The sequence below is a fragment of the Anoxybacillus ayderensis genome (assembly GCF_013761015.1).
Lineage (GTDB): Bacteria > Bacillota > Bacilli > Bacillales > Anoxybacillaceae > Anoxybacillus > Anoxybacillus ayderensis.
Genome location: NZ_JACDUV010000002.1, coordinates 314,510 through 372,180, shown reverse-complemented (window position 1 = coordinate 372,180; position 57,671 = coordinate 314,510). Strand labels below are relative to the sequence as shown.

At 43.3% G+C, this 57,671-nt stretch carries 60 protein-coding genes and 1 riboswitch (1 of these 61 cut by a window edge); of the genes, 13 read left to right on the top strand and 47 right to left on the bottom strand.

The window, feature by feature from the left end; translation table 11 throughout:
• The 4 genes in view from crcB to HNR63_RS04215 are tightly spaced (at most 12 nt apart) and all read right to left on the bottom strand, a layout consistent with a single transcriptional unit that may run on beyond the window.
• On the bottom strand, positions 1 to 90 hold the beginning of the coding sequence (gene crcB / locus HNR63_RS04230; RefSeq protein ID WP_181519878.1) for a fluoride efflux transporter CrcB. 243 nt of this gene lie to the left of the window's left edge; 90 of the gene's 333 nt are visible here — the first part of the coding sequence; the start codon lies at positions 88 to 90; its stop codon lies off the left edge, out of view.
• Complete coding sequence (locus HNR63_RS04225; RefSeq protein WP_181519877.1) at positions 87 to 473, bottom strand: CrcB family protein; 387 nt, start codon at positions 471 to 473, stop codon at positions 87 to 89. Before HNR63_RS04225 ends, crcB begins: the two co-directional genes overlap by 4 nt.
• Before the next feature lie 12 nt (positions 474 to 485).
• Complete coding sequence (locus HNR63_RS04220) at positions 486 to 2,570, bottom strand: RNA degradosome polyphosphate kinase (RefSeq protein WP_220127388.1); 2,085 nt, start codon at positions 2,568 to 2,570, stop codon at positions 486 to 488.
• A gap of 2 nt (positions 2,571 to 2,572) precedes the next feature.
• Positions 2,573 to 4,084, bottom strand: coding sequence for a Ppx/GppA family phosphatase (locus tag HNR63_RS04215; RefSeq protein WP_085789392.1), 1,512 nt, complete (start codon positions 4,082 to 4,084; stop codon positions 2,573 to 2,575).
• 102 nt (positions 4,085 to 4,186) lie between these two features.
• On the opposite strand from HNR63_RS04215, the gene HNR63_RS04210 reads away from it, so the two are divergent.
• Positions 4,187 to 4,627 carry a YkyB family protein gene (locus HNR63_RS04210; protein ID WP_021094478.1) on the top strand — a complete coding sequence of 147 codons (441 nt, stop codon included), beginning with the start codon at positions 4,187 to 4,189 and terminating at the stop codon, positions 4,625 to 4,627.
• A 236-nt stretch (positions 4,628 to 4,863) separates the two neighbouring features.
• Here HNR63_RS04210 and HNR63_RS04205 read toward each other — a convergent pair whose 3' ends face one another.
• The 12 genes from HNR63_RS04205 to HNR63_RS04150 form a co-directional block, all read right to left on the bottom strand.
• Positions 4,864 to 6,441: a putative bifunctional diguanylate cyclase/phosphodiesterase gene (locus HNR63_RS04205; RefSeq protein ID WP_181519876.1), complete on the bottom strand. Its 1,578-nt coding sequence runs from the start codon at positions 6,439 to 6,441 to the stop codon at positions 4,864 to 4,866.
• Between the two features lie 92 nt (positions 6,442 to 6,533).
• Entirely contained in the window at positions 6,534 to 7,646 is a 1,113-nt protein-coding gene (locus HNR63_RS04200; RefSeq protein ID WP_181519875.1) for a Ger(x)C family spore germination protein, read from the bottom strand.
• The gene (locus HNR63_RS04195; RefSeq protein WP_181519874.1) at positions 7,643 to 8,743 is read right to left on the bottom strand and encodes a GerAB/ArcD/ProY family transporter; all 1,101 of its coding nucleotides are present in this window, start codon (positions 8,741 to 8,743) and stop codon (positions 7,643 to 7,645) included. The genes HNR63_RS04200 and HNR63_RS04195 overlap by 4 nt, the downstream gene beginning before the upstream one ends.
• On the bottom strand, positions 8,740 to 10,206 hold the full coding sequence (locus tag HNR63_RS04190; protein WP_181519873.1) for a spore germination protein: 1,467 nt from the start codon (positions 10,204 to 10,206) through the stop codon (positions 8,740 to 8,742). The genes HNR63_RS04195 and HNR63_RS04190 overlap by 4 nt, the downstream gene beginning before the upstream one ends.
• 78 nt (positions 10,207 to 10,284) lie before the next feature.
• On the bottom strand, positions 10,285 to 13,173 hold the full coding sequence (locus HNR63_RS04185) for an ATP-binding protein (RefSeq protein ID WP_181519872.1): 2,889 nt from the start codon (positions 13,171 to 13,173) through the stop codon (positions 10,285 to 10,287).
• Positions 13,157 to 13,531 (bottom strand): response regulator transcription factor, encoded by a 375-nt coding sequence (locus HNR63_RS04180; protein ID WP_085789571.1) that lies wholly within the window; start codon positions 13,529 to 13,531, stop codon positions 13,157 to 13,159. The genes HNR63_RS04185 and HNR63_RS04180 overlap by 17 nt, the downstream gene beginning before the upstream one ends.
• Positions 13,531 to 16,725: a hypothetical protein gene (locus HNR63_RS04175; protein ID WP_181519871.1), complete on the bottom strand. Its 3,195-nt coding sequence runs from the start codon at positions 16,723 to 16,725 to the stop codon at positions 13,531 to 13,533. Before HNR63_RS04175 ends, HNR63_RS04180 begins: the two co-directional genes overlap by 1 nt.
• On the bottom strand, positions 16,722 to 18,107 hold the full coding sequence (locus HNR63_RS04170; protein ID WP_085789570.1) for a glycosyltransferase family 2 protein: 1,386 nt from the start codon (positions 18,105 to 18,107) through the stop codon (positions 16,722 to 16,724). The genes HNR63_RS04175 and HNR63_RS04170 overlap by 4 nt, the downstream gene beginning before the upstream one ends.
• The gene (locus tag HNR63_RS04165) at positions 18,100 to 19,140 is read right to left on the bottom strand and encodes a HEAT repeat domain-containing protein (protein WP_181519870.1); all 1,041 of its coding nucleotides are present in this window, start codon (positions 19,138 to 19,140) and stop codon (positions 18,100 to 18,102) included. The genes HNR63_RS04170 and HNR63_RS04165 overlap by 8 nt, the downstream gene beginning before the upstream one ends.
• A 2-nt stretch (positions 19,141 to 19,142) precedes the next feature.
• On the bottom strand, positions 19,143 to 20,753 hold the full coding sequence (locus HNR63_RS04160) for a diguanylate cyclase (RefSeq protein ID WP_181519869.1): 1,611 nt from the start codon (positions 20,751 to 20,753) through the stop codon (positions 19,143 to 19,145).
• 12 nt (positions 20,754 to 20,765) lie between these two features.
• Positions 20,766 to 21,671 (bottom strand): chemotaxis protein, encoded by a 906-nt coding sequence (locus tag HNR63_RS04155; protein WP_181519868.1) that lies wholly within the window; start codon positions 21,669 to 21,671, stop codon positions 20,766 to 20,768.
• 71 nt (positions 21,672 to 21,742) lie between these two features.
• Positions 21,743 to 22,381, bottom strand: coding sequence for a glycoside hydrolase domain-containing protein (locus HNR63_RS04150; protein WP_085789566.1), 639 nt, complete (start codon positions 22,379 to 22,381; stop codon positions 21,743 to 21,745).
• Positions 22,382 to 22,522: 141 nt separating this feature from the next.
• Here HNR63_RS04150 and HNR63_RS04145 point away from each other — a divergent pair, with 141 nt between their 5' ends.
• Positions 22,523 to 23,107: a TetR/AcrR family transcriptional regulator gene (locus tag HNR63_RS04145; protein WP_246316727.1), complete on the top strand. Its 585-nt coding sequence runs from the start codon at positions 22,523 to 22,525 to the stop codon at positions 23,105 to 23,107.
• On the opposite strand, the gene HNR63_RS04140 is transcribed toward HNR63_RS04145, so the two are convergent.
• The gene (locus tag HNR63_RS04140; protein ID WP_181519867.1) at positions 23,104 to 24,360 is read right to left on the bottom strand and encodes an ATP-binding protein; all 1,257 of its coding nucleotides are present in this window, start codon (positions 24,358 to 24,360) and stop codon (positions 23,104 to 23,106) included. The two genes, HNR63_RS04145 and HNR63_RS04140, sit on opposite strands and share 4 nt — an antisense overlap.
• Before the next feature lie 178 nt (positions 24,361 to 24,538).
• Here HNR63_RS04140 and HNR63_RS04135 point away from each other — a divergent pair, with 178 nt between their 5' ends.
• The 3 genes from HNR63_RS04135 (at position 24,539) to HNR63_RS04125 (ending at position 26,323) form a co-directional block, all read left to right on the top strand.
• Positions 24,539 to 24,688 carry a hypothetical protein gene (locus tag HNR63_RS04135; protein ID WP_246316726.1) on the top strand — a complete coding sequence of 50 codons (150 nt, stop codon included), beginning with the start codon at positions 24,539 to 24,541 and terminating at the stop codon, positions 24,686 to 24,688.
• Positions 24,689 to 24,820: 132 nt separating this feature from the next.
• On the top strand, positions 24,821 to 25,057 hold the full coding sequence (locus tag HNR63_RS04130; RefSeq protein WP_021094494.1) for an IDEAL domain-containing protein: 237 nt from the start codon (positions 24,821 to 24,823) through the stop codon (positions 25,055 to 25,057).
• Positions 25,058 to 25,171: 114 nt separating this feature from the next.
• Positions 25,172 to 26,323, top strand: a complete 1,152-nt coding sequence (locus tag HNR63_RS04125) for an aminotransferase A (protein WP_181519865.1) — start codon at positions 25,172 to 25,174, stop codon at positions 26,321 to 26,323.
• A 10-nt stretch (positions 26,324 to 26,333) separates the two neighbouring features.
• Here HNR63_RS04125 and HNR63_RS04120 read toward each other — a convergent pair whose 3' ends face one another.
• The 9 genes from HNR63_RS04120 to glcT all read right to left on the bottom strand — a co-directional run bounded on the left by HNR63_RS04120 (position 26,334) and on the right by glcT (position 37,940).
• Entirely contained in the window at positions 26,334 to 27,200 is an 867-nt protein-coding gene (locus HNR63_RS04120; RefSeq protein WP_181519864.1) for an NAD(P)-dependent oxidoreductase, read from the bottom strand.
• A gap of 15 nt (positions 27,201 to 27,215) precedes the next feature.
• Positions 27,216 to 27,983 (bottom strand): SDR family oxidoreductase, encoded by a 768-nt coding sequence (locus HNR63_RS04115; RefSeq protein ID WP_085789074.1) that lies wholly within the window; start codon positions 27,981 to 27,983, stop codon positions 27,216 to 27,218.
• Between the two features lie 25 nt (positions 27,984 to 28,008).
• Positions 28,009 to 29,277 carry a GGDEF domain-containing response regulator gene (locus tag HNR63_RS04110; protein WP_085789073.1) on the bottom strand — a complete coding sequence of 423 codons (1,269 nt, stop codon included), beginning with the start codon at positions 29,275 to 29,277 and terminating at the stop codon, positions 28,009 to 28,011.
• Complete coding sequence (locus HNR63_RS04105; RefSeq protein ID WP_181519863.1) at positions 29,274 to 30,518, bottom strand: GAF domain-containing sensor histidine kinase; 1,245 nt, start codon at positions 30,516 to 30,518, stop codon at positions 29,274 to 29,276. Before HNR63_RS04105 ends, HNR63_RS04110 begins: the two co-directional genes overlap by 4 nt.
• Before the next feature lie 128 nt (positions 30,519 to 30,646).
• Positions 30,647 to 32,626, bottom strand: coding sequence for a methyl-accepting chemotaxis protein (locus HNR63_RS04100; RefSeq protein ID WP_181519862.1), 1,980 nt, complete (start codon positions 32,624 to 32,626; stop codon positions 30,647 to 30,649).
• A 140-nt stretch (positions 32,627 to 32,766) separates the two neighbouring features.
• Positions 32,767 to 34,482: a phosphoenolpyruvate--protein phosphotransferase gene (gene ptsP, locus HNR63_RS04095; protein ID WP_181519861.1), complete on the bottom strand. Its 1,716-nt coding sequence runs from the start codon at positions 34,480 to 34,482 to the stop codon at positions 32,767 to 32,769.
• Entirely contained in the window at positions 34,482 to 34,754 is a 273-nt protein-coding gene (locus HNR63_RS04090) for a phosphocarrier protein HPr (RefSeq protein ID WP_275451378.1), read from the bottom strand. The genes ptsP and HNR63_RS04090 overlap by 1 nt, the downstream gene beginning before the upstream one ends.
• 83 nt (positions 34,755 to 34,837) lie before the next feature.
• Positions 34,838 to 36,850, bottom strand: a complete 2,013-nt coding sequence (gene ptsG, locus HNR63_RS04085) for a glucose-specific PTS transporter subunit IIBC (RefSeq protein WP_085789069.1) — start codon at positions 36,848 to 36,850, stop codon at positions 34,838 to 34,840.
• A 244-nt stretch (positions 36,851 to 37,094) separates the two neighbouring features.
• Complete coding sequence (gene glcT / locus HNR63_RS04080) at positions 37,095 to 37,940, bottom strand: glucose PTS transporter transcription antiterminator GlcT (RefSeq protein ID WP_085789068.1); 846 nt, start codon at positions 37,938 to 37,940, stop codon at positions 37,095 to 37,097.
• A gap of 193 nt (positions 37,941 to 38,133) precedes the next feature.
• Between glcT and HNR63_RS04075 the strand changes: the two genes are divergently transcribed.
• On the top strand, positions 38,134 to 38,937 hold the full coding sequence (locus HNR63_RS04075; RefSeq protein WP_181519919.1) for an HAD family hydrolase: 804 nt from the start codon (positions 38,134 to 38,136) through the stop codon (positions 38,935 to 38,937).
• A gap of 18 nt (positions 38,938 to 38,955) precedes the next feature.
• On the opposite strand, the gene HNR63_RS04070 is transcribed toward HNR63_RS04075, so the two are convergent.
• On the bottom strand, positions 38,956 to 40,005 hold the full coding sequence (locus HNR63_RS04070) for a C40 family peptidase (RefSeq protein ID WP_181519860.1): 1,050 nt from the start codon (positions 40,003 to 40,005) through the stop codon (positions 38,956 to 38,958).
• A gap of 175 nt (positions 40,006 to 40,180) precedes the next feature.
• Between HNR63_RS04070 and HNR63_RS04065 the strand changes: the two genes are divergently transcribed.
• Entirely contained in the window at positions 40,181 to 40,945 is a 765-nt protein-coding gene (locus HNR63_RS04065) for an alpha/beta fold hydrolase (RefSeq protein WP_181519859.1), read from the top strand.
• Between the two features lie 224 nt (positions 40,946 to 41,169).
• Here HNR63_RS04065 and mnhG read toward each other — a convergent pair whose 3' ends face one another.
• The 7 genes from mnhG to HNR63_RS04030 are packed head-to-tail and all read right to left on the bottom strand — an operon-like array spanning position 41,170 to position 46,856.
• Positions 41,170 to 41,487 (bottom strand): monovalent cation/H(+) antiporter subunit G, encoded by a 318-nt coding sequence (gene mnhG, locus HNR63_RS04060; RefSeq protein ID WP_246316738.1) that lies wholly within the window; start codon positions 41,485 to 41,487, stop codon positions 41,170 to 41,172.
• Positions 41,488 to 41,500: 13 nt separating this feature from the next.
• Positions 41,501 to 41,776, bottom strand: coding sequence for a Na(+)/H(+) antiporter subunit F1 (locus HNR63_RS04055; RefSeq protein ID WP_085789063.1), 276 nt, complete (start codon positions 41,774 to 41,776; stop codon positions 41,501 to 41,503).
• Positions 41,773 to 42,249: a Na+/H+ antiporter subunit E gene (locus tag HNR63_RS04050; RefSeq protein WP_042533673.1), complete on the bottom strand. Its 477-nt coding sequence runs from the start codon at positions 42,247 to 42,249 to the stop codon at positions 41,773 to 41,775. The genes HNR63_RS04055 and HNR63_RS04050 overlap by 4 nt, the downstream gene beginning before the upstream one ends.
• A gap of 6 nt (positions 42,250 to 42,255) precedes the next feature.
• On the bottom strand, positions 42,256 to 43,728 hold the full coding sequence (locus tag HNR63_RS04045; RefSeq protein ID WP_181519857.1) for a Na+/H+ antiporter subunit D: 1,473 nt from the start codon (positions 43,726 to 43,728) through the stop codon (positions 42,256 to 42,258).
• Positions 43,721 to 44,053 (bottom strand): Na(+)/H(+) antiporter subunit C, encoded by a 333-nt coding sequence (locus HNR63_RS04040; protein ID WP_021095640.1) that lies wholly within the window; start codon positions 44,051 to 44,053, stop codon positions 43,721 to 43,723. Before HNR63_RS04040 ends, HNR63_RS04045 begins: the two co-directional genes overlap by 8 nt.
• Positions 44,053 to 44,475: a Na(+)/H(+) antiporter subunit B gene (locus HNR63_RS04035; protein ID WP_085789060.1), complete on the bottom strand. Its 423-nt coding sequence runs from the start codon at positions 44,473 to 44,475 to the stop codon at positions 44,053 to 44,055. The genes HNR63_RS04040 and HNR63_RS04035 overlap by 1 nt, the downstream gene beginning before the upstream one ends.
• On the bottom strand, positions 44,472 to 46,856 hold the full coding sequence (locus HNR63_RS04030) for a Na+/H+ antiporter subunit A (RefSeq protein ID WP_181519856.1): 2,385 nt from the start codon (positions 46,854 to 46,856) through the stop codon (positions 44,472 to 44,474). Before HNR63_RS04030 ends, HNR63_RS04035 begins: the two co-directional genes overlap by 4 nt.
• Positions 46,857 to 46,968: 112 nt before the next feature.
• Between HNR63_RS04030 and HNR63_RS04025 the strand changes: the two genes are divergently transcribed.
• Positions 46,969 to 47,142, top strand: coding sequence for a hypothetical protein (locus HNR63_RS04025; protein ID WP_181519855.1), 174 nt, complete (start codon positions 46,969 to 46,971; stop codon positions 47,140 to 47,142).
• Here the strand turns inward: HNR63_RS04025 and HNR63_RS04020 are convergent.
• From HNR63_RS04020 to HNR63_RS04000, 5 genes are all read right to left on the bottom strand, one after another.
• Positions 47,125 to 48,417 (bottom strand): globin-coupled sensor protein, encoded by a 1,293-nt coding sequence (locus HNR63_RS04020; RefSeq protein WP_181519854.1) that lies wholly within the window; start codon positions 48,415 to 48,417, stop codon positions 47,125 to 47,127. The genes HNR63_RS04025 and HNR63_RS04020 overlap by 18 nt on opposite strands.
• An 80-nt stretch (positions 48,418 to 48,497) precedes the next feature.
• Positions 48,498 to 48,641, bottom strand: a complete 144-nt coding sequence (locus tag HNR63_RS04015) for a YvrJ family protein (protein ID WP_021095644.1) — start codon at positions 48,639 to 48,641, stop codon at positions 48,498 to 48,500.
• Between the two features lie 69 nt (positions 48,642 to 48,710).
• Entirely contained in the window at positions 48,711 to 48,926 is a 216-nt protein-coding gene (locus tag HNR63_RS04010) for a DUF2922 domain-containing protein (protein ID WP_021095645.1), read from the bottom strand.
• Positions 48,927 to 48,938: 12 nt separating this feature from the next.
• Positions 48,939 to 49,142, bottom strand: coding sequence for a DUF1659 domain-containing protein (locus HNR63_RS04005; RefSeq protein WP_004891408.1), 204 nt, complete (start codon positions 49,140 to 49,142; stop codon positions 48,939 to 48,941).
• A gap of 50 nt (positions 49,143 to 49,192) precedes the next feature.
• Complete coding sequence (locus tag HNR63_RS04000) at positions 49,193 to 49,507, bottom strand: winged helix-turn-helix transcriptional regulator (protein WP_181519853.1); 315 nt, start codon at positions 49,505 to 49,507, stop codon at positions 49,193 to 49,195.
• Positions 49,508 to 49,623: 116 nt separating this feature from the next.
• Between HNR63_RS04000 and HNR63_RS03995 the strand changes: the two genes are divergently transcribed.
• Positions 49,624 to 50,226, top strand: a complete 603-nt coding sequence (locus tag HNR63_RS03995; RefSeq protein ID WP_021095647.1) for a nitroreductase family protein — start codon at positions 49,624 to 49,626, stop codon at positions 50,224 to 50,226.
• Positions 50,227 to 50,241: 15 nt separating this feature from the next.
• On the opposite strand, the gene HNR63_RS03990 is transcribed toward HNR63_RS03995, so the two are convergent.
• Together HNR63_RS03990 and HNR63_RS03985 are read right to left on the bottom strand one after the other, a co-directional pair.
• Positions 50,242 to 51,498, bottom strand: a complete 1,257-nt coding sequence (locus HNR63_RS03990; protein WP_181519852.1) for an ATP-binding protein — start codon at positions 51,496 to 51,498, stop codon at positions 50,242 to 50,244.
• A gap of 18 nt (positions 51,499 to 51,516) precedes the next feature.
• The gene (locus tag HNR63_RS03985; protein WP_021095649.1) at positions 51,517 to 51,768 is read right to left on the bottom strand and encodes a YueH family protein; all 252 of its coding nucleotides are present in this window, start codon (positions 51,766 to 51,768) and stop codon (positions 51,517 to 51,519) included.
• A 245-nt stretch (positions 51,769 to 52,013) separates the two neighbouring features.
• On the opposite strand from HNR63_RS03985, the gene HNR63_RS03980 reads away from it, so the two are divergent.
• Entirely contained in the window at positions 52,014 to 52,538 is a 525-nt protein-coding gene (locus HNR63_RS03980; protein ID WP_181519851.1) for a sigma-70 family RNA polymerase sigma factor, read from the top strand.
• On the opposite strand, the gene HNR63_RS03975 is transcribed toward HNR63_RS03980, so the two are convergent.
• The gene (locus tag HNR63_RS03975) at positions 52,465 to 52,659 is read right to left on the bottom strand and encodes a hypothetical protein (protein WP_042536166.1); all 195 of its coding nucleotides are present in this window, start codon (positions 52,657 to 52,659) and stop codon (positions 52,465 to 52,467) included. The two genes, HNR63_RS03980 and HNR63_RS03975, sit on opposite strands and share 74 nt — an antisense overlap.
• 147 nt (positions 52,660 to 52,806) lie before the next feature.
• Here HNR63_RS03975 and HNR63_RS03970 point away from each other — a divergent pair, with 147 nt between their 5' ends.
• Both HNR63_RS03970 and HNR63_RS03965 read left to right on the top strand, forming a co-directional pair.
• Positions 52,807 to 53,094: a hypothetical protein gene (locus HNR63_RS03970; protein WP_181519850.1), complete on the top strand. Its 288-nt coding sequence runs from the start codon at positions 52,807 to 52,809 to the stop codon at positions 53,092 to 53,094.
• Between the two features lie 88 nt (positions 53,095 to 53,182).
• Complete coding sequence (locus HNR63_RS03965; RefSeq protein ID WP_021095653.1) at positions 53,183 to 53,359, top strand: YkvS family protein; 177 nt, start codon at positions 53,183 to 53,185, stop codon at positions 53,357 to 53,359.
• 15 nt (positions 53,360 to 53,374) lie between these two features.
• On the opposite strand, the gene HNR63_RS03960 is transcribed toward HNR63_RS03965, so the two are convergent.
• The 5 genes from HNR63_RS03960 to queC all read right to left on the bottom strand — a co-directional run bounded on the left by HNR63_RS03960 (position 53,375) and on the right by queC (position 56,513).
• Positions 53,375 to 54,064 carry an oxidoreductase gene (locus HNR63_RS03960; RefSeq protein ID WP_246316725.1) on the bottom strand — a complete coding sequence of 230 codons (690 nt, stop codon included), beginning with the start codon at positions 54,062 to 54,064 and terminating at the stop codon, positions 53,375 to 53,377.
• Between the two features lie 117 nt (positions 54,065 to 54,181).
• A complete protein-coding gene (gene queF / locus HNR63_RS03955) occupies positions 54,182 to 54,673 on the bottom strand; it encodes a preQ(1) synthase (protein ID WP_075039389.1) in 492 nt (163 codons plus the stop codon).
• Positions 54,674 to 54,691: 18 nt separating this feature from the next.
• Positions 54,692 to 55,414, bottom strand: coding sequence for a 7-carboxy-7-deazaguanine synthase QueE (gene queE / locus HNR63_RS03950; protein WP_181519848.1), 723 nt, complete (start codon positions 55,412 to 55,414; stop codon positions 54,692 to 54,694).
• Positions 55,414 to 55,851: a 6-carboxytetrahydropterin synthase QueD gene (queD, locus tag HNR63_RS03945; RefSeq protein ID WP_009362722.1), complete on the bottom strand. Its 438-nt coding sequence runs from the start codon at positions 55,849 to 55,851 to the stop codon at positions 55,414 to 55,416. Before queD ends, queE begins: the two co-directional genes overlap by 1 nt.
• On the bottom strand, positions 55,848 to 56,513 hold the full coding sequence (gene queC / locus HNR63_RS03940; protein ID WP_021095658.1) for a 7-cyano-7-deazaguanine synthase QueC: 666 nt from the start codon (positions 56,511 to 56,513) through the stop codon (positions 55,848 to 55,850). Before queC ends, queD begins: the two co-directional genes overlap by 4 nt.
• 76 nt (positions 56,514 to 56,589) lie before the next feature.
• Positions 56,590 to 56,634: riboswitch (PreQ1 riboswitch) on the bottom strand.
• A 140-nt stretch (positions 56,635 to 56,774) separates the two neighbouring features.
• Here queC and phoU point away from each other — a divergent pair.
• Positions 56,775 to 57,434 (top strand): phosphate signaling complex protein PhoU, encoded by a 660-nt coding sequence (gene phoU, locus HNR63_RS03935; protein ID WP_043965109.1) that lies wholly within the window; start codon positions 56,775 to 56,777, stop codon positions 57,432 to 57,434.
• Positions 57,435 to 57,671 lie beyond the last annotated feature (237 nt).

Below are 57,671 nucleotides of genomic sequence, written 5' to 3'. Positions count from 1 at the left end.
ACGTGATTTTCTCGTCCAGTGCAACAGCCATATGCCAAGCTGATAGCGGCACCACGCTCCAAACGCTCCGCCAAGAGCGACCGCAATCATGACGCCTCACCTACTTTTTTCATACCCATTCGCTCTCCCACATACACGCCCGCATAACAAAAAAGCAAGCCCCCAACGAAAGATGTGAGCACATATACATTCGCAAGTCCAACATGTTCGTGCCATAGCATGATCGTCTCTTTACTAAACGTCGACATCGTCGTCAATCCGCCGCAAAATCCTGTTCCGATGCCGAGACGCAACCATTCGGCCATTTTTTTCTTTCCGACGTAAGACGTAAGCGCCCCAAGTAAAAACGAACCGATATAATTGACGAGCAACGTTCCCCACGGAAATGCAAGAAACGGGAATGCGATCGCTACCCCGTATCGACATAACGCCCCTAGCGCTCCACCAAGGGCCACCGCTCCGCTTTCTTTCACATCATCATCTCCTTATTCTTCATCGTCTGCGACATCGTATGCCATGTGAAATAAAACCATTTGGCTATCTATTTCTTCTTCTCCTTCTTTTCTCTTCACGTAATCGTATTCTCCCTCTTCGTTTTGCTCGCGCGCTTTTACATTATCAGAAAGCAAAATGTGCAACACGTCAATAAGCCGCTGTTTTAACTCGTTTTTAAAAATTGGAAATAAAATTTCAATGCGGCGGTCCATATTGCGCGTCATCCAATCGGCAGACGATAAAAAGACGCGCGCTTGCCCATGGTGATGAAAATAATATACGCGGCTATGCTCTAAAAAGCGACCGACGATGCTGCGGACGCGAATGTTTTCGCTTACCCCTTTCATTTGCGGGCGCAAACAACAAATGCCGCGCACAATTAAATCAATTTGCACCCCTGCTTGAGACGCTTCGTATAGCTTCATGATGAGCTGTTTATCCGTTAATGAGTTCATTTTCGCGATGATGCGCCCATCGCCATATTGTTTATGATAGCGAATTTCTTCGTCGATGAGCTGTAAAAATTGTTGCCGTAAATCAAACGGGGCGACGACTAAATGGCGAAATTCCGGTTTTTCCATATAGCCGCTTAAATAATTAAAAAAGTTTGTCGCATCTTCGCCAAATTGTTCGTTCGACGTAATCAAACCAAAATCGGTGTACACTTTGGCGGTCGCGTCGTTATAATTGCCTGTTCCTAAATGAACGAACCGCTCAATTTTTCCATGTTTTTGCCGAACGATTAACGTAATTTTACTATGTGTTTTTAAATGTGTCATGCCATAAATGACGTGGCATCCTGCTTTTTCAAGCTCTTTCGCCCATTGCACGTTATTTTCTTCATCAAACCGCGCTTTCAATTCAACGAGAACGGTCACTTGTTTGCCGTTTTCCGCCGCTCGTTTTAACGCTTCAATGATCGGAGAGTCTCCGCTGACGCGATACAGCGTTTGTTTGATCGCTAACACGTCCGGATCGTCTGCCGCATCGGAAATAAAATCAATGACTGGCTCAAACGACTCGTATGGGTGATGAAACAATAAATCGCGCTCTTTCGCTTTTTCAAATATATCTTCATCGTCATCTAAATCTTTTGGGGGCTGCGGAATGAGCGTTTGAAAAACGAGATGTTCTTTATATTTCGCCACTTCATGATAAAACGAAAAGAAAAACGTTAAATCGATCGGTCCGTCAATTTGATACACATCTTTTTCATGAATTTCTAACTCATCTAATAAATAATCGAGCACCCATTCGTCAAACCCTTTTTTACTCATTTCAAGCCGAACAGCTGCGCCCCATTTTCTCTTTTTTAACTCTTTTTCAATTTCTTTTAATAAATCGCGCGCCCCTTCTTCGTGAATCGTTAAATCGGCGTTGCGCGTAATGCGAAATTGCGTCACAGACGAAACGGTGTATCCTTTAAATAACGTATGAATAAACGTCGTAATGACATCTTCTAACAGCGCATAAGCGTGCATATCGTTGTTTGCTGGCAATGGAATGAAGCGATTTAATACCGCCGGCACTTGCACGATCGCTAATTTTTTCCGTTCATCTTCATCTTCCTCATCGTCAAGGACGATCGCTAAATTTAAACTTTTGTTCAACAACATCGGAAACGGACGATACGCATCGACAGCCATCGGCGTTAACACCGGAAAAATATTTTTCATAAAATACGACTGTAAATATGTCGTCTGTTCGTCGCTCCACTCGTTTGGAGCAAGCAAATATACTCCTTCTCTATTTAACATCGGCAACAGCGTTTCGTTGTACATGTCGTACTGCCATTTTACAAGCGTATGCGTTTTTTTCGCAATTTGTTTCAACTGTTCTTTCGGCGTCAATCCCGCCTTATTTTCCGGCTTATTAAATCCAGCTTTCACTTGATCTTTTAACCCCGCGACGCGCACCATAAAAAACTCATCTAAGTTCGAGCTAAAAATCGCTAAAAATTTCAGCCGTTCTAATAACGGATTGCGTTCGTCCATCGCTTCTTGCAAGACGCGCTCGTTAAAGGCTAGCCAACTTAATTCGCGGTTATTGTAATAACGCGGATGGCTTAAATCCATATTCATCCCTCCAAATGAAACTGTAATTGAATCGGGCGTTTTAACATTTTTTCCACATGTTTTTTATGTTTTTCCGCTTGATATTCTTCCGCTTTAAACGATTGACTGCAAAAAAGATGCATGACGACTATGTCCCCTTGAAGCTCAAGCTGCACCCGCTCAACGATATTTCGCTTCGTATCGTTTAAGCTGTAAGCAAATTTTAATAGCGCACCGAGAAAACGAAACTTTTTTTGTTCTGCGCGGGTAAACCACGAATGAAACGGCTGAATGTATTGTTTAAACAACGTCTTATTTTTAAACGAAGCGACAAGCGCAAGCTGCACACGATCGCGATGGCTTAATCCGTCAATCGTTCGATTCGCTAAAAGATAAAACGTATGTTGGCTGCTTGCTTCTTCATCGACATATTGCCCTAAATAAAACACGTGAGCGGCGCGCTTTAATAAGACGAGATCTTCTCCCGTTAGCGGAAAAAGCGAAAGCGTGCGCATTTGTTCAAACAGTTGAATGACAAGTTTTAATACGTGTTGTACATGGTTTGTATTTACTTCGTAATCTTGGGCTAGTTCAAAAAAACTTTCATCTAATACGCTGGGAAAGACGATCGGCCCAAACTGTTCGTAAAAAATGCCGTCTCGCAATCCTTTTCGGCTTAAAATAAACATCGTCGCATCAACGGTTTCGTATAACGTTTGAAACACTTCGACCGCTGGAATAATTAAGTCCGCTCGATCTTTCGATAATGATTCGACTTTTTGCAGCTGTTCAAACGTCAACGAACGTAAATATTTTTTTACTTGTACAATGTCGTCTCGCTTCATTTCGTATTGATGAATGCCCGCAATCGGATAGTTTTGTAACATTTGATGCACTTGCACAACGTTTCGGGCGCTTCCTCCGATCGCAATGATTGGCAGGCGGCGTTGTTTTAGCCACGGAAGCGATTGAAATTGTTTGTCGACGTATGCACGCAACGTTTGTAGTTCTTCATCTGTCGGCACGTTTCCTGCGACAAACTGACGCTTTAACGATAACGCACCAAAAGGGAAGCTATGATAGTCGACGAGTTCGCGGTTATGAAAATACGTCACTTCCGTACTTCCTCCACCAATATCGACCGTAATCCCTTCATGAAACGACGTCGATTGAATGACAGCTAAAAAACCGTAGTATGCTTCTTCATATTCGGATAAAATACGAATACGAAAGTCGGTTTTTTCCGCAATAAAGCGAACGATGTCATCGCGATTGCGCGCTTGACGAATCGTTGCCGTCGCGACACATTTGACATCGTGCAGGCGATGAAAACGCGTCACATCTTGAAATGTCAGCAGTCCATCTAAAAGGACATGCAATCCTTCCTCTGTAAAAAAGCCGTCTTCCGTTAAATAGTTGCGCAGGCGAGCTGCAATTTTTACATTTTCCCGCTCGCGCAACCGACCGCCCTTGCTTCGTTCGTAAATGACGAGGCGCATCGTATTCGAGCCGATATCAATAATGCCGTATTTCAACGTTTACCCTCCTCTATGTAAAAAACGAATTAAAAATTTTCCAAAAACATAGACGATCGTGTATAATAAAAGTGTATAAAAATGAAAAGGAGTGGAATGCCAATGGAAACAGTCGAATGCACCGTGGAAAACTTATCGGTCGCTCTGTTTACGGTCAACCGTCATGCGAAAACAGCGTTAAATCCTTCTTACTTGTATTTGCTGAAGAAAAAAACGATTGAAAAAATGCTCGAAGAAGGAACAGCAAAAAAAGTTGGGCTTCATTTTTCCCGAAATCCGAAGTACAGCCAACAAAAGTCGGACGTGCTTGTGGCGATCGGTCAATATTACTTCCACATACCTCCAACAAAAGAAGACTTCAAGCATTTGCCTCATCTCGGTACGTTGGACGATTCTTATCGCAACCCTGTTGCTAAAATGCCGTTGTCTCAAGCGAAACGTTTACTTCAAGCATATACAGGCATCACACCAGAAGATGTGCAACCGAAGCCGAAACGTTACGACTGGTCACGTCCGCATCGGTTCGGGAAAACATTTCGGTAAGGACAAGCTTCGAGCTTCAACAATCATACTTTATTATATTACACAAAAGGGCGGCCTCTTAATGAGATCGCCCTTTTGTGAAAGATAAGAAAGTATAGAGTTCCGGGGCTCGGTGAGGAGCTGTCTAGCTCCAAGCGCCATCGGCTCGAATCGCTCCGCCCCACACTGCGGCGGCGACAGCCTCCTCGGTGGGGCTCGTGCGATCTTCGCCGATAAGCGGGCGCTTTTCGCTTTTCTTATTGGACTAATTGTTCAAACTGTTCAGCTGAGAGCGGTTTGCTGAAATAATAGCCTTGGGCGCGGTCGCAACGTTCTCGTTTTAAAATCGCAAGTTGCTCTTCCGTTTCCACCCCTTCGGCAACGACTTTCATTTGTAAGCTGTGCGCCACTTCAATGACGGCGCGAACGATCGATAAGTCGTATGAATGTTTCACCATATCTTGCACAAACGAACGGTCAATTTTTATAATGTCGACCGGCAGTTTTTTTAAATAGTTTAGCGACGAATAGCCTGTCCCAAAATCGTCAACGGCAAGTTGAAGCCCTAAACTTTTTAACGATTGAAGTTGAGCGAGCACATAATCGATATGATGCATCGCCATACTTTCTGTAATTTCTAGTTTTAAGCAAAACGGATCTAAATCGTACGTGCGCAACACGTGTTCAATATGTTTCACTAAATCCGCTTGCAAAAATTGTTTAATCGAGACGTTAATACCGATTTGCACGTGCGGGAGCCCTTTTTTCCTCCACACTTTACTTTGTTCACATACTTGTCGCAACACCCAATCGCCAATCGCTTGAATTAAATTCGTTTCCTCCGCGATCGGGATGAACGTCGCCGGCGAAATCCAGCCGCGTTTCGGGTGATGCCAACGCAACAGTGCTTCGACCGCCACAATATCGCCTGTTTGAATATCAACAATCGGTTGATAATGAAGCATAAATTCATTTTGCTTTAACGCTTTTCGAATGCTATGTTGAATGTACAATTTTTCTTCGTTCGTCTTTTTTAATTCGTTCGTATAAAAACAGTACGTATTTCCCCCGTTTTCTTTCGCAATTTCAAGCGCCAAGTCGGCAAACGACATGAGCGTCGTCCAATTGGTTGCATCATGAGGAAAGACGCTTACTCCAATGCTTGGCGTCACCGTCAACTCTTGGTCTTTGAGCTGAAACGGGGCGGAAAATAATTGCATCATTTCGCCAAGTAAACGATGCAATTCATTTCGATCAATCGTATAAAAAGCGAGAAAAAATTGATCGCGATGTTGTCGTGCAACGATGCCGTTTTCATAGCGACGCAATCGCTCCGCTACTTGTTTTAGCAATTCGTTTCCACGTTCATAGCCAATTAAATCGTTAATAAACTTAAATCGGTCTAAATTAAGCGACAATAACGTAAACGGTTCGTTTTGATTTATTCGCTCGCAAAGCATATGTTGAAACGAATCGTACGACAAGACGCCCGTTAACGTATCGGAATCGTCATCGTCTATCAAAAAGCACCCGGTCCAAATGAGATGCGATTGAAACGAATACACGTGTACATATGCATGACGATGATCGACGACCGCTTGTCCGCACCACATATTGTTTGTATGTAATGTAGAAATAGCTTCATGAGCACGGTCAACGAGTTGTTGCACGACGCCATAGCGACGTGACAACTGTCTCATAAACGATTCGCCCATATACACAATTGTGCCATCTTCGTTCGTAACAAAAAAAATCGCACATTGATCAAATTTTTGCCCAACGGCCTCCCATTTCATCAATGGAGGGTGTTGGAATAAAAACTGCTGTTCATTCATGTTGTAATCCTCGCTTTTTGTATTGTCCCTCCTTCTTTTATTAAACCATATGGCACAACGATTGAAAATAATTTTTCATAAAGAAACAAAAATTAGTCAATTGTTCCTGTGCGTAAAATCGATACGTTCACATCAACATCAATCCGTGCATCTTTGTATAATTGTAACCATTGTTTATCCGTCAACTGTAACTTGCGCACCGAATGGTCATATATTTGTCCAAATCCGATCGGATCCGTTTCATATGCTTTTAATTTTGCTAGTAACTGATCGATTTCTTTTTTCATTTGCTTTTCAATGGCTCGTTCAAGCACGTGTATATTCGCTTGCATAATCGGCTTCATTTTTTCAGACATCTCTAAAATTTCCGTTTGTAGCTTGACGGTGACGCGAAAATGAGGCGTTGGCTTTTGGCTAATGAGCTTGATTTTTCGTTTTGTTTTAATTTCATTAATGACGAGATTTACTTTTTTCCCCTTTTTCTTTATTAATAACGGGGCGACATCTTCGCGCGACACGGTAATATTTTTTAGTCCTGTGTTATACTCGGACGCAAGCATTTTAATATAAAAACTTTCATCAAGCCGCACCGTTCCAACGAATTTGTCTCCGCGAAAGAGCGCCACTTTTTCAATAATCGGTTTGTCGTCACGCAATGATAAACAAGGTAACACAGCGTCTTTTCCAACGTCGTAATAACTATGAATGAATTCGTGCAGCGTCGCGGCTAATAGCGATTCACTGCGCAAATTTTTTTCAATTAATCGATATAAATACGTGCCAATATCGGGCGTATCTTCATGTTTTTTACTTTTTATGACTTGTTTTGCGCTCGGCTCCCCAACAGCTAAATAAACGAGCGAGCCGATGTTCGCATCGCGTTGTAGCGTATCGGTTAACCCAAAAATTCCATCTTTCTCTGCTAGTTCTTTTCCATACACAACGACGCGAATTTGTCCTGAACCTAAATCGTGGCTCGTTTGCGCCTCTAAATCTTGACGAAATCCTTTGCTCGTTTTATTTGTCGCTTCAATGACTTCGGACATCGATGAACCCATCTTCTCAAACGACAACATGACGGAGCCCCCTTCGTACATCTTCCCTTTTTTATCAAACCCTGCCGCTGTAATAATGCCTTGTCGTTCTAATACGCGCGGAGATACACAGCCGCTAAGCAACAACATGACGATGATTAACCATTTCATTTTGCGCTCCCCTTTGCCCATGTTTTCATGCGCACAAAAACATATAAGAAAAACGGATAGACGAAGCTTAACCAAAATCCGTACCATCCGACTTGATCAATAAACTCGTTAATTGTCGCTCGCTTTTCAAAAATAATGGCAACGAAGAAAGATAAACATGCGAAAATAAATAATCCGTATTTTTGTTTGATATGAAAAAGCGCTTTTCCCCCGCGCGTCATCGCCCACATAAACAGAAGTAAATTCGGCAAAATGACGAGCAACCAAAGCGGAATGACGATATATTCAAACCGTTCAATGAACGGAAACTTCACAATTGTAAACATCGATAACGACGCCCAAATGGTGACATCAAGTTGTTTTGGGCTAAAAAAGGCAATCGCAATGACGGTCACTATGGTAACGAGAAACGTCGTCAATAACACGCCAAGTTGCGCATAGCGATGGACGCGCTCTTTTTCTTTTACAAACGGATAAATGATATATAACACTTCAAAGCCGAGCATCGTGTAAGACGTTTTTAATACGCCGTTCATCATCTGTTTCGGCGTCGCTTCCAGTATCGGAAGTAAATGAATCCACTCCGCATATTTCAGCGGTTGAAAAACGACAGCGACGATCCAAATGGTCATAAAAAACGTTAAAAAACTAATGCCAGCCACGAGCCGAAACCCGCCGCCATATAGGGCATATACCGTTAAAAGCACTAAAATAAGCGCGCCGCCCCAAAGCGGAAAATCAGGGTACACCCACGTTAACGCCATTTCCACGTATCCGAGCAAAATGGACGTATATGCCATTAAAAAATAAAAGACAACTACAGCATTCATAATCCAACCGAGCACGCGTCCATACACGAACGTATGAAGCGAAAAAATGTTGTCATGTTCCGACAATTTTAACGTTTGGCAAATGACAAAAACGATAAGATGAATCCATAAACCGCTGATGAGGACAGCAATCCACGCATCTTGGCGCGCTTCAACGAAAATGACGCGCTGCACGCCGACGATGCCGAGCCCAATTTGCGCAGTATGGACGAGAAAAAAAACGAGATACGCATTCACGGATAGCCGTTCGTTTGGCGTTTTCATCATTCATCCAAATCCTTTCGTTTCATCGCTTCGCGCCATGAAAAACGGCGGAAGTTTTGCGGGCGGTTCGTTTTCGGACGCTCGTCATAAAACTTGATCGGCAGGCGAATGAGCGCATATTTCATATCGGTGAAACGAAACGGATATATTGGCGATAAATACGGACGACCAAGCGATGTCAGCTTCAATAAATGAATGAGCAATAGGCTGACGCCAATAAATATGCCAACGAGCCCCCAAAGCGCCGCGAGTAAAATGATTGGGAAGCGTAAAATGCGAATCGTCGCCCCCATTTCATAACTTGGCGCTGTAAACGAACCGAGCGCGCTTAATGCGACGATAATGATAAGGACGTTGCTCGTAAATCCAGCATCCACTGCCGCTTGTCCGAGGACGATACCGCCAACGATACCCATCGTTTGGCCGACTTTTGTCGGCAAGCGCGCCCCTGCTTCACGCAATAGCTCGATCATAAATTCTAAAAATAACGCTTCGATGACAGGAGGAAATGGCACGCGCGAACGCGATTCGCCAATCGTTAACAATAAAGCGGACGGAATGACTTCGTAATGATATGTAATGACCGCAACATATAACGGTGATAAAAAAATGGACGCGAAAATGCCAAGCATGCGTACAGCGCGCAAGACGGTGCTCATCGTCCAACGTAAATAAATGTCTTCCGTCGTTTCAAAAAAGCTGAAAAACGTCGTCGGACAAATGATGACCGTCGGGCTGCGATCAACAAAAATGCCGATGCGCCCTTTTAATAAACTATACGCTAATCGGTCAGGAAGTTCCGTCAATAAATATTGCGGAAAAATCGTATACGCATGATCGTCTAATAGTTGCGCTAAAACGGAGCTATCGATCACTTCATCAATACGCAATTCCGCTAACCGTTGCTTCACCGTTTGGACGTTTGTTTGATCGGCGATGTCTTCAATGTATACGACGCGCACATCGAGCGGGTTGCGCACCCCGATCGTCATTTTTTCAGTCACTAATTTTTGATCGGTAATATTTTGCCGCAAAATGCGAATATTTGTATCAATCGACTCGGTAAACGACATTTTCGGACCGAGAACGAGTGACTCCGTTTCTGCTTTTTCAAGCGACCGTTCGACTTTTTCTGCGATGTTGACGACAAGACCACGCTTTTCTTTTTCGATGTAAATGCCCGCCCAGCCGTCGCGTATATATGACGCCATTTCTTGTTCTGTTTCACATATACGAACTGCGCCAAGCGGCAAACAGCGCGATAATTGCTCAATGGATATATGTTCTTGTTCATGAATAAAGGCAAGGACGTTTTGTTGAAGATGAGCGTGATTAATTAAATTGCTTAAAAAAAGGACGGATACCGCTTTTCCTTTACATTCGATGCGGCGGCACATGAAATCTGGCGAATGGGCAAGCTGTTTTGCAACCTCATCAACTCGATTTTTTTTCGAAAACCACATCATCTTGCCCCCTTTTTCTTCCGCTTCGTTTTTTACTAGTTTGCAATGACAAACGTTTTTTATACAAAAAAAGAGGAAACCTTAATTGGCTTCCTCGTTCAACGGGACGAAAATCTCTCCTTGTCGCTCTTTATTTAACAACATTTGTAAAATTGTTTTCGATAGTTGGCTCGGTTGATACGGTTTTACTAAATAACTATTTGCGCCGAGCGCCATTCCTTTTTCCCGTTCTTCTAACGCCGAAGAAATGATAATAGGAATATGAGCGAGCTCTTCATTTTGCTTTAACGCTTTTAATACATCCCAACCAGACGCGTTATGTTCTTCTAACATAATGTCTAACACGACCGCATCCGGTTTTTCTTTTTGGATGAGCTCGATCGCTTCTTTTCCTTCTTTGACGAGTTTGACGCGAAATCCGCTATCTTTTAGTTCGGCTTCTAATAGCGCCGCTAAATTTTCATCATCTTCGACAATAACGACGTGCGCATGCGCTTGTTTTTCATCTGTTTCGCGTTCGTCGTCCCCTGTATTCGCCATAACGACAAGCGGCAACGAGACAGTAAACGTACTTCCTTTTTTCAATTCCGATGTGACGCTCACTTCCCCTTCATGCGCTTTGACAATTTCTTTTACGATCGCTAGTCCAAGCCCTGTTCCACCGATGCGGCGACGGTCGGAATTGTCGACGCGATAAAATTTCGTAAATAAGTTCGGGATCGCTTCTTCTGGAATGCCTAACCCTTCGTCTTGCACATCGACGCATAGTCGATTGCCTCGTTCGTATATGCGTACTGTAATATTGCCGCCTTCTGGTGAATATTTGATGGCGTTGCTAATTAAGTTTGTAAACACTTGGGCGAGCTTATCGCGATCGCCGAGCACCGTCGTTTTGTTTGTTTCTTTTTGTACATGGAACTGATGAATCGTCGTATTTACTTTTTGCGTTTCAATGACGTTTTCAATAATCGAAACGACATCTTCATATTTTTTATCGTACGTTTGTTTGCCAGACTCCATTCGTTGTACATCTAAAAAGTCGTTAATCAACGCCGTTAACCGTTTTGCTTCTTGGTAAATCGTCGTTAAATATTTTTTCTGCCGTTCTGGTTTTAACTCTTTCGTTAACATGAGTTCCGTAAAGCCGAGTACGCTTGATAACGGCGTGCGCAATTCGTGGCTGACGGTGCTGACAAACTCCGATTTCATTTGGTCGACTTCAAACTCTTTCGTAATGTCGCGATGAACAAATACCGTTCCTTGTCGCTCCCCATTGCGATATAACGGCTTGGCGTACACTTGAATGACTTTTCGTTTTTGCGCTAAATGGTACACAAACGGCTCACGTTCTTCATCGCCGTTGAAAATAATGGCGCGTAAATAATCGCATAGCTTTTCGCCAGCGTCTGATTGCTCAACTAAGCCGCGCGCCCATTGTTCGTAGCTCGCTCCTTCAAGTTCAGCAATCGATTGTTTTTGCAGCAGTGTAACCATTTGTTTATTGACAATCATGCTGTGACCACGTTGATCAACGAAATGAATGCCTTCTTGTACCGTATTTAAAATATGTTGTACCGTTTCACGCGCTCGTTCTGACTGTTCATATAGCGCAATTTTTTGTAGTGAAATCGATATTTGTTTCGTTAACCCGACATATTCTTGAATATCTTCATCAGAAAACGGTCCGCCAAAGCGACTAAATACTAAAATGGCTTGCACGTCATTTTCGTTCGACAAGACAGGCAAAAAGACGTCGTGCACGAACATCGTTTCTTCATGATACCCTTTTTCAGAAGATGCGACTTCTCGTTTTAACATAAACGGCTTTTTTTGCTCAAACAGTCGTTGATGCAAGCCGTTATAAATATATGTTAAAAATTGTTCAACCCCGTATTCCGACAATCCGAATGTGGCATGCGTTTTTTCGTCGTTCATTAAAACGATCATGCCGCGATCCGCTTCCATGACACGCGCCATATGGATTACAATGCTATTTAACACTTCTTGCTTATCAAGTGAGTTCGATAATCCGTTAATGAAGTCGTTGCGCCGTTTTAATTGTTGTTCGCGCGCTTGCATCGTCTCCAACGCTTGTTCGAGCTCGGCTTGTTGAAACTCTAATTCATCTTGCTGCGCCATCAACTCTTCGTTGTGCGCCATTAAACTTTCTTCTTTTTCTTGAATGCTCGTTAACATTTTTTTAAAGGCAGCTGCCAGTTTCCCAATTTCATCTTCGCGATTTGTCGTTTCACGCATGTCATAGGCGACTTGTTCGTCCTTAGCAATTTTTTCAGCCACGACCGCTAATTCATTGAGTGGTCTTCCGATTTTTTTCATCATGATGCGCGCGATTGTAATTAAAATCGTCAAAATCGTAAAAATGAATAAAATAAACGCGGTTTGGGCTGTCGTTTGATCATCGCGCAATTGTTGAAATTCACGGTCAAGCTGTTCCGTTAATTTATTTTTGTACGTTTTCATTTGAAATTGGAATTGTTCAATTGACGCCGTTCCGCCGTTTTCGGATAAGCTTAATACTTTTTGTATATTGCCGTTTTCAAACGCTTCAATCGCTTGCGGAACGAGCGTACCGAAATAATAGCTAGCAAACTGGCGCGCCTTTAAAATATATTGCGTATCGTCTTTTGTCGTCGCTGCTAATTCTAACGCATCGAGCGCCGTTTGCACATTTTCTTGTTCGCGAAAAATGCTTAGTTTAAATTCTTTCCGATTAAATGCTAAATAACCGCGCGCATCGGAAAACGCTTGGTTAAACGCCCGTTCAATTTCTTGCGCATATTTCATCTTTGTTTCGATTTGTTCCTTTTTTTGTTCAAATGACGTCGTTAACGACGATTGATACGAAAAAAGGGATGCCGAGCCGATCACAAAGATGAATAAAAAGCTCGTGACGAGCGCGACAAATTGTCTTGCTAAGCTTTGCCGAAAATAGTTACGCATCTTCTCCATGTAAAATCTCCTCGATTCGTTGTACTAATTCAAGCGGGCTATATGGCTTTGCCATAAAATAGTCGGCGCCAGCGTCTAGTACACGTTGTTGATCCGCCTGTTGACTTTTTGCTGATAGCATCATAATCTTTACATGTTTTTTATCGGGCATTTGGCGCACTTGTTGAATGACTTCTAAACCGGTATATATTGGCATCATATAATCAAGTAAAATTAAATCGTAGTCATTTTGTTTAATCATCTCCAACGCTTCTTCCCCATCGCACGCTTCATCGATGTCGTGCCCTTCATCTTCTAGCGTATCGACAACGAGCATACGCAACACTTCTTCATCTTCCGCTAATAAAATTTTCGCCATTATTTTCTCTCTCCTTCAACGTTCTTATATATTTGTTGCACGATCGTGTACGAACGTTTTAACCGTTCGTGATATGTCGGTTGCTCCCAACCGTCCCATGTGTACGTATAAAATTGTTTTGCATCTAAATGTTCAGGATATGAAAACCCTTTTTCATACACGCCGATGCGAATGCCGTCCATCGTTTCGCTGCTTGCTAATCCACCTTGCCACATATCTCCCATCGCTTCGTGCATGCTCGGGTCTTTCACATTTAACAACGCCCATGGGATGCGAATTTCATATCCATCTTTTTGTTTGCTGACGCTCACGTCCGTTAAAGAATTGTACGCTTCATCATTCGGATTTGCGGTACCAAACGTCATAACGCCTGTTTCATAAAAATCGAACGGATACGTTTTTCCTTTAATTTGTAATTTTTTATTGAGCGTCAAACGAATCGGATGGTATACGCCGTTATTTTTTTTGTTCGCATACGGCAAACGGTCAATCATATTTAAGACGTGTCCGTAATGATAATAAAATGAATCGTAATAACTATCAACCCATAATCGCCCTTCTTTTTCACCGCGCAAATGGAGAACGAAATCGACCCCTTCTGTTCGTACGTTCGGCACATCGAGAATGGTCGATTGCCCTTGATCTCGGATCGTGTCAAACAATATATATACGTCTTTGTCTTGCTTAACCGTTGTGTCGTAACGAATATACACGTATCGTTCATCGCTCGTCATATAGAGCGCGCGCCCGTCTTGTTGGAAGGCAGGAGCGATTTGTTGGAATGCCCAATCTTCTTTTCGCCCATCGACTTTGATCATCATCGTTTCATTTTCTGCTGGATCAAAGCTGAGTAAGCCGAATTGTTGTTCGTTCGTTTGCGCATTTGACCAAAACGGACGGCGGTCCGGGTTGTCGTAATCCATCGTGTTCCATGTTCGTTTAAACCATTCATCTTGCCATGTGAAAATAAAGCCGCCTGCCATGCGTTCATGAACGATGTCTTCAAATAGTTTTTTGTTGATTACACCTTGCTCTTGTTCGGAATGAAATCCTTGGTTCATTCCGTATACGTTGCGATGCGTCATGCCGCGCGATGACGGGACGCCAAATTCAGCGACGACAATCGGCATGCGATGCACCCGTTTCATATCGTGTAAGTAGCCCGCATAGTTGTTTTTCTCGCCACGATGGTCGATGTAGTTGATATATTTCGGTTCAAAGTTTAAAAAGTCCGGGTAGTACGGATAAATATGATATGACGCAAATAAACCGCCGTGCATCGCATTTGTCGAATATATGACGTTCGGGTTTACCGATACGAAATCTTCTTTTTCTAACGGTTCGCTCGGATGCGTTAACAAATCGGTCGTCACCCAGTTTGTGAAACTGACCGGACGTTGCCAGCCGTACGTTTTCGTTTCGTACGCAATCGCTTCATCCATCATGCGCGCAAGCCAAATTTCAAACGGCGACGCACCTTTTGTGTACACATACGTCCCGTTGTAATCTGGTAAACGTGCATGTTTCATATTTGTCGCATGAACGACAGTCGGTTCCCACTCGACCCCGAAAATCCAGCCGAGCACATACGGTGAAATGTCATATCGATATATGCCGCTCGCATGCCCTGGGCGAGGTGGGATCGTTGCCCGCCCGTGAACGATATCGATCGTTCGTTTCATTTCCGCAACAAATTCATCCGTATTTTCTTTTGCAAATGCATCGTTTGTGCGCAAAAACGTTTCTTCATTCACCCATACCCCGTGAAATAAATATAAAGGCTGCTCGGCGATTTCGTTATATTCGTAAAACGCCTCATAAAACGCAGGCGGGTGAATCGTATACACACGAACGGCATTCGCATGCATCGCCCCAATTTGTTTAAACCAACGGAAATATTCTTCTTTCGTAATCGCCGTTTCACCCGGGAAATGACCCGGTTTTGCGATTCCCATATTTACCCCTTTTAACAACACATTTTTCCATTTTCCATCTTTATAAATTTGTATATATTGCTCTCCGACGCGTCCAGCAAGCTGAATACCGTCTTCTGTTTTCGCAATCGTTCGTTCGACCGTACGCTTTTCGTCATGATGCACAGATTGAAAAATCGTTTTCATCATCGGAACATACGCTTTCCAATAAAACGATGCGGTGCTATTCGGGTCGTGACGCACTGTCCATTTGCGCCATACGTCGATGCCGACCGTTTGATATATGCCCGGCACATCCGGTTGATCCGCATAATCACCACAAAAGTAATACGCCTCATAGCGCGCATTTCGATGGTGAACGATGGCTGGAAACGTCATCGGCAGCCCGAGCGCTTGCAATTTTTCTTTTCCACGTTCCGATAACGACAGCGTATATGTCGCTAACACTTCTTCGTCATGTATTGGTTTTACGATGTCAAACCAATACGAATACGGAATAGAGCCGTCGATCCCAAGCTTTTTTTCTCCTTTTTTCGTCGGTGTAAAAAGCACCCCTCGTTTTCCTATTTCTTTTTTATCTAAAATGACGAGCCGATCGTGTTCATCAACAAGCACATAGCCCGGACCAGTAAATGCATATCGTTCATTATATTGTTTTTCGTAATTTTCTTTTACCCAAACAGGCACTTCGTCATCTTCAAGCTTCGGGAAATAACGGCCAATCCAGCCCGTCCATTCGACGTTTAATAAAGCATAAAATTTGTTGCGAACAGACGGATCGGTCGGGCTTGCGAACGAATTAAATTCGGCAATAAGCGTTTTGTTTCCTTCAAACATCGCCTCGTGCAACCGATCGACTTCTTGTTCTGTCAGACCACCGTACACTTTTTTTGAGCGCTTCCCTTTCTTTTTTTCTATCGTCAAATCATTTTCATATACACCGTACGTGTCGGCTACATAAATAACATCGTACGATTGTAACGATGTCGGCCATGGCCGCTCTTTTTTTGTCGTTGGGATAAACCCAACGTAATCTTTTTTTAACTCATAGCGCGCTCCGTTTGGCTTCACGTACTTTTGCTGATTTAGTAGCCAAACGAGCCCTTCATGTTCACGATACGTATCATCTGGAACCGTTTTATTGACAATCAACACGTGTAACGTGGTGGCAGGCTTCATTTTCCATAGCCAATACGGTGAAGAAATGATCAGAAAAATAAAGACGACATATAAAACGAGCCAACGTTGTTTGTTCATCATTTCGACACACCTTTTCTTTTCATTTCTCCCCACCCTTTTCTTCTTAACAACGCATCAACAATTCCTTCACAGCGCCATAACACCGTCAACGGACGATACCATAACGTTTCAGTAAATGAATAAAAAAAGAGGCGTACGACGTCTGAAACATTCGAAAATTTCCGCACCGTCCATTCTTCTAACAGTACGGCAGCCATTGAAAAAAGTGAACCGTACAAAACGGAAACGAGGAATAGTAAAATCGCAAATTCAATATATATGTCGCCTAACATGAGCGAAACGATAATGAGGATATAACCAAACAGCTCAACGACAGGACCTAAAAATTCAATGAGTAAAAAATATGGCATCGATACGAGCCCGATTGAGCCGTAACGCGGATTAAACCACATGCGCCGATGAAGCCAAAGGCTTTCAAACAATCCGCGATGCCAGCGCCGCCGCTGTTTGCGTAAATCGGTCATCGACTCTGGCGCTTCCGTCCAACAAACTGGATCAGGCACGTACACAATTTTTTTATTTGTTTTCGTTTCTTTTATGAGACGATGAAGTCGGACGACAAGTTCCATATCTTCTCCGACTGTATGCGCATATCCACCGGCACGAATGACCCATTGTTTTGAAAAGACGCCGAAAGCCCCTGAAACAATTAACAATAAATTATGGCGGCTTAATCCGATACGTCCCATTAAAAACGCGCGCAAATATTCAATGACTTGCATAATGACAAGCGGATGACGGGAAAGTCCAATGCGCACCACTTCCCCTTTTTCAATGTCACAACCGTTAGCGATGCGCACGCTTCCACCTGATGCGATCACGTCTTCATCTGAGTCCACTATCGGCTTCATGACTTTTAAAAAGGCGCGGCGTTCAATGACCGAGTCGCCATCAATAGAACAAACGTATGGATACGTTGAAAAATTAATGCCCGCATTTAACGCATCTGCTTTTCCACCGTTTTCTTTATCGATGACAAATAAATGAGAAAACTTGCGGGAACGATACACGGCACGCACCCGTTTCGTTTTTAGTTGTTCGCGAATGACGCGCTTCATTGGAATAAGATCGAAATCCTCCTTCAACCGCGCAAGCGTATCGTCTGTTGAACCGTCGTTAATGACGACAATTTCATACTCTGGGTATTCGATGCTAAGTAACGAGCGAACGGTTGCAAAAATGCCAGCTTCTTCATTGTAGGCAGGCACTAAAATCGAGACCGGTTTCGTATAACTCACATCGAGCATTTCTTCATACGGCTCCCATTCGTCTAATTCGTACATGCGGCGCAATTGAATAAGCGACACGACGAGTAAAAACGTATAAAACAAAATGACCGCAATCATAAAGAAAAAGACGAACATCGCTGCCAATTTAATCATTTTCTCGCCCTCTTTCTAACCACTCAAGCGCCATATCGCGCGCATAACGGTCATCTGATGTTTGGGCGATTTGTTCGAGAATCGCCAAGCCGTTTGGCATGCGTAACAACGCCTCTGCCGCTTGCGAGCGCACGGAGAACACACGGTCTTTGACAAGCTCTTTCATCGTCTCAACAAGCTCATATGGACGTGTGCGCGCACATAGCCGCAGCGCCATGAGCCGCTCTTGCCAAACGGGTGAATGTAAATGAATGCGAAGTTGCTCGGAATCAAGCGGAAAAGCAATTTCCGCTAACGCTTTTAATGCGCGAATGCGATATTCGCTTTGCTCATGCCGAAGCAATGTACGCAAAAATGAAACGTGCGCAAACTTTTGCATAATGCCTATCATATCAATTAATGCATATTGTATTTTTTCGTTCCAATCAAAAAAATGGTCAACCATTTTCGCAAACATACGATCGTCCATGCGCGATAAAATGAGGCGATAATCAAATTGCGTAAACGATTCATCCGTTTGTTTCATATATTCATATACGTGCGGATGTTGAAAAAGCGCAAACATTTTTAACAGTTGGCGCTTTTCCATCGTCGTAAGCTGTTTTTGTTCGTACATCGCTTCTAACTCATGGACGAGCGAGCGAAGATAAAAATCTTCAATAAAAAAGAGGGCGTTCATTCTTCTTCCGAGTCGACGATGAGCAAGTTGCGCTCGTAAATAATCGACAAAATACATCTCGGCTAGCGCTGTTGCCCTCTCCTTTACATCCCCATTGGCAAGCACGCGCATAAAATGATCGAGTAGCTCCATCATCGCGACATGTTGCGCAGGCGATGACGGAGCGGGGACTTGTTCGTCACCGTAAGCTAAATAGCGAAATAACACCGGTTCATACAACTGTTTATACGTTTCCACTTCTCGCTTCCATTTGCCGTCTTTTCTTTTTCGGACAACTAAATAAAGAAAAATCGCAAGTAAAACAGCGAATAAAGTGATCACGATGACCGTAAACAAAACAAGTTGATTAGACACGACTAATTCATCCTTTTTAACATATGGCGTATTCTTGCTTCCAGCTCAAGCAGCTTGAACGGTTTTGTCATATAGTCATCTGCACCGAGCTCAAGCGCGCGAGCAATATCGTTTTCGCTTTTTCTTGCTGTTAACATAATGACTTTATATCTTGATGAATCTTTTTGGCTTCGCAACTGCTGCAACACTTCAAGCCCATCCATTTTCGGCATGACTCCGTCTAAAATGACGAGGCATGATTCTGTTCCGCGATGCCAATCGGACGCTATAAACTGCTCGCCGTCTTTAAATGCGCGCAAATCGAGCGTCACTTTTTCTTTCGTAAACATTTTTTGCACGACGTCTGTCACAATGGCGCGCACAATCGCATCATCATCGACAATCGCGACTTTCATAGTTCGGCGATACGATGCTTCTTGTTGTTTCGCAAGCACGACGCAGTTTCTTCCTGTATTTTTCGCTTCATATAGGGCAGAATCAGCCAACTCAATCCAATGACCAATCGGTTTCGTTGGATCAAGCACTTCAACGATCCCTGTCGAAAACGTGCATGAAAACGTCGTTTCATCACATTGAAACGTCATCCGTTCAAACTGTTCGCGCAGACGATCAAACACAAGAAACGCCTCTGCCGCTTCTGTCGCCGGCAATAACACGACAAATTCCTCTCCACCGAAACGAATGACAACATCGCGCGCGCGGACGTTCGTTTTTAAAAATTGCGCAAATTGTTTTAAAACAACATCGCCCATTAAATGTCCGTATTGGTCGTTGACTCGTTTAAAATGGTCAATATCGAGCACCGCTAAACAAAACGGCTCGTGCGTGCGATGCCAGTCGCTTTTTAATTGTTCATACGCTTGTTTTAAATATTTTCGGTTGTAGACGTGCGTCAATTCATCTAAAAGAAGCAGTTCATCAATTAATTGTTTTCTTTGAAGCTGTCGGCGAATGCGCACGATAAATTCATCGATCGCAAACGGTTTTGGAATAAAATCGTCCGCGCCCATTTCGTAACTTTTTATGCGCGTCTCTTTTCGATCATCAATGCTCACCATAATCATCGGGACGAATTGTTGTTTTAACTTTTGTTTTAAAAACGTTAATACTTCAAACCCTGTTTTCGTTTCCATATGAATATCGATGACGACACAATCCGGACGGACGTCGTAAAACGAAGCGACCGCTTTGACCGGATCGGCAATGGCGACAACGTACCATCCGCTTTGTTCGAGATGCTCTTTCACATACATTAAAAACGATGGATCGTCATCAATAAGTAAAATGGTCGGTTCGTCTCCCTTTTTCGTTCCTTGTTCCCCTTGTGTCACTTCGCCAATTTGTTGTTCATAACAAAGTTGAAAAAGCGGGGCGAGCCGCTCTTTCACATCTGTCGCTTTCCACGTTTTTTCTTCATCTTCGCCCCATTGTTCCATTAACTGACGCGCATAATTTCCGATATCGGTCATTCCGATCATCGCGGCCGTACCAGCAATGGAATGAAGCAGGCGATATACGTCTTGATGAGCAATTTCATCTACCGTTTCCCATTCTTCTAGCCGTTTGCGAATATTTTTTAAAAAATGTTGGCGATATTTTTCATAACGGTCCATAGCAATCCCCTACTATAAGATGTGTTGATCAATCATTTGCACAAGTTCGGCAATTTCCGGTTTGCTCACTTGTGCCGTCGCTCCAACGCGCTCCCCTTTATGACGAAGATCATCTGTAATTAAAGAAGAGAAAATGATGACGGGCAAATGTTTTAATGTTTCGTCTTCACGAATGCGTTTCGTTAAATGATGGCCGTCCATTTGCGGCATTTCAATGTCAGTAATGACTAATTGTACTTCGCTTTCAACTGGCTTTCCTTTTTGAACGATCGATTGTAAATAGTTTAACGCATCTTCGCCGTTTTCAAAAAACTCGACATATACGTATCCGGCTTCTGCGAGTGTGTCGTGAAGAAGCTTACGTAACAACGGTGAGTCTTCCGCAACGATCAGCTTTTTATTCGACCGCTCACGCTTGCCAAGCTTTTTCACACGCTCGACGTGAATGCCTGATTGCGGGTTAATATCGACGACGATTTTTTCAAAGTCAAGCAATAAAATCATATTTCCGTTTAATTTTACAACGCCGATAATTTGGCTTTCCAACCCTTGATACATTTGCGACGGTTTTTCAATTTGCTTCCATGATATGCGATGAATTTGTGTAACGTTATGGACGTGAAACACAACTTTTTGTTGATTAAACTCCGCAACAATATATTTATCTTGCGCTGGGTTATTTGACGGTCCAAAGCCGAGCGCTTTCGCTAAATCAATAAGCGGAAGTACCTCACCGCGCAATTCAATAATGCCTTCAATGTATGGATGCGCATGCGGTACTTTTGTCGGCACGATCGGATGAATAATTTCTTTTACTTTAATGACGTTAATCGCAAATCGGTTTTCACCAATTAAAAATTCGACAATTTCTAGTTCATTCGTCCCGCTTTCTAATAAAATTCCATTTTTATTTTCCATACAAACAGCCTCCGTTATGACATCATTTACCGTTATTTTATCATACTTCTTATCGCAGACGAAAAATATTTTTAATATAAATAGTCGCTTATTTTTCGGTTTGCCACGTTCGTATCGATCGCACAACGGTCGGCATCGCGACCATATTGCCACATCCAAACGTTCGCGCGACAATTCGGCACGTTCGGTCGATACGTCGGCGCTTTAGCCGCTGGCGTCGTCCCTGGGCGCGGATATGAGCTCCATATAATCGTTTGTTGGGCGATGCGTTCATCGTTTTTCACCGCTTCACAATAAGCTTCACCAAATGCTCCTTTCGTCGGATTGGCGTATATGCCCGGGCGATATCCGCTCGGATAAAACGTATCGACCCATGCTTGAATCCATGCGTCATCTACTTGAAATTCATCTTCAATGTTCGCAAAAATGACTTTATTTTTCGGAATGCCTAATCTGCGCGCGTGAAAAATTGCATTGCGCGCCGCCGTTCTCCCTTTTTCGTATTGTGTCGCCTCGCGAAACGCATTGTAAATCGGCGCAATCTTTATGCCGCGCCCACGAATAAACGCGATTTCTTCTTTCGTCAAGCCGTCTGATACGTTCGGCACCGTCGTCACATATCTTCCCCAAAATTGCGGAAAACCGTATTCTTTTCTTACACACGCAAGCAACGGTTCCGTCACCTTTGCCGCTGAATCGACACCCCACATGCATCATTCCTCCTTTTTATGTTTCTTTCCATATATATGCGAATGATACATGTCTAAACAAAACTTTCATCTTTTAAAATATTACTTTATTCCTAGGTAAAAATCACTATAATAAAAGTAGACGATGATGATGGGGGATTCATGATGAAAAGAGAGAAACAAAAAAAGCAAACGAGAATATTGCTCCAACAAACCGCCCTTCGATTATTTCAAAAACAAGGGTATGAGCAAACGACCGTTTTGCAAATTACAAATGAAGCGGGTGTCGCGAAAGGAACGTTTTTTAATTATTTTCGCACGAAAGAAGAAGTGTTACAAAGCGTGTTTTCCACGCATGTAGAACGCATATGTAAAAGGGTGCAAGAAAGCGAGGAACGAATGTGGCATAGGCAAATCGAGCAGTTGTTTTATGAATTAACAACGATGCACGAAAAACTCGGAAAAGAAGTGACGAAATCCATGGTACATATTTATGCGGGAAAACAACAAGAGACGCTCCCGTTCACTCCTTTTATTCATATGTTGACGAATATATTTGAAGAAGGGAAACAATGCGGAGACATTCGAACGAAACGATCTTCCGAAACGCTTTCGTTAATCGCTCTTCAACTATATTTCGGGGCATTAAAACTATGGATGTTTTCTCACTTATCTGAACCGCTGTCGACTTTTACGATCGATACGATCACGATGTTTATCGACTATATGAAAAAAGAAGGGGATTAATCCCCTTCATATAGCGGTAATGTAATCGTAACGGTCGTTCCTTCATTCAGTCGGCTTTCGTACGCCATCGTTCCTCCCATTTGGCGGATAAGTCGAGAGGCGATCATGGTGCCAAGCCCGGTTCCTTTCGATTTTGTCGTATAGTACGGCAAGCCGATATTTTTCAGCTCATCTTCAGTCATTCCTTTTCCTGTATCGCGAATCGTGATAATGACTTCCTTTTCTTTTTCATTGACCGTTTTATGAACCGTCACCGCCCCACCGTATTCAATCGCTTCAATCCCGTTTTTCATCACGTTTAAGAGCGCTTGTTTTAAATAATGCGCATCGCCATACACGTCGCTTTTTCCTTCCGTATAAAGATGTAGCGACACGTTCGTCATCGTACCGAGCGGACTTAATAAATGGACAGATGTATGTAAAATGTCATCAATGTTCACTTTTTGCAGTTGAAAGGATGCTGGTTTAGCGAGCGTTAAATATTCGCTAATAATTTTATTCGTTCGGTCTAATTCTTCTAAAATGATTGGAGCGAATTTTTTTACGTTTTCATCGGTCGTATCTTTGCTTAAAAATTGGACGAAGCCCCGCACCGTCGTGAGCGGATTGCGAATTTCATGGGCAAATGAAGCCGCCATTTCGCTGACCGTTGCTAGTTTATCAAGGTAAATCATATCGTCAAACTGCTCGTTAAATTGAATGAGTCGCTCGATGACATAAATAAGCGCTAAAAACATGGCGATAAAAAAGGAGAAGTAAACGACATAAAATCGCCAAGGAAGTGGCGGAACGGCGTATATAATCGTTGCGATATATAAAATGAGATAAATGAAAACGATCATAAGCCCATATAACATTTTTCTTTTGACGTTAAAAAAAGACGAGCGAAACAATATGCCGACAACGTATGCAAATACAGAAACGGTCGCTCCTGCATAAGCGAACGGACCGCCAATGATGAACCGTGCGATAACAACGGTGAACGTACATAACAGCCCAGCCGTTTTTCCGATATATAATGTCGTCACTAAAATGACGATCATGCGAAAGTCGAAGTTCGTTTTCGCTAACGGCTGAATTGGATACATCATACATAACAAAGCCGTAAACGATGCAACAACGCCGTACATCATTTTTTGTTTCCAAGTGAGCACCATTTTTCGACGAAACGGAAAAAATAAGTTGGCATTGAAAATGAGTGAAAATAAAATCGTCATATTGACAACGAGCGGTTTAATCACAGCGCTAAACATGTAATGCCTCCTGATCATTGTTCCTTTTGTATTGTAGCACACTCGCCAACGGACATAAATGTGTTCGTATTTTCTGAAAAAACAAAAACATTGACATCTTTATGAACATGATAGACGTGGACAAGCGAAGCGCGTTACAATGTTTGTGAAGAAAAACACGAAAAGAGAAGGTGTCAAAATGAAAGGGTTAGCCATTCTTTTTGAAGAAAATCATACGGTCACGATTTTAGAAGATGTAGAAAAAGAACAAATTGAAGAAGTCGTGGATGAAGAAACGGAAGCAGTTCTTTGGCATGATGAAGAAATCGACTGGGACTACGGTTATTAATATATAAAGCTGGCATTCGTCAGCTTTTATTTTTTTATTTTTATTTTTCTAAATTTTATTTACAATTTACAAAAAACTCTTTATAATGTAGAAAAGGAGAAGAATATTCTTCTCTCTAAGGGGGAATGAAACATGTTTGAAAAGTACAATGATATGGCACTCGTATCTCAACCGTATGATCTCACAGATTACAAACAAGTCGCACAATTGGTGATTGAACAGGCGTTATTTCGGTACGAAAGAGATCGGCTCATGCGCGATATTGACAAGGCGCTTGAGCAACGGGATGAAGCGTTGTTTCTAACCCTCGCGCAACAATACAACGAGCTTCGAGAACGCTATCGTCATTTGGAGGAAGTGCACGCATGATCGACTGTGAAACGACAGAACAGCACATAAGGTGAACGTTTGACGCAAAAACACATTGCGAAACGTTCACCTTTTATTGTTTAATAGAAAGAAAATGAAGAAAGGTGAAAAACGATGATGCTTCCGATCAATGAACGTGTGCAACATATTCAGTTATCTGGCATTCGCCAATTTTTTAATCTCGTTGCACAAGAAAAAGATATCATTTCGTTAACGATTGGACAGCCTGATTTTCCGACGCCGAAACATATTAAAGAAGCAACGAAGCGAGCGCTTGATGAGCAATTTACTTCTTATACGCATAATGCGGGATACTTGCCTTTACGGGAAGCGGCTTGCCGTTTTGTTGAAACGAAATACGGGCTGCGCTATACAACCGATGAAGTAATCGTCACTGTCGGAGCAAGCCAAGCGCTTGATATTGCGTTTCGCACCATTTTAACAGAAGGCTCGGAAGTCATTCTCCCTGCCCCGATTTATCCGGGGTACGAGCCGATTATTCGTTTATGTGGTGCTACGCCTGTATATGTCGATACGCGTCAAACAAATTTTAAACTGTTAGCTGAACAAATCGAGCCGTTTATAACTGAGCGAACGCGCTGTATCGTGCTTCCATATCCGTCCAATCCAACAGGAATGACGTTAACGAGCGAAGAATTGCAACAAATCGCTGAACTTGTGAAAAATAAGCCGATTTGGGTCATTTCGGATGAAATTTATAGTGAACTTGTGTTTACAGGCACGCATGAGTCGATTGCAAAATGGCTTCCTGATCAAACGATCGTCATTAACGGCGTCAGCAAATCGCATGCGATGACCGGATTTCGCATCGGTCTTTTATTTGCGCGGCAATGGGTCATTGAGCATATATTAAAAGTGCATCAATATAACGTTTCATGCGCGACGTCCATTTCGCAAAAAGCAGCGCTAGAAGCGTTAACGGTCGGAATAAACGATGCCGAGGAGATGAAAAAGCAATATGCTGAACGAATGGAATATGTGTACGACCGCCTTTGCGCCATCGGCTTTCACGTGCAAAAGCCGAACGGAGCGTTTTACATTTTTCCATCGATCGCAACGTTTCATCACTCCTCATTTGAGTTCGCCCTCAAGCTTGCGAAAGAAGCGAAAGTAGCGGTCGTGCCGGGAAGTGCGTTTTCTACATACGGCGAAGGATATATTCGCTTGTCATACGCTTGTTCGATCGATGCGTTACAAAAAGGTCTCGATCGCATCGAGTCATACGTAAAAAAAGGTGCTCGCTAAAAGCACCTTTTTAGCATTCTTTATACCATTTATATAACGCCTGCGTCCCGCTCTGTTCTTCTCCCCGTTCAGCAAGCGATTCATACAACTGTTTCGCAAGCTTTAACCCCGGAAGCGACAAGCCGAGCGTTTCCGCTTCTGCAAGCGCAATGCCCATGTCTTTAATAAAATGTTTCACATAAAAACCGGGAGCAAAATCGCCCGCAAGCATTCTTGGAGCTAAGTTGGAAAGCGACCAGCTGGATGCGGCACCTTGTGAAATGCTGCGCAACACTCGTTCCGGATCTAATCCTGCTTTTTCCGCATACACGAGCGCTTCGCATACGCCGATCATATTTGTCGCGATCGCAATTTGATTGCACATTTTCGTATGTTGTCCCGCCCCTGCTTCTCCTTGCCAAACGATATTTTTTCCTAAATGAGAAAGAAGCGGCATGCATGCCGAAAACGCCTCTTTATCGCCGCCAACCATAATGGACAACGTGCCGTCGCGCGCGCCAATATCGCCTCCCGATACAGGGGCATCAAGGGCAAATATCCCTTTTTCTTTCGCCGCTTCGTGAATGCGTACCGCAAGCGATGGCTTAGACGTCGTAAAGTCAATGACATACGTCCCTCGTTTTGCATTTGCCAGAATGCCGTCGTCACCAAAATATACGTGCTCGACATCGTGCGGCTCGCCGACCATCGTCATGACGACGTCTGCCGCTTTAGCGACGTCTTTCACCGCATCTTTCCATACTGCCCCTTCCGCCAATATATCTTCCGCTTTTTCTTTTGTCCGCGTATATACGACGAGCGAATAACCTGCCCGAAGCAAATTTCGCGCCATGCTTTTTCCCATCACACCAAGCCCAATAAAACCGATCGTTTGCATATGTTTCACCTCATTTTAAATCGCTTTCACCATGCCGCCATCCACTAAAAGCGACTGTCCTGTCATATACGTATTTTCATCGGACAATAAAAAGGCGACGACGTTCGCAAATTCTTCTGGCGTCCCGTAACGTCCGAGCGGAATCGTCGCTTTCATGCGCGCTTCTAGTTCTTCTTTGCGAATGCCGAGCTTTTTCGCATTTTGTTCGTCTAAATAGGCGACACGCTCTGTCGCAATGCGCCCTGGAGCAACGGTATTAATTAAAATGCCATACGGGGCAAGCTCTTGCGCGAGCGTTTTCGTCAAACCGACGATGCCGAGGCGAAACGTATTGGAAAGAAGCAGTCCCGGAATCGGCTCTTTAATGGACGATGAGGCGATATTTACAATTTTTCCTTTCGTCTTTTTCAAATGCGGTAACGCTGCGCGAATAAGACGCACGTAGCTTAACACATTTAACTCAAACGCTCGTTGCCAATCATCGTCTGTCAACGTCGCAAACGTCCCTGTCGGTGGCCCTCCAGAGTTATTGACTAACAAATGAATGTCGCCGAACGTTTCTGCCGTTTTTTCTACTAGCTGCTCGATCATTTCTCGATTCGTCACATCCGTCACCGTATATGCCGCCTTCCCTTTTCCGAGCGCATTTAACTGTTCAGCGACTTCGTGCAATTTTCGCTCATCGCGGCTCGCAAGCATGACATGGACGCCTTGCGAAACGAGTTTTGTCGCAATCGCTTTACCGAGCCCTTGGCTCGACGCAGCAACAATCGCGGTTTTCATTGCATTCGCCTCCTCTCACGCTATACTATTCGCTAACGACGACGCGATTCCTTCCTCCACGCTTTGCTTCATATAGCGCTTCGTCGGCTCTCTTCACCATTTGCTCTTTCGTCATTCCTTGTTCATATTCGCACACGCCAAAGCTGCACGTAATATGCCCGACTTTCGGGAAATGAACGGTTTCCACTAAGTGACGTAACGATTCCGCTAAACGATACCCGCCTGTTCGCGATGTTGCAGGGGCTAAAATAATAAACTCTTCCCCACCCCAACGCGCCAAAATGTCACAATCGCGCAAACGGTTTGAAATGGCTTCACACATGCGCACTAACACCGCATCACCAACGTCATGTCCGTACGTATCGTTCACTTTTTTAAAATGATCAATGTCAAACAAAATGATGGAAAACGTATGTTTGTATCGCTTTGCACGCTGAATTTCACGCGTAAAAAACTCATCAAACTTTAGTCGGTTAAACGTTTTTGTGAGCGGGTCTTTCGTCGCTAAAAACTCGTTTCGCTTGCTTTCTTCTTCAAGTGCGGTAATGTCGGTAAAGACGACTAAATACGACTCCGATTCATCTGGAAACGACGTCGCTTTCACTAAAAAGACGTGCTCTTCCCCTTGTTTACACATCAGTTTTACTTTTAAAAACGGAATGGTGCGGTCAATAAGCGGACGAATCCAACGCCTTTCCCCTTTCATATAAAAATAGCCGGGTTCATGAAGAAAATAATCGCATACGTGCGCCCGACCGGCACGAAGTTTTTCCATTTGTTCTTGCCCGAAAAAACGTTGAAACGATAAATTGCAATCTAACAACCGTTCATCGTTTAAAATGCATATTAAGTTTTCTTGAAAGTCGATAATGGTGCGCGTATATTGTTTTTGTTTTTCAAGCTCCAGTTCGAGCTGACGTTGATAAATGGAATGTTGCAACGATTGCAAAAATTTTTCATGGTCAATCGGCTTTAAAATAAAATGATTTACCCCGTATTCGATGGCGCGAATGAAAAAATCGTTGTCATCATAGGCAGTCGTAATAATAATTTGCACATGCTCATCAATCGTGCGAATATGGCGGATGAGTTCTAACCCATTCAAGAAAGGCATTTTAATATCTGTAATGACGATGTCAGGTCGAAACGTCATAAATAACTCAAGCGCTTCTTGACCGTTTTTTGCGACTTTTACGTCGCGAATGCGCCGTTTTAATAAACGCGCTAACATATCGCGCGCGCCCGGCTCATCTTCAACATACAATACTTTAATATCTGTTTGTACCGCAATCATAATCCCCTTCCCCTTTCATATCGCGGCATGCGAATCGTAAACGTCGCTCCTTTTTGCGATGATGAAACGAATAAATCACCGTTCATTTTCGTGACAATCATTTTTGACATATATAATCCGAGCCCTGTTCCGTCTTTTTTCGTCGTCACATACGGTTCGAACATATGTTTTTGTATTGTTTCATCAATGCCGCCTGCATTATCTTTCACTTGAATGTAAATAAACGAGTCGTCCGCATATGTGCGCACGCAAATGATTCGTCGTGCAATATCGCGCGCAACAAACTGCTCGCACGCATTCGTCAACAAATTAATGAGCACTTGGCTCATTTCGTTCGGGAATCCGTACATATGCCCACGCGTGCGATTTTCGACGTGCAAGTGAACGTCGTAATGATCTAAACTCGCTGAAATAATTTTTAACGCTTGGCGAATCGCTTGAATCGGTCGAAAATATGTCGCTTCTTTATGCGGTTTAAAAAAGTTGCGAAAGTCGTTAATCGTTCGGGACATATGTTGAATTTGGATGAAACATTTTTGAATGGACGTGCGCAAATACGATTCGTCTAACTCCCCGTACGCATACGCTTCTTGTATATCTTGCAAAAGCAAGCCGAGCACATTTAACGGTTGGCGCCATTGATGAGCGATGTTTCTTAACATTTCTCCCATCGTCGCATAGCGCGATTGTTCGATGAGCATAAAATCTTTTTCGCGGTTTTTACGCACTTCTTCTTCTACTTTTCGCTGCAACGTCGCATTCATTTGTTCCATTTCTTGTTTCATTCGTTGCAGTTCATTTAACGTTTGTTCCCGTTTAATCGACTCGCCAATCGTGCGGGCGATCGCCAAAAAAATGGCGCGTTCATGAGCGGGAAACGTCCTTTTTCGTTCGCAATCGACGACACTTAAAAATCCCCACCGTTCATCGTGAATAAAAATGGGAGCGATCATAAACGATTGAATGTCCCATTCTTCAAAAATGGTGCGCACATCACCTTCTAATTCATCTGTATGCCCAACGAACACATTTCCGTCATACAAATGCGCAAAACAATGGGCATGTTCTGTCGCAAGCACGATGTTATCACGCATGAGAGGACGTGAAGAGGGTGTTTGTATATGATGAATGCGTTGTAACGTATATGTTTGGGTCGTTGTATGTAAGCGAAAAATGGCCACGCGCGTCACATGAAGCGCAATGCGCAAACTTTCTAACGCCGCCATAAGCGACTGATCCATCTCCCTCTCCTCCAAAAAAAACAAATATAGGCCTTTTCTCCTAAATTTATCGTAATTCTCATGTAAAAAAAAATCAAGGAAAAAAATTGTTACAAACATATAAAAAAAGCTAGGCATCATACCTAGCTTTATACGTGGAAACGGTGAATGAGTTGTTGCAATGAGCGGCTCATATCGTTTAGCCGTTCTGCCGCTTCTGTCACCGTGCTTAACGCTTTTAATTGTTCTTCTGAGGAAGCGGATACTTCTTCAGCCGATGCAGCCGATTGTTCGGAAATGGCCGCTAAGTTTTGCAGCGCCGCAACGATTTGCTCTTTATTTTCGTTGACGTCGTGAATTTGCGTAAAAATATGTTCAATCGCTGACGTTAATTGTTCCATCATCGTTGCGATATGCATAAACGATTCCGCTGTTTCATTCACCGCTACTTGTTGTTGATCGTTCATTTGTTTTGTATGGTCAACCGCTTCGGTCGCCAGTGCGGCTTGTTGTTGAATGGACGTAATCGTTTGGCGAATTTGCTCTGTCGCTTGCGCGGATTGTTCTGCGAGTTTACGCACTTCTTCGGCAACGACTGCAAACCCTTTTCCGTGCTCCCCTGCTCTCGCTGCTTCGATCGAAGCGTTTAACGCTAGCAAGTTCGTTTGTGCGGAAATGTCAGTAATCGTTTGAATAATGGCGCCAATTTGCTGCATTTTCGCCCCTAAATCCGTAATGACCGTTTCTACTGAACGCAATTCGTTTTGCGACTCCGTCGATTTTGCTTGCAACACATTTAATTTTTCAATGCCCATATAGCTTGCTTCTTTCGTTTCATCAGAAAGTTGTTTCACTCGTTCAGCCGATTGCGTCACCGTACCCATTTTTTCAGATAAGTCGTTCATGCGGTCGTTCATCGCATCTAAATTGCTCGCTTGTTCGGATACTCCTTTGGCGATATCTGTTACCGCCGTTGTCACTTGCTCGCTCGTTGCCATCGTTTCTTCGGAGACAGCGCTTAAATGGTCTGCCGCGCTACCAAGTTCTGCAACGGAACGATCGACTTCGCCAATTAATGAACGCATATGCGACACCATGTCGTTAAAGTGGCTTGTTAGCTGAGCAATTTCATCGTTTCCTTTCGGCTCAACATGCACCGTTAAATCGCCTGTCGCCACTTGTTGTACGCGCTCATTGAGTTGAATAATCGGTTTGACGATCGAACGGGATACAGCATAAATAAGAAGCGAGGCGAGAATCGTTGCGATGGCAACAACTGTCCATGACGTTTTTCCAATGGTCGTTAACGTCGCTAATAAATCTTTTTCTTTATATACCGCCCCAACTTTCCAATTTAACTTTGGAATCGTATGGAAATATAATAACCGTTTCTCGCCGTCTTGCTCATATTCGTACGCACCGTTTTCTTTCGCAAACATCGTTTTGACGACCGGATGGTCAGACATATCTTTCCCTTTATACTGTGGATGAACGATCGCAAATTTATTTTGGTCAAACAATACCGGATATCCGTTGTAGCCGACTTTAAACTGCTCAACTGTTTCCGCGAGCGTATTTAACGATATGTCTAAGCCGATAACGCCAATGACTTGTCCGTTTTCAACAATCGCTTTGGCGATCGTGACGATATAATCGTTTGTCACCGCATCGACGTACGACTCCGTCCAAATGACTTTATCCGGTGAAGCGACAGCCGCTTTATACCATGGGCGCGTCGTCGGATCAAAATCTGGCGGCAACTCAACAGATGGCGTTGTGTACATGTTGCCATTCGCCGTACCGATATAGGCGAGCTGCACTTTTTGATGAATGTTTAAAAATGTCGAAAATTGTTGATCAATCTCTTTCCAAAGTAGCGCATCTTCTGTTTTTGTAAACGTTTGAAACGATTTCGTTTCGCTAAATTGCTTTAGCGCATCTTCTTGGCTATCAAAGCTATGCTCGATATCGTCAACAACCTCTGTCACGAGCGACTCCGCACGCACTTTTGCATCGTCTTTCATGACAGACGCCATTTGCACGTAGTTGACCGTTTGCGAGGCAACGAGTGCAATGACTAATAATAAGGCCATTAAACCAGTTAGCTTCCACGTTAATGAACGAAACAAAGTAGTCCCCCCTAGCTATGTCGAACGTTGTCGAAAAATTAATAAAGTTGTAGTTTTATTATAAAAGGTTCACGCCACGCTGTCTATGACTGTTTTGTACTGATTTTTTTCCATAAAAAAAGAACCGAAGCAATCGGTTCTTATACGTGAAACGTTTCTTTTACGAAACGAACGACTTCGTCTGCTGTAGCAAGCGATAAAATATGATTTTTCACTTGTTCAGCTTCTTGTTTCGACAATTTCTTTAATTGTGAGCGAACGCGTAAAATGGATGTGGCACTCATGCTAAATTCATCTAAACCAAACGCTAGTAAAATTGGCACAGCCAGTTGTTCGCCTGCCATTTCTCCACACATGCCAACCCATTTTCCTTCTTTATGCGCCGCTTCAATGACGTTATAAATGAGGCGCAAAATCGCTGGGTTGTACGGTTGGTATAAATATGAGACGCGCTCGTTCATTCGGTCGGACGCCATCGTATATTGAATTAAATCGTTTGTACCGATGCTGAAGAAATCGACTTCTTTTGCAAATTGATCCGCCAATACGGCAGCAGCTGGGATTTCGACCATCATGCCGACTTCGATCTCATCAGATACCGGAACGCCTTCCGCAACGAGCTTTTCTTTTTCTTCTAAAAGAATCGCTTTCGCTTGACGGAATTCGTCTAACGTCGCAATCATCGGAAACATCACTTTTAAGTTGCCGTATACGCTTGCGCGCAACAACGCGCGAAGTTGCGTACGGAACATTTGTTGCATATCTAAGCAAAGACGAATCGCCCGGAAACCTAGAAACGGGTTCATTTCTTTTGGAAGGTCTAAATATGGTAATTCTTTGTCGCCGCCAATATCGAGCGTACGAACGACAACAGGTTTTCCTTCCATTTTTTCTAATACCGTTTTATATGCTTCAAACTGTTCTTCTTCTGTCGGCAACTCGTTGCGTCCCATGTATAAAAATTCTGTACGATATAGCCCGATGCCTTCTGCCCCATTCGCAAGCACACCTTCGACATCGTTTGGCGTGCCGATGTTTGCCGCAAGCTCGACATGGTGACCGTCTTTCGTCGTCGTTTGTTCGTGAACGAGCTTCGCCCATTCTGCTTTTTGCGCAGCAAACGCGGCACGTTTTTGTTCATATTGGGCGATGATTTCTTCTGTCGGATTGACGATGACTTCACCGTCAAGTCCGTCAATAATGACGATGTCGCCGTTTTGAATCGTTGCTGTCGCTTCTTTCGTTCCGACGACAGCTGGAATTTCCATCGAACGAGCCATAATCGCCGAGTGAGATGTGCGACCGCCGATGTCAGTTGTAAAACCTTTCACATATTTTCGGTTTAATTGCGCTGTATCGGACGGTGTTAAGTCTTCAGCGATCACGACGACTTCTTCAGTAACCATGCTTGGGTTTGAAATCGTTACCCCTAATAAATGAGCAAGCACGCGTTTCGTTACATCGCGAATGTCCGCAGCGCGCTCTTTCATATATTCGTTATCCATCGCTTCAAACATCGCAATAAACATCGATGCGACGTCATGAAGAGCAAATTCTGCATTGACGCGTTCTTGTTCAATCTTTTGTTCAACAGCTTGGACGAGTTCTGGGTCGCTTAGTACGAGTAAATGGGCGGAGAAAATAGCCGCTTTATCTTCGCCAAGCTCTTTTAATGCGTGCGCTTGAATGGCTTTTAGCTCTTCTTTCGCTTTGGCGAGCGCTTGTTGGAAACGGCTTACTTGTTCAGCTGGGTTTTCAATCGTTTGTTTTTCAACCGTTAAATCGGGATGTTCTAAACGGTACGCCTTCGCAATGGCAATGCCATTCGATGCAGCAATCCCTTGCAGTTTTTTCATTATTGAGCTAATCCTTCTTTTGCTAACGTTTCTGTTAATGCGTTGATTGCTTCTGCTGCATCGCTACCTTCAGCTGAAATTGTAATTTGCGCACCTTGTGGAATGCCTAGTGACATAACACCCATAATCGATTTTAAGTTCACTTTTTTGCCGTTGTACTCTAATTGAATGTCGCTATCGAATTTGCTCGCTGTTTGAACTAACATTGTTGCTGGACGGGCATGAATACCAGATTCTGCTGTTACTTGAAACGTTTTTTGCATATTGCTCATCTCCTCACTTTATATTTTGAAAACATAGAGGGCGAAAACCCTCTATGTTTTTTTACCGAAAAATGACGCATTTTGCAAGTAAATTATTTTTGAACGACAACAACGTCTTCGCCTTTTGTTACTGTTCCTTGTTTCGCGATTTGTACTGTTTCTCCTGCTTGCAAGTTTGTAAAAATAATTGGCGTGACGACAGAAGGAGCATGTTGTTTCACGTATGCAAGGTCAACTTTTAAAATTGGTTGTCCTTTTTTCACTGCTGCACCTTCTGATACGAGCGCTTCAAATCCTTGACCGTTTAATTTCACTGTATCAATACCGAAGTGGATGAGCACTTCACGACCTGTGTTTGATTGAATGCCGATCGCATGTTTTGTCGGGAACACGTTCACGATCGTTCCGTCTACTGGCGATACGACTGTCCCGTCTGTCGGCTCAACCGCAAAACCGTCGCCCATCATTTTTGTTGAAAACACTTGATCTGGCACTTCAGAAAGTGGAACGACTTTTCCTGTTAAAGGCGATGCGACTTGTTCTGTTTCTCCTGTCGCTTGCACCGCTGGTTTTGCTTTTTCTACTGCTTTTGTCGGCACGCGGCCTTCCATAATATCCTTCATTTGTGTTTTTAAAATGTCTGATTTCGGTCCGAAAATCGCTTGAATGTTGTTGCCGACTTCTAATACGCCTGCTGCGCCGAGCGCTTTTAAACGATCTTTATCGACATGTTGAATGTCGTTGACAGATACACGTAAACGCGTGATGCACGCATCTAAATGGGCGATATTTTCTTTTCCGCCAAGCGCCGCTAAAATTTCGTGCGGAAGTTCGCCTGCGTCTGCTGAAGCTGTCGTTTCTGTCGTTTCTTTTTCACGACCTGGTGTTGCTAAATCCCATTTGCGAATCGCAAAACGGAATCCGAAGTAGTAAATGACCGCAAACACAAGACCGACCGGAATGACGAGCCACCATGCTGTACGGCCCGGCAACACACCGAATAGTAAGTAGTCGATGACCCCGCCAGAGAACGTCATACCGATTTTGACGTTTAAGATGTGCATAAGCATAAATGATAAACCTGCGAAAATCGTATGAATCGCAAACAATGCTGGCGCAACGAACAAGAATGAGAATTCAATTGGCTCTGTAATCCCTGTTAAAAACGATGTTAACGCGGCAGATGCCATAATCCCTGCAACAACTTTTTTATTTTCTGGACGCGCCTCATGATAAATCGCAAGCGCCGCTGCTGGTAAACCGAACATCATGAACGGGAATTTTCCTGTCATAAACGTACCCGCTGTTAGCTCGGCACCGTCTTTAATTTGTTCGAAGAAAATGCGTTGGTCACCGCGTACAAGCTCGCCTGCTTTGTTCACGTATTGACCGAACTCAAACCAGAACGGTGAGTAGAAAATGTGGTGTAAACCGAACGGAATTAATGCACGCTCGATGACACCGAAAATAAATGCAGCTAACGTACGGTTCGCATCAATCATATTGTGCGAAAATGCGTTTAGGCCATGTTGAACAGGCGGCCATAACCACGTCATCGCAATACCGAGAATTAACGCGGATGCAGCGGTTACAATCGGAACGAAACGCTTCCCTGCAAAGAAACCTAAATAAGATGGCAATTCAATATTAAAGTATTTGTTGTACATATACGCGGCTAAAATACCGACGATAATCCCGCCGAATACCCCTGTTTGCAACGTCGGAATACCTAATACGTTCGCAAACGATGGGTCTGTTCCAATTTGATCGGATGTGACACCTAAAATGACGCTCATTGTTACATTCATGACTAAGTAGCCAATGATTGCTGCTAAACCAGCAACCCCTTCACCGCCAGCTAATCCGACAGCAACCCCAACGGCGAATAAAAGCGGCAAGTTCGCAAATACAATGCCACCCGATTGCTCCATGACTTTCGCAACCATTTCGACCCAGCCTGTTTCTAACGCTGGAATTTTTTCAATTAAAGCTGGGTTTTGTAACGCGTTACCAAACGCAAGCAAAATACCTGCTGCCGGTAAAATCGCAACGGGAAGCATAAGCGCTTTACCGACTTTTTGTAACGTACCAAACGCTTTTTTCATATAAAACCCTCCTTCATCGTGTTAAGGTTTGCAACAAACGGCATATTCATGCATGAAAAGTAGATGAAGCGAAACGTTAGACGTCTAACAAATGTAAGCATTTGCAAATAAGAGAAAACAAAAAGGCATGAGCAAAGAATGACAGAAAAAGGGTATTATGTAACGAATATTTCGTTACACCACTTTTCTTGCCTTCTTTACTCATGCCTGATCGAATCAGTAACACGTAAAGATAAGTGCCCATTTATTCACTTTTTCCAGTTAACCGTTGCAAATGCAACGTTAAATATACTGCTTCTGCTTCATCTACCGGAAGCTGCAACGTTTGCTGCATAATTTTTATGAGCTTCCACGACAAATTATAGCATAGTGGGTACGTCTCTTTCAATATGTTTGATAATTTTTTTGGCTCTTCAATTTTTTCTCCTTTTTTCACTCGCTCAATCGCATAGCGTAAATGACGAACAAACCGTAAATAATGAATGCTTTCGCGGTCAATGCGAATGTCGAGCTGTTCTTCAACGATGGAAACGAGGCGAGAAATGAGTTGCGAATGTTGATTCACTTCCGATAATTGATGATTCGTTAACGCACTATGAATGTGTAAAGCGATAAAACCGATTTCTCCTTCAGGGAGTTGAATATGTAATCGGTCATTTAACATGTTTACCACTTCGGTAGCGACGTCATATTCAAGCGGATATAAACTTTTCGTTTCCACTAAAAACGGATTTTTAATGTCCATCCCTTGTTCTAATCGCTTCATTGCGAACAAAATATGGTCCGTTAATGCGACGTGAATATGTTCGTTTAATGGGCTGTTCGTTCGTTTTCGGATGTGGTAAATGATGTCGTTCATTAAGCCGATAAATTCTTCATCGACATGCGGCAACAATTTTTTATATTGTTCTTGTTCACGCTCATTTTTTAAAATAAACCATTTTTCAACGTCTTTTTGTTCAATGACGTCTCCTTTCTTTTTGCCAAAACCGATGCCTTTTCCGATGAGTACGACTTCATCATACGTTCGATGCGAGGCAATGAGCACGTTGTTGTTTAATATTTTTTCAATGCGAAACGATTGTTCCACGTCTAGTTCGCTCCTTTAAAAACGTTTACATTACTTTCAATGTTACGAAACGAACGAAGCAACGTCAATGGAAATGAGATGTTTTTTGTCAAGACAGCTGTGAACGTTTTTTTACAATGAGGCATTTCAATTGCACAAATGCGTTTGTTCGATTAAACTTTTGTTCATCACAAAATGGAAAGGAGTTGCCATGATGATTCAACTCATCGTCACCGATTTAGATGGGACGTTGCTCGGTTACGACCGGCGCGTGAAAAAAGAAGATCGGGAAGCGGTCGTTCGTGCCATAACAAGCGGCATCCAGTTTGCTGTCGCTTCTGGGCGAATGGATAATGAAATTTTAGAAGTGTTAAAAGAAATCGGTCATGACGCGCATCGCATTAGCCAAAACGGCGCATTTGTGTACACAAACGATCACCGCCTTCTTCATAAGCGCGCATTCGATCCAGCGCTTGCGCGTTCCATTTATGAACAAGCGCGCACGCTTGAAGCGATCGTGCTCGTATGTAACGAACAAACGAGCTTTGTCGAAACGAAAACGGAACAAATTGAACAAATGAGAGCGCGGTTATTTTTCGATATTGTTGAAAAGCGAGAGATGCTTCATGCGATCGGGCGTGACATCCACCCGTCAAAAATTACGGTCATTGCGGAAGAACATGTCGTCAACCATTTTGAACACGTCGTCAATGAAACGTGGGGGCAACATGTCGATACGTTCATTTCTGAACCGCGTTGTTTAGACATTATGCCGAAACGAATTAGCAAAGGGGAAGCGCTTCAACTGTTAATGAATCATTTGCACATTCAACCGGAACAAGTCGCTTGCTTTGGCGACTCGTTCAACGATATTCCGATGTTTCGCCTCACCCCGCATAGTTTCGTCATGTCGCACGCGCACGAGCAAGTGAAAAAAGAAGCACGCTACGTCGTTTCCTCCGTGCATGAGGCGATCGAAACGGTGCTTCGCATAAACGAAAAGATGCCTCAAACGTAAGAGGCATCTTCCTTTCAATTAAAAAAGACGAACGGCTTTTACTGCACGCGGTGCCCAATACGGTTTCATGTTTGCAAACGCGACTCCCGTGCTTGTTGCGGCATGCAACAACGTTGAACTATCGACGACGATTGATACGTGGTTAATGCCGCCGTCTCCTGTCGTATCAAAAAAGATTAAGTCGCCTTTTCGAACGCTTGCAAGCGGCACTTCAGTTCCAACCATCGCTTGTTCGCGCGATGTGCGCGGCAACGTGATGCCGTTTTCGCTATATACACGATACGTAAACGATGAGCAGTCAAACACGTCTGTGCGCGTCGTCGGCGCACCGAACAAATATGCTGCACCGATATATTTTTTTCCTGTTTCAATCACTGCATTCGCTCTTTCTTCCCAAGAAAGCGGCACGTAAATCGTTTGCCCAACACGAATGAAATCGGCGCTCGTTATGCTCGGATTTAACGCAAGTAGATTGTTTACTGTTGTATTGAATGTTTTCGCAATCGTAGATAACGTATCGCCCGGTTGAACGATATATGGTTTTGTTGCGCTATTTGTCGTTGTTGGCGGTGTTATCGTTGTTGGTGCTGGCGTTGGTGACGTCAATTGATTTGTCGTTGTATTTGTTGTACTTGCCGCCGGCACTTGTAATACTTGTCCAACATAAATACGATTCACGTCTGTAATCGTCGGATTCAGTTCGAGAAGACGCGTGACGGTTGTATTCCATTTTCTCGCAATCGTAGATAACGTATCGCCACTTTGAATGGTATATGTCGTAGTTGTTGTATTTGTCGTTGTATTTGTCGTTGTATTTGTTGTTGTATTTGTTGGCGCAGTTGTTTGAACAGTTGTTTGTGCATCAGGCACTTGTAATACTTGTCCAATAAAAATCGTATCTGTCGTTAGCTGATTTAACGTTTTTAATTCAGTCACTGACGTACGGAACGTTTGGGCAATTTTCCATAACGAATCGCCTGATTTGACTGTATATTGCGCGGCATCTACCGCTTTTTCCCCTAAAAATAACGTCGATAATACCGCTCCAGCTACAATCGTTTTTTTCATCGTCCCAAACTCCTTTTTTCTTTTTTTGAAGCGCTTCTCTGCTCATATGATAACATGAAACTACAATTCTATTAACCGTATACTTTTAAACTTTTCTTCCATTAAATTGAAACAAGCATAAAATATCGATCTTTTTTCGCATACTATTCGTATGAAAACGAAAGGAAGATGCGAAATGGCTTACACATTTGTCGAACATTCCGTTCCTTTGTACTATGAAACGGTAGGAAGTGGGACACCGATTGTATTCGTTCATCCACCCGGCATGGGAAGCGTGACGTTTCATCGCCAGCAACGCGAACTTTCTTCTTCATTTCAAGTGATCACATACGATTTAAGAGGAAATGGAAAAAGCGGAAAAGGAAATAAGCCGATCACGATGGATATGTTAGCGAGCGATTTACATGAGCTGTTTAATCATTTACAAATCAAAGAGGCGATCGTTTGTGGCTATTCAAACGGAGGCTCGATTGCACAACATTTTGCCTTGCAATATCCGCATCAAGTGAAAGCGCTTATATTAATTGGTGGGTTTTCGGAAGTGTGTACCCCGCTATTGTATGGGGAATTTTTGATGGGCATTTATGCGGTCAAATGGCACGGACTATCTTTTTTAGCAAACGTGCTCGGTCGTTCCCACGGCATAACGAAAGAAGAACAACAAATGATTGCTAACTACGTTCGATTAAGCGACCGAAAACGATTGTATGAAATGTACGTGTCAGGACTTCATTACCGTTCTACCGACCGATTGCACGAGCTTCGCTGCCCTCTTTTACTTATATACGGCGCGCGCGACTATTACGTTCATGCGTATGGGCGTATATTTCAACAACATGCCCCCGACGTCCGTATCGTCTATGTCGATGGGGCACGCCATCAAATTCCAACAAAACATGATGCTGAACTCCATCTGATCATTCGTTCATATTTTTCGTAAGAAAAGCGCAAAGCGCCCCTATTTCGCCTAAAGACAGCCCGCGTCCTGCGGGCAACGGCGAAATGTCGCCATCCTTGGCTCCGCGAAGAGCGCACAAGCCCCACCGAGGAGGCTGTCGCCGCCGCAGTGTGGGGCGGAGCGACTCGAGCCGATGGCGCTTGGAGCTAGACAGCTCCCCAAATCTGAAATTTTATACTTTCTTATCTTGTAAAAAAAGCTGACGGTTATTTTCCGCCAGCTTTTTCTTTTAAATCGTCGCGAACCGTTCCTTCCCATCGCTCGACGTTCGCGTAATACGCCGCACGGCTAATGAGATGCGCCGCCACAGGAGATGTCATAAAAATAAAAACGATGCCAAGCAATAAACGAGAGTTAAAGTGGTTGTTTTCAATCAAAAAATGTAAAAACGCCCCAAGTAAAATGCACATGATGCCGAGCGTCGTACTTTTACTAATCGCATGGCTACGCGTATACACATCCGGCAAACGAATGGCGCCGACAGCAGATAAAAGGGTAAGCACCGCCCCGAGTAAAATGAGCATTGCGACAATCACATTAGCGATCGTTCCCACGTTCGATGACAACCCCTTTCTCTAAAAACTTCGCAAACGCCACCGTCCCGACAAACGCTAAAATGCCGATGAGCAAAATGACATCTAAAAACGCGCTCGTATTTAACAACATCGAAACGATCGCAACCATACCCGCAAGCGTAATGCCCATCGCATCAAGGGCAATGATGCGATCGGCGACGCTTGGCCCTTTCACAACGCGATATAAAAAACCGATCATCGCTAATGACAAAATGACGAGGGCGATATTGGCAATCATTTGCTCACCTCCATAATCGTTTTTTCAAACGATTGTTTAATGCTTTCAATCGCTTCATGCACATCTGGGCTATTTAACGCATGAATATACAACGTGCTTCCATCATCGGATACGTCTAAAACGAGCGTACCCGGTGTGAGCGTAATCAGCATCGCTAAAATCGTAATTTCCCACTCTTTTTTTAATTCCGTCGGCAATGCGAAAATAGCAGGCTGAATCGTTAACGGACGTTTCATAACGACTTTTGCCACTGCGATGTTCGATAAAATGAGCTCTTTGAAAAAGATAAACAGCAACTTCACAATGACAAACACAGGAAAGAGATAAAAGCGCGAATGGAAAAAGCGTCGCAACATAAAAATAATAAACAGCCCGATCATATAGCCGATAACAAACGAGGCTCCGTTAAATGAAACCGTTAAAAACATCCATACGAACGCTAAACAAACGTTTAATAAAATTTGAAATGCCATCGCTTTCTACTCCTTTAACACCGCTTGAATGTACACACTCGGTTCCGTCAATACGTTCACCGCATCCACAACGAACGGGCGGACAAATTCTACGCCAACGCCGTATGAAACGGATAAAACAAGCAACACGAGCACAGGAACGATTCGTCCGTCAAGCTGCTTTTGTTCAAATCCTTTTTTCTCTCCCCAAAAGCCGTTCATAAATATTTTCATGATGGAATATAACACAAGCAAACTCGACAATAAAATGACGATCGCTTCAAATATGAGATGTGCATCGAAGCTTGCTTTTACAATGAGCAACTTGCCGATAAATCCGCTAAATGGCGGAATACCCGCAAGCGATAACGCGGCGATAAAAAACGACCAACCAAGAAGCGGGTATGACGCAATTAACCCGGAAAACGAACGAATATCGTTCGAACGCGTAATTGAAAAGATGATGCCAACGAACAAAAAGAGCGTCGTTTTCATGACCATGTCTTGCAACAAGTAAAAAATTGTTCCTTCTACACTTTCTGGGGTCATGATGGAAATGCCAAAGATCATGACACCAACAGCGGCAATAATGTTATAAATGACGATGTAACGCATATCGTGATACGCCACCGCTCCAATGACGCCGATCGCGATCGTGCCGAGCGCAAGCCAAGCGAGCAACGTATGCGTGTAGGCAGCATCATGCGTAAATAAAAGCGTAAACGTGCGCAAGATCGCATATACCCCTACTTTTGTCAACAAGCCTCCAAATAGCGCTAACACAGGTGTCGGCGGCGCATAATATGCCCCCGGAAGCCAAAAGTATAACGGGAAAATCGCCCCTTTTAATCCGAATACAACGATAAACAATACCGCAATAACCGTTAAAATCGGGGACGAGCCAAGATCATGAATGCGCTGAGCTAAATGCGCCATATTTAACGTTCCTGTCACCGCATATAAATACGCCACCGCAACGACGAATAAAGCGGACGAAATGACGTTGACAAGCGTATATTTAATCGTTTCACGCAATTGTATTTTCGTCCCGCCAAGCACAAGTAACACGTACGAAGACATAAGCATCACTTCAAAAAAGACGAACAAGTTAAATAAATCGCCTGTCGTAAACGATCCGTTCACACCAACGAGCAAAAATTGAAAAAACGAATAGTAATAAAACGTTTCTCGCTCTTTGCCAATGGCGTAAAACGAATAAACTAAGCAGGCAAGCGCGATGATGCTTGCCGTAAGCACAAGAAGCGCAGATAACGAATCGGATACGAGCGTAATGCCAAATGGCGCTGGCCAATTTCCGACGTTTAACGTTTGAATGCCGTCTGTATGGACGCGATAAAGCAACACGCTACTTGCGACGACTAAACTACTTGTCGCTACCGCTGAAACGGCACGTTGCCAAAACACGTGCTTCGGAAAGAAAATAAGAATGATTGCCGTCACAAGCGGAATGACAATCGGCAAAAGTAGAAGGTTACTCATCTCCCTTCATCCCTTCCATATGGTCTGTTCCAATTTCTTGGTATGAACGATACGCTAACACTAAGAAAAATGCTGTTACCCCAAAACTGATCACAATCGCCGTTAAAATGAGCGCTTGCGGCAGCGGATCGACGTATCGCGTCGCTTTTTCCCCTAAAAGCGGCGGGGCGCCTACTTTTAATCCGCCCATTGTCAACAATAACAAATGAGCGCCATGGCTAAGCAAACCTGTACCGATAATGATGCGAAGCAAACTTTTGCTTAGCATTAAATATGTCGCGGCGGTAAATAAACAACCGATGACGACAATCATAAGCAGTTCCATTAGTCGCTCTCCCCTATCGTTTCAATAATAATCATCGTCACGCCGACGACGACAAAATAAACACCTAAGTCAAATAACACCGCGGTATGAAGCGACGTATGGTCAAGCAACGGCAAATGGACGTATTGATACGCATGCGTTAAAAACGGACGGTCGAGAAATAGGCTGCTTATTCCTGTTCCGACCGCAAACAACAATCCAATCGCCACAAGCCATTTATAATTGATCGGAACCATGCTGCGAACCGTTTCAATATCGAACGCTAAAAGCAATAAAACGAGCGCACCAGCTGTCATTAATCCGCCAATAAAACCGCCGCCCGGATAATAATGTCCTGCAAAAAACAGTTGAACGGAAAACAGCACGATGATTGGCGTGACGACCGCTGTTGTCGTTCGTAAAATGACATCGTTTCGCTTCATCGTTCCTCCTCCTTCGCAAGCCGCAATTTCACCATCGCATAAATGCCTAATGCAGCAATGGCTAGCACGCATATTTCAAACAACGTATCAAAGCCGCGAAAATCGACTAAAATGACGTTGACCATATTTTTTCCAGCCGCTTTTTCATACGTATTGTCTACGTAATATTGCGAAATGGAATCAAAATGTTTTCCTGCATACGCAAAAAAGGCAATGACGCTCATCGTGACGCCAACCGCAACAGAAATGAGCGCGTTTCCTACGTTAAAACCGACGCTTTCTTGCTTTTGGCTAAATTTCGGCAAATGGTAAAAACAAAGCAAAAAGAGCGCCACAGAAATCGTTTCAATGACAAGTTGCGTGAGCGCTAAATCCGGAGCGCGAAAGAGCACGAAAAACAACGCCATCGAATAACCGACAGCCCCTAACGAAACGATAGCTGTTAAACGTGATTTCGCCATCACCGTCGTGATCGTCGCTGCGATCATAGCTAAAGCTAGCACCACTTCATATATACGAACGTGCGCTAGGCGGCTTAAATCGACGTTCCATTGCTCGCTTACACCGATCGTAAACAAAAGCAAGACGACAAGCGACGTAAAAATGTACATCAAGTACGCGCGCATCGAACCAGTCATGATGCGTGAAGTAAACGCCCGTGCCCCTCTTTCCATCCAAACGAACGACTGGTCGTAAAAAAAGTTTAACGACATCCGTTCAGAAAGGCGAGCATACACCTTTTTCCATTTTGGAAACGTGCGGTATAACAACAAACCGAACAATAACACGCCAATCGTCATAAACAATTCTGGCGTAAACCCATGCCAATGAGAAATATGCACATCAACCGCTTCATTTGGCGTAAACAGTCCGTATAACACCGCATATACGGCTGGTGCTAATATAGAGTCGGACAATACATTTGGCACAATTCCGATGAAGATGACGAGCAACGCGAGCACAATTGGTGCTATGAGCATACCAATTGGAGCTTCATGCGCTTCTTTTTTCAATAAATGCGGCTTGTACGTGCCAAAAAACGTGCGGCTCACGAAAAGCGCGCTATATAAAAACGTAAATATGCTCGCAATCCACGCGACAACCGGTAAAATAGCCGCCCATCCTGCCACTTCTTTCGCGCGCAACATCGCAGTAAAAAACATTTCTTTACTTAAAAAACCGTTAAACGGCGGCAGTCCTGCCATCGAAAGCGAACCGACGAGCGCGATCGTAAACGTCATCGGCATGATCGTCATTAAACCGCCGAGGCGGCGAATGTCGCGCGTTCCTGTTTCATGGTCAACGATGCCGACGACCATAAATAAACTTCCTTTAAACGTCGCATGGTTAAACAGATGGAAAATGGCAGCTAACACCGCAACCATAAATATGTTTTCTTCCATCCAATCGTAATGAAACGCCAATCCCCCGACTCCTAACAGCGACGTAATTAAACCGAGCTGGCTGACCGTTGAAAACGCTAAAATCGCCTTTAAATCCGTCTGTTTTGACGCTAAAAACGATGCCCAACATAACGTCACAAGCCCGACGAGCGCCACAGTCCAAACCCAAAAAGACGAAACGGCAAAAATCGGCGTCAAGCGCGCAATTAAATAAATACCTGCTTTCACCATTGTAGCGGAGTGTAAATACGCACTAACAGGCGTTGGCGCTTCCATCGCATCAGGCAACCAAATATAAAACGGAAATTGCGCTGACTTCGTAAAAGCACCAAGCAAAATAAGGAAAAGAGCGGGGATAAACAGCGGATGTTCCGTTAATGGTGTGCTGATGAGTTCACGAATGTGATACGTTCCACCTGCGATCGCAAGCGCAACAAACCCACCAAGCATAAGCAAGCCGCCAAACATCGTAATAAGCATCGATTTTTGCGCCCCATAGCGCGAACGATCACGCGTATACCAATAAGCAATTAATAAAAATGATGAAATAGACGTTAATTCCCAAAAGACGTATAGCGCAATGAGATGGTCAGATAGGACAACACCGAGCATAGCGCCCATAAATAAAAGCAAATATACGTAAAAATGGCCGAGCTGTTCTTTTCCTTTTTGCAAATAATAAATGGAATATAGCACAACGAGTGTACCGATCCCTGTAATTAACAATGCAAACAATAAGCTTAACCCATCGACATATACGTCAAAAGAAATGTGAAGCGACGGAATCCATGGCATTGTTGCACGAATCGCTTCATCGTTGCGCACGTCGTTCACATAAGATAAAAAATAAACAAATAACGCAAGCGGCAGCGGTAAAACAAACCACCCGACGTGCAGCGAGCGAACGAATTTGTACAACAACGGAACGAATAGCGCCAACAAAAATGGCGCGAACATTGCGATATGTAATGTCGACAAAACAATCAACCCCCTTCTGACATAACGATCCTCTTTTTTATACGAACCATATGTATAAAAAGTTTCACTTTTTTTCAAAATACATAGTAAAAACAAAAAAGGAGCGAAAGCGATGGTTGCTTTTTTTATGTTTGCCATGTTTTTTGCTGACTATGAAGTCGAAGGAAAAAAAATCGAGCCTTTCATTTACGCGACGGTAAACGAAAGGCATCGTGAGCCGTTTCAGCCGAGGCAATATATTCGAAAAGTAGAGAAAAAAGAGGATGGATTACAATTCGCTCGCTAGCCCTTCCAATTCATCAGCAGATGCGGATACGTGTTCCATCGCCTCATGAATTTCACTTACTGCTTCCGCGCACGCTTTCATTTCGTCGTCAATTCGTACGTTATATTGGCAAATGCGTTCAAGTGCGGATGCAAATTCATCAAAAAACGAATAAATCGTTTCCATTCCATTTGTACTCTCGGTCACAGAAAGCGATGCAAGTTCAAGCGATTGCGACATCGCAACAATATGATCATGAATATCGCTTAATACGCGCGATACATCAGCGACCGATTGTTTCGTTTGCGTCGCCAGTTTGCGCACTTCATCGGCAACGACAGCAAAGCCTTTTCCGTGCTCTCCCGCGCGCGCTGCTTCAATCGAGGCGTTCAGTGAAAGCATATTCGTCTGATCTGCAATAGACGTCACAAGCGAAGCGATATGTTCAATTTCTTTCATCGCTTGTTGAAGTTTGCCCATATTCGCTTCAATTTGTTTCATTTTTTCATTCATTTGTAGCATGTTTTCTACTTGCGCTTGCAATTGTTGTTTTCCTTTTGCCGATTTTTCAGCGCTTGCGACAGCCACGTGAGAAGCTTCTTGTGCCGCCTGCAAAATGCCAGCGGTTTGCGCGTTTAACGCCGCGACGGAAGCGCTTACTTCATCGGACGCATGACTTAGCTGTTGAAGCGATACTTTCACTTGTTCTTTCATTTGTTGTTTCAATGTCTCCATTTGTAAACGAAGCTCTTCGTTTTCTCGTTCATATTGTTCTAACACGAGCTGTTGTTCGACGTTTAACATTTTAGAGACGGATTTCATGACGACAATGACATACGATGGCTGACGTAATTGTTCTAACATGACCGCTAAAATTTCCTCAAGCAAATGTTGAAACGAAGCGATGTACCATTTCGGCTCTAAACCGATGCGAACGTGTGCTTGGGCAACGCGGCGTCTTTTTTCAATAAACGCTTCATCAATGTTTCCGTTAAACATTTCTTTTACATGTGTCGTTAATGTTTGTTTTAAGCGCTCAATCGTGCTATGTTGTTGAATGATTGAAAGCAAATGGCTTTCTTTTTGAAGCGCACCATAAAAGGCGTCAACGATGCGAGCAATATTTGCTTCAATATAAGGTTTGACGTGCTGTAAAATGGCAACATCTTTCGTCGTCATCCCGATGAGCGCTAGCTGTCGTTCGACTGTCCCTTCATGGAGGCGAATCGGCTCTTCTTTCATTTGTAAAATCGCTTCAAGCTGTAAATCGCGCTCCTCTTGTTTTCGTTTAAACAAAATAAAACCCCCTTAACTCACATAACCAACTTGCTTACATGTTTATGTTAACAAAAGGAATGCAAAAAGAAAACACCCATTTAGTTGGGTGCTTTCCATTGTTCGCCTAACATGCGAATCGAGTCGATGACCGCATCTAGTTTGCCTTCGATCCGATGCAGTAAATAAAACGTCACCGCAATCGGAAAACCGACATCGGAAAGAAGCGACAAATACGCTTCCATCTTTCTCAACCCCTTCGATTTTCGCTTATATATAACAAGGTGTCCTGACGCACAGGACACCTTGAGCGTTTATGCAAACGTCCATTGTGTCACCGTTGTATCGATGAGGCGCGCTCCTTTTTTCGCGATGAGATCGCCTCCACTCGATGGAAAGACGTTTGCGGCAATGATGACATCCATCGCTTGACTAATTTGCGCTTCTGTCACATCTTCACGCGGTGCATCGATGCTGAAACGAACCGTCTTTCCTTCCTCATTCATAAACTGCAATTCAAGCGTTTTCATTTGTCATCCCTCCTATTCGCCTAATACGTGCACATCGTTGCGATATACGTGAACGAGCGGCGCGCTTTGCAAAGATGCAAGCGCTTGGGCAACAGAGACGAGCGAGCTTTCCGTTGCGTTCGGTTTGATCGTATACGTTTTGTTTTTATATAGCGGTTTGCCCGTTTCTGTCACGCCAACTTCAAACGTTAAACGAAGTTGTGAACGTTGAAGCATGTCTTCCCCCTCCTTTCACCTATAACTATCGCAACGACAACGGCAAAAGGTTAGGGACTACACCATTTTTCTGCCCACACTTGCACCGCTTCCATCACGATGTGTAAATCTTTCCCTTTTTCCGTTAATTCATATTCAATGCGCACAGGCTTTTCAGGGTAAACGTGGCGAACGACAATGTGTTCTTCTTCTAATTCTTTTAATCGTTCCGTTAACATTTTTTGGCTAATTTCCGGGATGCTTTCCGCTAAATCTTTGAAACGAAGCGGTCCGCGAAATAAAACGTGAATAATTAACCCATTCCATCTTTTTCCCAGCAGTTGAAACGCTGCTTCAATTTTCGGACAAACATGCGAACGTTCCATAAATCATCACCCTATGCATGAAATTTGACAAACTTATTGTAACTAAATTAATATAATTATCGTAACTAACAAAAAGTAAGTAATTTTATTTTTGTACATTTAAGGAGGAAATATATATGATTTCAATTATTGAACAACGACAATCCGTTCGGAAATACGATCCGAACGCTTCGATTTCGAAAGAACAACTAACAAAAATTTTACAATTAACGACGAAGGCGCCTTCCGCTTGGAATTTGCAACATTGGCATTTCGTCGTCATCTCTGGAAAAGAAGCGCAACAAAAGCTCCTTCCGATCGCTTACAACCAACAACAAATCGTTGATGCATCGGCGGTCGTTGCGGTACTTGGCGATTTACAAGCAAATAAAAAAATAGATGCCGTATATGACCCGCTTGTCGCACAAGGAAAAATGACAAAAGAAGTGAAAGAAACGCTCGCCAAACAAATTGAAGGAGCGTATACAAACGCACAATATGCGCGCGATGCTGCGTTAACGAACGCTTCGTTAGCTGCGATGCAACTCATGCTTGTCGCAAAAGCTGAAGGGTTTGATACGTGCGCGATCGGCGGCTTTGACCCACAAGCATTTATGAAAGAGTTTCACATTTCTGACCGATACATTCCGGTGATGCTCATTACAATCGGTAAAGCGAGCGCACCTGCCCATCCTTCTCTCCGTTTACCAGTAGATGAAGTCACGACATGGGTAGAGTAATAAAAATGACCCGTTTTAAGACGGGTCATTTTTATATGTTGGTAAGATGATTTCAACCCGCGTTCCTTTGCCAACTTTGCTTTCAATTTGCATCGTGCCTTTATGTTCATGAACGATTTTCATGCTTGTCGTTAACCCAAGCCCCATTCCTTTTTCTTTTAACGTGTAAAACGGTTCGCCAATTCGTTTTAAACGCTCTCGCTCAATCCCTTTTCCTGTATCTTCGATGAGGATATGGACGCGGTCATCTTTTTCTTTCGTAGAAATGGTGATTGCTCCTCCCTTTGGCATCGCTTCTAATGCGTTTTTGATGACGTTGACAAACACTTGAATGATCTCGTTTTTGTCGCCATATACGGTTGCCGATGTGTGCGGTTCGTATTTTATTTGTACATTTTGCAAAATCGCTTCATACGTAAACAGCCCGATCACGTAGTCAACAACGTCGTGTAAAGCGAACGGTTTATACGATTTCATTTGCGGTTTCGCAAGCACGAGAAGTTGGCTCACGATTTGATTGACGCGCTCAATTTCATCCAACATAATTTGCACGAAACGTTCATCTACTTCTTTCGTTTCTTTCATCATTTGTAAAAAGCCTTTAATGGACGTGAGCGGATTGCGAATTTCATGGGCGATGCCTGCCGCTAGCTCGCCGATGACCGATAGTTTTTCTTTTTTCAACAACAGCTGTTCAGCAACTTTTTGTTGTGTAATGTCGCGCCCGATGACGACAAGCCCTTTTCGTTTTCCGTTTTCGTAAAATAGCGGCACTTTAATGACGTCAAACGTTTTCACTTCACCGTTTGGCGTCGAAAACGATTCTTCCGCACGCGTCACCGTTTTTGCCCGCCACGCTTCTTCATCCGAATCGATGCAATAAAGCAATGCTTCGCGAAAATGAGGAGTATATTCCGCCAGTTCGGCATCTGTTTTTCCTTTATAATCGACATGCTCAAGCTCGTATAGCTTTAAGCCAAATTCGTTTACTCTGAGCCAACGTCCTTGTCCATCTTTCAATGATACGAAATCAGGCATCGCATGAATGAGCGTCAACAGCTCTTGTTCGCTTTCGCTCATTTGTTTTAATTCGCGATGTTTTTTAAAAGCGATATACATAAATACGGCAGATAAAATGACAAACATAAACCCTTTAAACGTTTGAACATATGGCACGATCTGTTGCGGAAGCGGCAACTTTTCTACATAAAAATCAGTCAATACGATCCAAATGGTGCTGACAATCACATAAATGACAATAGCGTATTTCATCTAGCAACGAAACCTTTCTTACATTTCTCTCATCCATTGGGCAAGCTTCATCGCAAGCGGCGAAACATGCTCTTCTTCTAACACGTTCGCAAGCGACTGTTGTAAACGTGATTCGATATGAACGAAATCATCATAGCTAACATAAATGGACCATTCCAAATACGGAATCGCAACAACGATATATTGTTCTTTTTTATTTTCATAAATGTATACGTTTTGTTGAGAAGAATGTGGATCAATACATGCTTTTCTTATTTTCATCTTGCTCATGCCTTTCCATTTTTTATTATCATAACACAAAATTTTTCCATTGTTCAAAACATTTTTTCGGAAAATCCTTTATTTCCTGCCTGTTTTCCCCCCGATTTTTTGTATTTCCTTAAGGGAAATGGTGTATATGCGAGACGTAAATGGGCGATTTTTCTCCGTTTTGTCTTTCGCATCATACAAGCGTTTTTGTTAGGCTAAATGTACCGCGGAATAACTGAGGGCGCGCCTTCAAGAAAGGGATATATATGTCTTTTGAAAAAATTGTTGACGAATATCGCCCGCTCATTTCTTATATGATTCGCAAGTTGCATATTCGCCGTCATGTCGATGAATATATGCAAATCGGTTTAATCGCGCTTTGGGAAGCATATGAGCGATACGATGAAACGAAAGGCTCTTTTTGTACGTTCGCATTTAAAATGATTCGGTGGCGCATCGTATCACAGCTGCGCAAAGAAACGAAAAACGTATATGTTCCGTTGCCAGAAGAATATGTGCTAAAAGAAGATGTCGATTTTTTTGCCAACATCGTATGGGAAGATGCGCTGCAATATTTAACGCCGCGCGAGCGCATATGGCTTATTCGTCATGTGATCGAAGGAAAAACGTTAAAACAAATTGCCGATGAAGAAGGAGTAAGTATAAACGCCGTAAAACAATGGCGCATGTCCGCCGTCAAAAAGCTAAAACGTTACGTTAACTGCGCGGCTCATCCATATAGTAATACACGACATCGCCGCCACGCTGGGCGACGCCGCGAAAATGTTTAAAATCTTCTTGTTGGACGAGCACATGACGAAACGTTAAAAAATGTTCTTTTTTTACAAGTAAGTGTGGAACGTCGCGTGTGCGCAATTGTTCAATTAGTCGCTTCGCTTCTTGTTCAGTCACGTTTATCCCTCCCTCTTTGTTTTAACGCGCTGAACGATACATGTCAATACGATGTGTGAATGCCTAATTTTGTTATATTGACACACGTCTATGGAAAATGCACATACAATGTTGGTGGATTCTAAATGAAAGAAAGGAAGATGAACGATGAATGACTGGAATATGTATGAAGATTTCCGATTAGATCAACAAATGATGCCCCAGCAAATGCCACAGATGATGCCGCAACAAATGCAGCCAATGCCAATGCCACAAATGATGCCGAGCGATTGTGGCTGTGGGATGCCGATGGGACCGATGTGGCCAGGAATGCCACAAATGATGCCACAACAAATGCAGCCAATGCCAATGCCACAAATGATGCCGCAACAAATGATGCCAGGCGGTTGCGGGGCACCAATGTGGCCGTACATGCCGTATGGGCCACAGCGTTAAAAATAGTTGAAAATGCCCTTTACGAACGAGGAAAAATCATGCAAAATAGAAAAAAGGTTTAAAAATTCAAAAGTAAAGGGGATTTTCAATGAAAAAAGCGCAAATTGGCGATGTCATTGAATTTAAAAATGGGTTGCGGGGAATCGTTGAAAAAGTAAACGAAAATTCAGTTATTGTCGACTTAACGTACATGGATAACTACAAAGAACTCGACTTACAAGAACGAACAGTCGTCAACCATAAAAACTACAAAATTGTAGAGTAACGAAAAGAGGGCTGCTTATTGTTGATGAGACAGCCCTCTTTGTTGTTCACATTGACCTTTCATTTCGCTACATTCGTAAATGTATACTCCTTGTTTTTCCGAAAGCGCAGCATAATACATCGCTTCCGCCACTTGTTTTGCAGCGATCGGCTTATATTTTTCCCATTTGCCGACGAACGCAAACGAAAAACCGTGAGAAAGCCATTCCGCTGTTTTTTCACCGAAGCGAAATTCTTGTCGCTCTCCTGTTAATAACGATGGGCGAAAAATGTGTAACGAGCGAATCGTAAGCCGCTGCAACGCTTCTTCCGTTTCCCCTTTGACGCGATTGTAAAAAAACATCGAATGCGGATCTGCCCCGATCGCAGAAACGAATAAAAACGTTTTGACGTGGCATTTTTCCGCTAGTTTTGCCACCCGCAACGTATATTCGTAATCGACTTTAATAAATTGTTGTTTTGTTTTTGCTTTTTTCATCGTCGTCCCTAAACAACTAAATACATCGTCGACATGAAAATATTGTTCATATTGTTCGATGTTGTCAAAATCAACGACAACTTGTTGTAATTTTTCATGCTCGCACGCCATTTGCTTTCGAACAAACACCGTCACTCGTTCATAATGCTCTGAGCGAAGCAATCGTTGGAGAAGCTCACCTCCGACTAACCCGCTTGCTCCGATCACAAGAGCTGTTCTTTGTCTCAAATGAAGACCCCCCAAACAAAAAAAGGTTCGTAACAATTTGTCATTATATACCCGTTTGCGAAAAAAAACTAGTTCTCTTTTATGAATTTTTTAAGGCTGACTTATGAGCCAGCCTTCTTAGCGATTATCCACTTTTTCCGGATATAAATCGTGGTTTAATAAGCGATATTCCGCCATTTTTTCATATTTCGTTCCCGGGCGGCCCCAGTTGCAATACGGGTCAATGGAAATGCCGCCGCGCGGTGTGAATTTTCCCCAAACTTCAATGTAACGCGGCTCCATGACGCGAATTAAATCGTTCATAATAATATTGACGCAATCTTCATGGAAATCGCCATGATTGCGGAAACTAAATAAATATAACTTCAACGACTTACTTTCAACACATTTTTTATCAGGAATGTAACTAATGTAAATTGTGGCGAAATCTGGTTGATTTGTTTTAGGGCATAGGCTCGTGAACTCCGGACAGTTAAATTTTACAAAGTAGTCGCGATCGGGATGTTTGTTATCAAACACTTCAAGAATGTCTGGGCTGTATTCGAATACATATTTCGTTCCTTGGTTTCCAAGAAGCGTGACTCCTTGTAGTTCTTCATCTTTTCTCATCGTTTTCTCCTCCTTTAGTTATACGCCGCGACGATTGCCCCATAATAACGTGTGTAGTTGCGGCAAGACGCGAACGTCATTCATCTCGTTTGATTGCACAACTTGTTCGACGAGCCATTCAAGTTTTTGTAATAACTTTAAGCGAAGCGTGATGTCGTCTGCTTCATGTATATCATCGTTGCCGACTTGCACGTAAAACGGAACGGTCGGGTAGCGTTGATGCACATGTTTGGCATAAGCGAAATCTTCATCGTTAAATACGACGACTTTTATACTCACTTGTCCGCGATGGCTCGCTAATCGGTCCATGATCGTATCAAGCATCGCAAAGTTTGTTTCCATGTTTGAGCTCGGCGGCTTTGGTGAAATCGTGAAATCATCGATATCGTAAAACCAGTCTTGCCATACGCTTCCTTGCGTCTCTAAGCCGATGCGCATTCGATGTTGTTTCAGTAAAGAAATGAGCGCATGCAAACTTTTAAGCAGCGCAGGATTGCCGCCTGAAATCGTCACATGGTTAAAACGATCCCCGCCAAGCTGTTTCAGTTGTTGCCAAATGTCTTCAGCCGTCATTTGTTTTATTTCATCTCTCGCCGAACCGTCCCACGTAAACGATGAATCACACCAACGACAACGATAGTCGCAGCCTGCCGTGCGGACAAACATCGTTTTTTGCCCGATGACCATGCCTTCACCTTGAATCGTCGGGCCGAAAATTTCAATGACCGGAATGCGCTCCATTATTGTTTCCCTGCTTTCGGACGATATACGACGTAGCTTGTCGGGGACTCCCGCACAAACACTTGAACGCATGTCGGTTTATTCGGCAACGTGTCTAAATGTTCTTGAACAATTTCTGCAATTTTTCGCGCTACCACTTCTGTCGTCGGAAAATGTTCAGCAGCTGTATCGCTAAATACATCTTTATGATCGTTCATAACCGTATGATCAAAACGGTTGTGCACAAGTTTTTTCAACTGTTGAAAGTTAATTAAAAAGCCCGAATCATCTAGCTCGTCACCGGCAACAGTAATGTTGATAAAATACGTATGTCCGTGCATGTTCGCACATTGCCCGGCTGCTTCATGCGGAATAAAGTGCGCCGCCGCAATTTGCATATCTTTATTTAATTCATAGCGAAATGGGTGTATCACTTGCGGATAAATTTGTTGGATCATTGCACATGCGCCCCTTTCTTTTCACTCATATATTGATCAAGACCTCGTTTACGCAACACGCACGCTGGACATTCGCCACAACCGTCAGCGATGATGCCGTTGTAGCACGTGAGCGTTTTCGTGCGCACGAACTCAAGCGCATGCAACTCATCAGCAAGCTTCCACGTTTCTGCTTTATTTAACCACATGAGCGGCGTATGGATGACAAAGTCGTAATCCATCGCTAAATTAAGCGTCACGTTTAACGACTTAATAAATACGTCCCGGCAATCCGGATAGCCGCTAAAGTCCGTTTCACATACGCCCGTCACGAGATGACGTGCCCCTTTTTGTTTCGCAAGCACCGCGGCAAACGATAAAAACAATAAATTGCGCCCATCGACAAACGTGGACGGCAATTGTCCTTCTTTTTGTTCGATCGCTATATCGCTTCTTGTCAGCGCATTTGGTGCGAGCTGATTTAATAGCGACATATCGAGCACCGTATGTGGCACGTCAAGCTCTTTGGCGATCGATGCGGCAACGTCAATTTCGAGCCGATGGCGTTGGTTGTAATCAAACGTCACCGCTTCGACTTCCGCAAAATGTTTTTTCGCCCAAAATAAACATGTCGTACTATCTTGCCCGCCGCTAAAAACGACGACTGCTTTTTCTTTTTTCATTTTTCGCTCCCCTTTCTTACGTAATGAGAAGAAAGAGCGTTCTAAAACAAAAACGCTATACCCCCTAAGGACATAGCGATCCCTAGTTTTTTTATAGAGGGTGTTCTAGAACCTCTCCTACGCAAAAAGCGTAGAATTCTTCTTCAATTGTACGCCTAACAATATACCATAAAACATATATTCATTCTATAAAAAAATTATGCTTTATTTGTGAACTGTTTTCAGGATATAATAACAACAAAAAAAGTTAGGTGATTCAACATGACAAAACGTTCAACTTTTGATGCGGCGCTTCAACAACTGCGCGAAAAATTAATGACGATGGTATCTGCTTCGCAACAAGCGCTACATGAATCGATTGAAGCGTTACAAACGCAAAATATCACAAAAGCAGATGAAATTATCGAAAACGATAAAAAAATTAACGAACTGGAGCGCGAAATTAACGAACTAGCGATTATGACGATTTTAAAACAACAACCGGTCGCATCTGATTTACGTCGGTTAATCGTTGCGCTGAAAATTTCGTCTGATGTCGAGCGCATTGGTGACATTGCGGTCAATATCGCAAAATCGGTCAAATTTATCGGCACAGAACCGCATGTAAAACCAATCGTCCACATTCCTGAAATGGCGGCGATCGTCAACGAAATGTTAGATCATGCGCTTCATGCGTTCCATAACGACGACGTTGAAGAGGCGAAACGCATTGCGCTTGAAGACGATCGAGTAGACGAATTACAAGGAAAAATTATTCAAGAATTAATTGATTTAATGAGCGAAAAGCCAGAGTTTACAAACCAAATTACACAATTGTCGTTCATCACGCGCAACTTAGAGCGCGCTGGCGACCATGTGACAAATATCGCTGAAAATATTTTATATAGCGTCAAAGGAATTCGCATTGATTTAAACTATTAAACATTTGGGTGCCTCCCATCGTTTTGGGGCATCCTTTTTTTGTCGATTTCTTTTTGATGTGATGATATAATTTTGTCGGAGGAGGTGAGTAAATATGGATGATATGCTCAAACGTATTTTCGATGAGCTCGCATTGTTGCGTGAACGCATGGCGACAAAAGATGACATTGCTGCCATGGACAAGCGTATGGAACACATCGAGCAAACGATGGCGACAAAAGATGATATCGCTGCCAT

Coding starts and splice junctions, on each gene's coding strand:
- HNR63_RS04195 (WP_181519874.1), bottom strand. CDS start 8,743: ATGATGAAAACGCCAAACGAACGGCTATCCGTGAATGCGTATCTCGTT.
- HNR63_RS03990 (WP_181519852.1), bottom strand. CDS start 51,498: ATGAAATACGCTATTGTCATTTATGTGATTGTCAGCACCATTTGGATC.
- mnhG (WP_246316738.1), bottom strand. CDS start 41,487: ATGCTCATTTTACTCGGGGCGGTGCTTACCCTTTTATCTGCTGTCGGC.
- queC (WP_021095658.1), bottom strand. CDS start 56,513: ATGAAAAAAGAAAAAGCAGTCGTCGTTTTTAGCGGCGGGCAAGATAGT.
- HNR63_RS04000 (WP_181519853.1), bottom strand. CDS start 49,507: ATGGAACGTTCGCATGTTTGTCCGAAAATTGAAGCAGCGTTTCAACTG.
- HNR63_RS04180 (WP_085789571.1), bottom strand. CDS start 13,531: ATGGCGAAAATTTTATTAGCGGAAGATGAAGAAGTGTTGCGTATGCTC.
- HNR63_RS04035 (WP_085789060.1), bottom strand. CDS start 44,475: ATGAAGCGAAACGATGTCATTTTACGAACGACAACAGCGGTCGTCACG.
- HNR63_RS04005 (WP_004891408.1), bottom strand. CDS start 49,142: ATGCTTCAACGTTCACAACTTCGTTTAACGTTTGAAGTTGGCGTGACA.
- HNR63_RS04115 (WP_085789074.1), bottom strand. CDS start 27,983: ATGAAAACCGCGATTGTTGCTGCGTCGAGCCAAGGGCTCGGTAAAGCG.
- HNR63_RS04050 (WP_042533673.1), bottom strand. CDS start 42,249: ATGGCATTTCAAATTTTATTAAACGTTTGTTTAGCGTTCGTATGGATG.
- HNR63_RS03980 (WP_181519851.1), top strand. CDS start 52,014: ATGTCTTTTGAAAAAATTGTTGACGAATATCGCCCGCTCATTTCTTAT.
- HNR63_RS03985 (WP_021095649.1), bottom strand. CDS start 51,768: ATGAGCAAGATGAAAATAAGAAAAGCATGTATTGATCCACATTCTTCT.
- HNR63_RS04010 (WP_021095645.1), bottom strand. CDS start 48,926: ATGAAAACGCTTGAATTGCAGTTTATGAATGAGGAAGGAAAGACGGTT.
- HNR63_RS04070 (WP_181519860.1), bottom strand. CDS start 40,005: ATGAAAAAAACGATTGTAGCTGGAGCGGTATTATCGACGTTATTTTTA.
- HNR63_RS04210 (WP_021094478.1), top strand. CDS start 4,187: ATGGAAACAGTCGAATGCACCGTGGAAAACTTATCGGTCGCTCTGTTT.
- HNR63_RS04065 (WP_181519859.1), top strand. CDS start 40,181: ATGGCTTACACATTTGTCGAACATTCCGTTCCTTTGTACTATGAAACG.
- HNR63_RS04075 (WP_181519919.1), top strand. CDS start 38,134: ATGATTCAACTCATCGTCACCGATTTAGATGGGACGTTGCTCGGTTAC.
- ptsP (WP_181519861.1), bottom strand. CDS start 34,482: ATGAAAAAACTGCAAGGGATTGCTGCATCGAATGGCATTGCCATTGCG.
- HNR63_RS04140 (WP_181519867.1), bottom strand. CDS start 24,360: ATGTTTAGCGCTGTGATTAAACCGCTCGTTGTCAATATGACGATTTTA.
- queD (WP_009362722.1), bottom strand. CDS start 55,851: ATGATCCAACAAATTTATCCGCAAGTGATACACCCATTTCGCTATGAA.
- HNR63_RS03965 (WP_021095653.1), top strand. CDS start 53,183: ATGAAAAAAGCGCAAATTGGCGATGTCATTGAATTTAAAAATGGGTTG.
- queE (WP_181519848.1), bottom strand. CDS start 55,414: ATGGAGCGCATTCCGGTCATTGAAATTTTCGGCCCGACGATTCAAGGT.
- HNR63_RS04135 (WP_246316726.1), top strand. CDS start 24,539: ATGAAAGGGTTAGCCATTCTTTTTGAAGAAAATCATACGGTCACGATT.
- HNR63_RS04155 (WP_181519868.1), bottom strand. CDS start 21,671: ATGGAAAATAAAAATGGAATTTTATTAGAAAGCGGGACGAATGAACTA.
- HNR63_RS04120 (WP_181519864.1), bottom strand. CDS start 27,200: ATGCAAACGATCGGTTTTATTGGGCTTGGTGTGATGGGAAAAAGCATG.
- HNR63_RS03995 (WP_021095647.1), top strand. CDS start 49,624: ATGATTTCAATTATTGAACAACGACAATCCGTTCGGAAATACGATCCG.
- HNR63_RS04125 (WP_181519865.1), top strand. CDS start 25,172: ATGATGCTTCCGATCAATGAACGTGTGCAACATATTCAGTTATCTGGC.
- HNR63_RS04090 (WP_275451378.1), bottom strand. CDS start 34,754: ATGAGCAATATGCAAAAAACGTTTCAAGTAACAGCAGAATCTGGTATT.
- HNR63_RS04185 (WP_181519872.1), bottom strand. CDS start 13,173: ATGGAGAAGATGCGTAACTATTTTCGGCAAAGCTTAGCAAGACAATTT.
- HNR63_RS04040 (WP_021095640.1), bottom strand. CDS start 44,053: ATGGAACTGCTTATGATTGTCGTCATCGGTTGTTTATTTACCGCCGCG.
- HNR63_RS04175 (WP_181519871.1), bottom strand. CDS start 16,725: ATGATGAACAAACAACGTTGGCTCGTTTTATATGTCGTCTTTATTTTT.
- HNR63_RS04045 (WP_181519857.1), bottom strand. CDS start 43,728: ATGAGTAACCTTCTACTTTTGCCGATTGTCATTCCGCTTGTGACGGCA.
- HNR63_RS04205 (WP_181519876.1), bottom strand. CDS start 6,441: ATGAATGAACAGCAGTTTTTATTCCAACACCCTCCATTGATGAAATGG.
- ptsG (WP_085789069.1), bottom strand. CDS start 36,850: ATGAAAAAAGCGTTTGGTACGTTACAAAAAGTCGGTAAAGCGCTTATG.
- HNR63_RS04055 (WP_085789063.1), bottom strand. CDS start 41,776: ATGATTGCCAATATCGCCCTCGTCATTTTGTCATTAGCGATGATCGGT.
- HNR63_RS04110 (WP_085789073.1), bottom strand. CDS start 29,277: ATGATTGCGGTACAAACAGATATTAAAGTATTGTATGTTGAAGATGAG.
- HNR63_RS04160 (WP_181519869.1), bottom strand. CDS start 20,753: ATGGACCGTTATGAAAAATATCGCCAACATTTTTTAAAAAATATTCGC.
- HNR63_RS04190 (WP_181519873.1), bottom strand. CDS start 10,206: ATGATGTGGTTTTCGAAAAAAAATCGAGTTGATGAGGTTGCAAAACAG.
- HNR63_RS04130 (WP_021094494.1), top strand. CDS start 24,821: ATGTTTGAAAAGTACAATGATATGGCACTCGTATCTCAACCGTATGAT.
- HNR63_RS04145 (WP_246316727.1), top strand. CDS start 22,523: ATGATGAAAAGAGAGAAACAAAAAAAGCAAACGAGAATATTGCTCCAA.
- HNR63_RS04200 (WP_181519875.1), bottom strand. CDS start 7,646: ATGAAATGGTTAATCATCGTCATGTTGTTGCTTAGCGGCTGTGTATCT.
- HNR63_RS04170 (WP_085789570.1), bottom strand. CDS start 18,107: ATGATTAAATTGGCAGCGATGTTCGTCTTTTTCTTTATGATTGCGGTC.
- phoU (WP_043965109.1), top strand. CDS start 56,775: ATGACAAAACGTTCAACTTTTGATGCGGCGCTTCAACAACTGCGCGAA.
- HNR63_RS04150 (WP_085789566.1), bottom strand. CDS start 22,381: ATGTGGGGTGTCGATTCAGCGGCAAAGGTGACGGAACCGTTGCTTGCG.
- queF (WP_075039389.1), bottom strand. CDS start 54,673: ATGAGAAAAGATGAAGAACTACAAGGAGTCACGCTTCTTGGAAACCAA.
- HNR63_RS03970 (WP_181519850.1), top strand. CDS start 52,807: ATGAATGACTGGAATATGTATGAAGATTTCCGATTAGATCAACAAATG.
- HNR63_RS04025 (WP_181519855.1), top strand. CDS start 46,969: ATGGTTGCTTTTTTTATGTTTGCCATGTTTTTTGCTGACTATGAAGTC.
- HNR63_RS04015 (WP_021095644.1), bottom strand. CDS start 48,641: ATGGAAGCGTATTTGTCGCTTCTTTCCGATGTCGGTTTTCCGATTGCG.
- HNR63_RS04220 (WP_220127388.1), bottom strand. CDS start 2,570: ATGGATTTAAGCCATCCGCGTTATTACAATAACCGCGAATTAAGTTGG.
- HNR63_RS04105 (WP_181519863.1), bottom strand. CDS start 30,518: ATGGATCAGTCGCTTATGGCGGCGTTAGAAAGTTTGCGCATTGCGCTT.